Annotated in this window: 41 protein-coding genes, 1 tRNA gene, 2 rRNA genes and 1 riboswitch (1 of these 45 running past the window's edge); of the genes, 19 read left to right on the top strand and 25 right to left on the bottom strand. The window is 62.0% G+C overall.

The genetic code is table 11. The features are described from left to right. The 3 genes from dinF to AWX27_RS22845 all read right to left on the bottom strand — a co-directional run. Positions 1 to 508, bottom strand: the 5' portion of a protein-coding gene (gene dinF / locus AWX27_RS22855) for an MATE family efflux transporter DinF (RefSeq protein ID WP_060425155.1). Its footprint begins 830 nt before the window's first position; 508 of the gene's 1,338 nt are visible here — the first part of the coding sequence; its start codon is at positions 506 to 508; the stop codon falls past the left edge of the window. 101 nt (positions 509 to 609) lie between these two features. Beyond that, positions 610 to 1,218, bottom strand: coding sequence for a transcriptional repressor LexA (gene lexA, locus AWX27_RS22850; RefSeq protein WP_025160136.1), 609 nt, complete (start codon positions 1,216 to 1,218; stop codon positions 610 to 612). A gap of 102 nt (positions 1,219 to 1,320) precedes the next feature. After that, entirely contained in the window at positions 1,321 to 1,689 is a 369-nt protein-coding gene (locus AWX27_RS22845; RefSeq protein ID WP_015379225.1) for a diacylglycerol kinase, read from the bottom strand. 149 nt (positions 1,690 to 1,838) lie between these two features. Here AWX27_RS22845 and plsB point away from each other — a divergent pair, with 149 nt between their 5' ends. Beyond that, positions 1,839 to 4,304, top strand: coding sequence for a glycerol-3-phosphate 1-O-acyltransferase PlsB (gene plsB / locus AWX27_RS22840; protein ID WP_060425184.1), 2,466 nt, complete (start codon positions 1,839 to 1,841; stop codon positions 4,302 to 4,304). Between the two features lie 66 nt (positions 4,305 to 4,370). Here the strand turns inward: plsB and ubiA are convergent, their stop codons facing one another. Next, positions 4,371 to 5,243, bottom strand: coding sequence for a 4-hydroxybenzoate octaprenyltransferase (ubiA, locus tag AWX27_RS22835; protein ID WP_049201503.1), 873 nt, complete (start codon positions 5,241 to 5,243; stop codon positions 4,371 to 4,373). Between the two features lie 17 nt (positions 5,244 to 5,260). Further along, positions 5,261 to 5,776 (bottom strand): chorismate lyase, encoded by a 516-nt coding sequence (gene ubiC / locus AWX27_RS22830; protein WP_038874327.1) that lies wholly within the window; start codon positions 5,774 to 5,776, stop codon positions 5,261 to 5,263. 392 nt (positions 5,777 to 6,168) lie between these two features. Here ubiC and AWX27_RS22825 point away from each other — a divergent pair, with 392 nt between their 5' ends. The 3 genes from AWX27_RS22825 to AWX27_RS22815 are packed head-to-tail and all read left to right on the top strand — an operon-like array spanning position 6,169 to position 9,582. Beyond that, positions 6,169 to 7,551, top strand: a complete 1,383-nt coding sequence (locus tag AWX27_RS22825; RefSeq protein WP_060425154.1) for an MFS transporter — start codon at positions 6,169 to 6,171, stop codon at positions 7,549 to 7,551. A 24-nt stretch (positions 7,552 to 7,575) separates the two neighbouring features. Then, a complete protein-coding gene (locus tag AWX27_RS22820) occupies positions 7,576 to 8,577 on the top strand; it encodes a LacI family DNA-binding transcriptional regulator (RefSeq protein WP_060425151.1) in 1,002 nt (333 codons plus the stop codon). 21 nt (positions 8,578 to 8,598) lie between these two features. Further along, positions 8,599 to 9,582, top strand: coding sequence for a nucleoside hydrolase (locus AWX27_RS22815; RefSeq protein ID WP_060425149.1), 984 nt, complete (start codon positions 8,599 to 8,601; stop codon positions 9,580 to 9,582). Positions 9,583 to 9,637: 55 nt separating this feature from the next. On the opposite strand, the gene malM is transcribed toward AWX27_RS22815, so the two are convergent. The 4 genes from malM to AWX27_RS25480 form a co-directional block, all read right to left on the bottom strand. Then, a complete protein-coding gene (gene malM / locus AWX27_RS22810; protein WP_038874335.1) occupies positions 9,638 to 10,543 on the bottom strand; it encodes a maltose operon protein MalM in 906 nt (301 codons plus the stop codon). Between the two features lie 100 nt (positions 10,544 to 10,643). Beyond that, a complete protein-coding gene (locus AWX27_RS22805) occupies positions 10,644 to 11,936 on the bottom strand; it encodes a maltoporin (RefSeq protein WP_049288181.1) in 1,293 nt (430 codons plus the stop codon). A gap of 29 nt (positions 11,937 to 11,965) precedes the next feature. Further along, positions 11,966 to 13,075, bottom strand: coding sequence for a maltose/maltodextrin ABC transporter ATP-binding protein MalK (malK, locus tag AWX27_RS22800; protein WP_038874339.1), 1,110 nt, complete (start codon positions 13,073 to 13,075; stop codon positions 11,966 to 11,968). Next, positions 13,068 to 14,039, bottom strand: coding sequence for an alpha-amylase family glycosyl hydrolase (locus AWX27_RS25480; RefSeq protein ID WP_060425181.1), 972 nt, complete (start codon positions 14,037 to 14,039; stop codon positions 13,068 to 13,070). Before AWX27_RS25480 ends, malK begins: the two co-directional genes overlap by 8 nt. Before the next feature lie 358 nt (positions 14,040 to 14,397). Here AWX27_RS25480 and malE point away from each other — a divergent pair, with 358 nt between their 5' ends. The 3 genes from malE (at position 14,398) to malG (ending at position 18,253) form a co-directional block, all read left to right on the top strand. After that, on the top strand, positions 14,398 to 15,591 hold the full coding sequence (malE, locus tag AWX27_RS22790; protein ID WP_019453233.1) for a maltose/maltodextrin ABC transporter substrate-binding protein MalE: 1,194 nt from the start codon (positions 14,398 to 14,400) through the stop codon (positions 15,589 to 15,591). Positions 15,592 to 15,773: 182 nt separating this feature from the next. Then, complete coding sequence (gene malF / locus AWX27_RS22785) at positions 15,774 to 17,351, top strand: maltose ABC transporter permease MalF (RefSeq protein WP_038874341.1); 1,578 nt, start codon at positions 15,774 to 15,776, stop codon at positions 17,349 to 17,351. An 11-nt stretch (positions 17,352 to 17,362) separates the two neighbouring features. Further along, on the top strand, positions 17,363 to 18,253 hold the full coding sequence (gene malG, locus AWX27_RS22780) for a maltose ABC transporter permease MalG (protein WP_004936696.1): 891 nt from the start codon (positions 17,363 to 17,365) through the stop codon (positions 18,251 to 18,253). A gap of 155 nt (positions 18,254 to 18,408) precedes the next feature. Here the strand turns inward: malG and psiE are convergent, their stop codons facing one another. Beyond that, the gene (psiE, locus tag AWX27_RS22775; protein ID WP_004936694.1) at positions 18,409 to 18,816 is read right to left on the bottom strand and encodes a phosphate-starvation-inducible protein PsiE; all 408 of its coding nucleotides are present in this window, start codon (positions 18,814 to 18,816) and stop codon (positions 18,409 to 18,411) included. Between the two features lie 225 nt (positions 18,817 to 19,041). Here psiE and AWX27_RS22770 point away from each other — a divergent pair, with 225 nt between their 5' ends. Beyond that, positions 19,042 to 20,478, top strand: coding sequence for a capsule assembly Wzi family protein (locus AWX27_RS22770; RefSeq protein ID WP_060425147.1), 1,437 nt, complete (start codon positions 19,042 to 19,044; stop codon positions 20,476 to 20,478). A 61-nt stretch (positions 20,479 to 20,539) separates the two neighbouring features. Here the strand turns inward: AWX27_RS22770 and pgi are convergent, their stop codons facing one another. Further along, complete coding sequence (gene pgi / locus AWX27_RS22765) at positions 20,540 to 22,186, bottom strand: glucose-6-phosphate isomerase (protein WP_060425145.1); 1,647 nt, start codon at positions 22,184 to 22,186, stop codon at positions 20,540 to 20,542. A 229-nt stretch (positions 22,187 to 22,415) separates the two neighbouring features. Between pgi and AWX27_RS22760 the strand changes: the two genes are divergently transcribed. From AWX27_RS22760 to AWX27_RS22740, 5 genes are all read left to right on the top strand, one after another. Then, a complete protein-coding gene (locus tag AWX27_RS22760) occupies positions 22,416 to 24,224 on the top strand; it encodes a cation:proton antiporter (protein WP_060425143.1) in 1,809 nt (602 codons plus the stop codon). A 52-nt stretch (positions 24,225 to 24,276) separates the two neighbouring features. After that, a riboswitch (Lysine riboswitch) is annotated at positions 24,277 to 24,471 on the top strand. A 108-nt stretch (positions 24,472 to 24,579) separates the two neighbouring features. Next, positions 24,580 to 25,947, top strand: coding sequence for a lysine-sensitive aspartokinase 3 (gene lysC, locus AWX27_RS22755; RefSeq protein ID WP_060425141.1), 1,368 nt, complete (start codon positions 24,580 to 24,582; stop codon positions 25,945 to 25,947). Between the two features lie 142 nt (positions 25,948 to 26,089). After that, entirely contained in the window at positions 26,090 to 27,007 is a 918-nt protein-coding gene (panS, locus tag AWX27_RS22750) for a ketopantoate/pantoate/pantothenate transporter PanS (RefSeq protein WP_049201525.1), read from the top strand. Positions 27,008 to 27,392: 385 nt separating this feature from the next. Further along, positions 27,393 to 29,072: a ShlB/FhaC/HecB family hemolysin secretion/activation protein gene (locus AWX27_RS22745; RefSeq protein WP_060425139.1), complete on the top strand. Its 1,680-nt coding sequence runs from the start codon at positions 27,393 to 27,395 to the stop codon at positions 29,070 to 29,072. Between the two features lie 49 nt (positions 29,073 to 29,121). Continuing rightward, the gene (locus AWX27_RS22740) at positions 29,122 to 33,948 is read left to right on the top strand and encodes a hemagglutinin repeat-containing protein (protein ID WP_060425137.1); all 4,827 of its coding nucleotides are present in this window, start codon (positions 29,122 to 29,124) and stop codon (positions 33,946 to 33,948) included. Positions 33,949 to 33,995: 47 nt separating this feature from the next. Here AWX27_RS22740 and AWX27_RS22735 read toward each other — a convergent pair whose 3' ends face one another. The 6 genes from AWX27_RS22735 to AWX27_RS22710 all read right to left on the bottom strand — a co-directional run bounded on the left by AWX27_RS22735 (position 33,996) and on the right by AWX27_RS22710 (position 40,410). Continuing rightward, entirely contained in the window at positions 33,996 to 35,645 is a 1,650-nt protein-coding gene (locus tag AWX27_RS22735) for a Na/Pi cotransporter family protein (RefSeq protein ID WP_049201530.1), read from the bottom strand. Positions 35,646 to 35,885: 240 nt separating this feature from the next. Then, positions 35,886 to 36,878 (bottom strand): ABC transporter ATP-binding protein, encoded by a 993-nt coding sequence (locus AWX27_RS22730; RefSeq protein WP_038874358.1) that lies wholly within the window; start codon positions 36,876 to 36,878, stop codon positions 35,886 to 35,888. Between the two features lie 4 nt (positions 36,879 to 36,882). Then, positions 36,883 to 37,668 carry an ABC transporter permease gene (locus AWX27_RS22725; RefSeq protein ID WP_049201534.1) on the bottom strand — a complete coding sequence of 262 codons (786 nt, stop codon included), beginning with the start codon at positions 37,666 to 37,668 and terminating at the stop codon, positions 36,883 to 36,885. 17 nt (positions 37,669 to 37,685) lie between these two features. Continuing rightward, the gene (locus tag AWX27_RS22720; RefSeq protein WP_039569690.1) at positions 37,686 to 38,531 is read right to left on the bottom strand and encodes an ABC transporter permease; all 846 of its coding nucleotides are present in this window, start codon (positions 38,529 to 38,531) and stop codon (positions 37,686 to 37,688) included. Beyond that, positions 38,528 to 39,337: an alkaline phosphatase family protein gene (locus AWX27_RS22715; RefSeq protein ID WP_038874364.1), complete on the bottom strand. Its 810-nt coding sequence runs from the start codon at positions 39,335 to 39,337 to the stop codon at positions 38,528 to 38,530. Before AWX27_RS22715 ends, AWX27_RS22720 begins: the two co-directional genes overlap by 4 nt. 11 nt (positions 39,338 to 39,348) lie before the next feature. Beyond that, a complete protein-coding gene (locus AWX27_RS22710; RefSeq protein WP_060425134.1) occupies positions 39,349 to 40,410 on the bottom strand; it encodes an ABC transporter substrate-binding protein in 1,062 nt (353 codons plus the stop codon). Positions 40,411 to 40,603: 193 nt separating this feature from the next. On the opposite strand from AWX27_RS22710, the gene AWX27_RS22705 reads away from it, so the two are divergent. Continuing rightward, positions 40,604 to 41,314: a UTRA domain-containing protein gene (locus AWX27_RS22705; protein ID WP_060425131.1), complete on the top strand. Its 711-nt coding sequence runs from the start codon at positions 40,604 to 40,606 to the stop codon at positions 41,312 to 41,314. 37 nt (positions 41,315 to 41,351) lie between these two features. On the opposite strand, the gene metH is transcribed toward AWX27_RS22705, so the two are convergent. Then, on the bottom strand, positions 41,352 to 45,047 hold the full coding sequence (gene metH, locus AWX27_RS22700) for a methionine synthase (protein WP_154618206.1): 3,696 nt from the start codon (positions 45,045 to 45,047) through the stop codon (positions 41,352 to 41,354). A 196-nt stretch (positions 45,048 to 45,243) separates the two neighbouring features. On the opposite strand from metH, the gene iclR reads away from it, so the two are divergent. From iclR to AWX27_RS22675, 5 genes are all read left to right on the top strand, one after another. Continuing rightward, complete coding sequence (iclR, locus tag AWX27_RS22695; protein WP_004936648.1) at positions 45,244 to 46,074, top strand: glyoxylate bypass operon transcriptional repressor IclR; 831 nt, start codon at positions 45,244 to 45,246, stop codon at positions 46,072 to 46,074. A 252-nt stretch (positions 46,075 to 46,326) separates the two neighbouring features. Further along, a complete protein-coding gene (gntK, locus tag AWX27_RS22690; protein ID WP_038874371.1) occupies positions 46,327 to 46,866 on the top strand; it encodes a gluconokinase in 540 nt (179 codons plus the stop codon). Further along, a complete protein-coding gene (gene gntU, locus AWX27_RS22685) occupies positions 46,863 to 48,200 on the top strand; it encodes a gluconate transporter (protein WP_060425180.1) in 1,338 nt (445 codons plus the stop codon). Before gntK ends, gntU begins: the two co-directional genes overlap by 4 nt. A 99-nt stretch (positions 48,201 to 48,299) precedes the next feature. Next, positions 48,300 to 50,114, top strand: a complete 1,815-nt coding sequence (edd, locus tag AWX27_RS22680) for a phosphogluconate dehydratase (RefSeq protein WP_060425124.1) — start codon at positions 48,300 to 48,302, stop codon at positions 50,112 to 50,114. 54 nt (positions 50,115 to 50,168) lie between these two features. Then, positions 50,169 to 50,810 (top strand): bifunctional 4-hydroxy-2-oxoglutarate aldolase/2-dehydro-3-deoxy-phosphogluconate aldolase, encoded by a 642-nt coding sequence (locus AWX27_RS22675; RefSeq protein ID WP_049201544.1) that lies wholly within the window; start codon positions 50,169 to 50,171, stop codon positions 50,808 to 50,810. A gap of 1 nt (position 50,811) precedes the next feature. Here AWX27_RS22675 and aceK read toward each other — a convergent pair whose 3' ends face one another. The 7 genes from aceK to rrf (AWX27_RS22640) all read right to left on the bottom strand — a co-directional run bounded on the left by aceK (position 50,812) and on the right by rrf (AWX27_RS22640) (position 57,635). Continuing rightward, complete coding sequence (gene aceK / locus AWX27_RS22670; RefSeq protein WP_060425122.1) at positions 50,812 to 52,566, bottom strand: bifunctional isocitrate dehydrogenase kinase/phosphatase; 1,755 nt, start codon at positions 52,564 to 52,566, stop codon at positions 50,812 to 50,814. A gap of 69 nt (positions 52,567 to 52,635) precedes the next feature. Further along, positions 52,636 to 53,943 (bottom strand): isocitrate lyase, encoded by a 1,308-nt coding sequence (gene aceA, locus AWX27_RS22665; RefSeq protein ID WP_004936630.1) that lies wholly within the window; start codon positions 53,941 to 53,943, stop codon positions 52,636 to 52,638. Positions 53,944 to 53,984: 41 nt separating this feature from the next. Further along, entirely contained in the window at positions 53,985 to 55,583 is a 1,599-nt protein-coding gene (gene aceB / locus AWX27_RS22660; protein ID WP_060425119.1) for a malate synthase A, read from the bottom strand. Between the two features lie 374 nt (positions 55,584 to 55,957). Next, positions 55,958 to 56,887, bottom strand: a complete 930-nt coding sequence (metA, locus tag AWX27_RS22655; RefSeq protein ID WP_060425115.1) for a homoserine O-acetyltransferase MetA — start codon at positions 56,885 to 56,887, stop codon at positions 55,958 to 55,960. A 381-nt stretch (positions 56,888 to 57,268) separates the two neighbouring features. Next, positions 57,269 to 57,384: ribosomal RNA gene (rrf, locus tag AWX27_RS22650) — 5S ribosomal RNA — on the bottom strand. Positions 57,385 to 57,429: 45 nt separating this feature from the next. Then, a tRNA-Thr gene (locus AWX27_RS22645) sits at positions 57,430 to 57,505 on the bottom strand. Positions 57,506 to 57,519: 14 nt separating this feature from the next. Continuing rightward, positions 57,520 to 57,635: ribosomal RNA gene (gene rrf, locus AWX27_RS22640) — 5S ribosomal RNA — on the bottom strand. Between the last annotated feature and the right edge of the window lie 36 nt (positions 57,636 to 57,671).

Genomic DNA, 57,671 nt, shown 5'->3' with positions numbered 1-57,671 from the left:
TCAGCAGGATCACCGGCGCACGCACATACTGCACGCCGAGCAGCCAGCCCAGCAGCACCAGATTAGCCAGCGCCGCCGGCGCGCTCAGCCAACGGATCTCAAGAAAACGCCGCGCCTGTTCCAGCACCTCGCCATTGCCACCGACGATCCGCAGCGCCAGTTCGATCAGCGGATAGCGCAACAGGACGATCGCCACCCCGGCCAGCAGCGCCAGCAGAAGCGGCTGCATAAAGGCGCGCGCCAGCGCCTGCGGGTTCTGTGCCCCCAGCGCCTGCGCCGCCAGGCCGGTGGTGCTCATGCGCAGGAACAACAGCAGCATGAACAGGAAGCTGGTCGCCACCGCGCCGATCGCGACGCCCCCCAGGTAGATCGGGCTGTCGAGGTGGCCGATCACCGCGGTGTCCACCAGCCCGAGCAGCGGTACGGTGATATTGGAGAAAATCATCGGCAGAGCCAGGCGCCACAGGGCTTTATCGGTGTCGCTGGTGAAGGCGGAAATCAAGCGCATGATGAGATGTTCCCGTAGCAGTGGCGAAGGGCAAGGTCAGAAACAAAAACGCCCCAGAACAGGGGCGATTGATACAAGAGGCGGCACTGAGAGTGCGACGATTAAATCCAGTCACCGTTGCGGATCACGCCGACCGCCAGCCCTTCGATAGTGAAATTCTGCTGGCGCAGATCGACCACGATCGGTTGGAATTCGTTGTTCTCCGGCAGCAGCTCGACCACGTTGCCGTGTTTTTTCAGGCGCTTGACCGTCACTTCGTCTTCGATGCGCGCCACCACGACCTGGCCGTTGCGCACGTCTTGCGTTTTGTGCACCGCCAGCAGATCGCCGTCCAGAATGCCGATGTCACGCATCGACATGCCGTTCACCCGCAGCAGGAAATCGGCGCTCGGTTTAAACAGGGAAGGATCCACCTGGTAGTGCCCTTCGATGTGCTGCTGCGCCAGCAGCGGCTCGCCGGCGGCGACGCGGCCGATCAGCGGCAGCCCTTCTTCTTCTTCCATCAACAGGCGGATACCGCGCGAGGCACCGGAGACGATTTCGATCACGCCTTTGCGTGCCAGCGCCTTCAGGTGTTCTTCGGCGGCGTTAGGCGAGCGGAACCCCAGACGCATCGCGATCTCGGCACGCGTTGGCGGCATGCCCGTTTGCGAAATATGATCGCGAATCAGATCGTAGACCTCTTGCTGTCTGGTAGTTAGTGCTTTCATTCCGCCCCCTGTTTGTTTATACAGTCTTGCTGTGAGTATATACAGGTAAGCGCGGATTGGGAACCGAAGAATAAATAAAAATCAGTCAGTAGGCGCCTTTCGTCAGCCAAAATGCTGCCATAAGACCGTGCCCCAAACGAACAGCGCCAGCACGATCGCCAGCGACACCGCCGCCGATCCCATGTCCTTGGCCCGGCCGGACAGTTCGTGATGTTCGCTGCCGATGCGATCCACTACCGCCTCGATCGCGCTGTTCAGGATCTCGACGATCATCACCAGCGCTACCGATCCGATCAATAAAATGCGCGCTATCGCACCCACATCCAGCCAGACAGCCAGTATGATAGCCAGCAGGGTGACCACCAGTTCCTGGCGGAAAGCCGCTTCGTGCTGCCAGGCGGCGGAAAGCCCTTTATAGGAATAGCCGGCGGCCTTGATGATGCGGGTCAGTCCGGTTGCTTGGTTTGCCATGTTTTCGTGCCTTTCTCAGAGGTCGGTCATAATAAAAAGAGTCTAGAACAGTCCGCGCTGACGGCTCTCGGTTTTCGAACACCACAGATCTGCTACCCGGTTTCTGGTATGCTTGCGGCGCATTGCTAACAAGAGGCTTCACGTTGTTTATGTCAGGTTGGCGTAAAATTTATTATAAAATATTGAATTTACCACTTAAATTGTTGGTAAGAAGTAAGGTCATCCCTTCAGATCCGGTTACCGAGCTAGGGTTGGATCCCTCACGGCCGATTTTGTATGTTTTACCTTACAATTCCAAGGCGGATTTGCTGACGCTGCGCACCCAGTGCCTGGCGCAGGATCTGCCCGATCCGCTCAACTCGCTGGAGATCGACGGCACCGTGCTGCCGAGCTACGTGTTCATTCACGACGGCCCGCGCGTGTTCCGCTACTACACCCCGAAAGAAGAGTCGGTAAAGCTGTTCCACGACTATCTGGATCTGCACCGCAGCAATCCGGATCTCGACATTCAGATGCTGCCGGTTTCGGTGATGTTCGGCCGCTCGCCGGGCCGCGAAGGCCACGGCACGCCGCACCTGCGTCTGTTGAACGGCGTGCAGAAATTCTTCGCCGTGCTGTGGCTCGGCCGCGACAGCTTCGTGCGTTTCTCCAACACCGTTTCGCTGCGCCGCATGGCCACCGAGCACGGCACGGATAAAACCATCGCGCAGAAACTGGCGCGCGTGGCGCGCATGCACTTCTCGCGTCAGCGCCTGGCCGCGGTAGGCCCGAGCCTGCCGGCCCGCCAGGATCTGTTCAACAAGCTGTTGGCGTCCAAAGCGATCGAAAAAGCGGTCGAGGACGAAGCGCGCAGCAAGAAGATCTCGCACGAGAAAGCCCAGCAGAACGCCATCGCGCTGATGGAAGAGATCGCCGCCGATTTCTCCTACGAAACCGTGCGCCTGTCCGACCGCGTGCTGAGCTGGACCTGGAACCGGCTGTATCAGGGCATCAACGTCACCAACGCCGAGCGCGTGCGCCAGCTGGCGCAGGACGGCCACGAGATCGTCTACGTGCCCTGCCACCGCAGCCACATGGACTACCTGCTGCTGTCCTACGTGCTGTATCACCAGGGCCTGGTGCCGCCGCACATCGCCGCCGGCATCAACCTCAACTTCTGGCCGGCCGGCCCGATCTTCCGCCGCCTGGGCGCGTTCTTCATCCGCCGCACCTTCAAGGGCAACAAGCTGTACTCGACGGTGTTCCGCGAATACCTCGGCGAGCTGTTCACCCGCGGCTACTCGGTGGAATACTTCGTGGAAGGTGGCCGTTCCCGCACCGGGCGTCTGCTGGAGCCGAAGACCGGCACCCTGTCGATGACCATCCAGGCGATGCTGCGCGGCGGCACCCGTCCGATCACGCTGGTGCCGATTTACATCGGTTACGAACACGTGATGGAAGTGGGCACCTACGCCAAAGAGCTGCGCGGCGCCACCAAGGAAAAAGAGAGCCTGCCGCAGATGCTGCGCGGCCTGCGCAAGCTGCGCAATCTGGGCCAGGGTTATGTCAACTTCGGCGAGCCGCTGCCGTTGACCGCTTACCTCAACCAGCACGTGCCGCAGTGGCGCGAGTCTATCGATCCGATCGAGGCTCAGCGCCCAAGCTGGCTGACGCCGACGGTCAACGATCTGGCCGGCCAGATCATGGTGCGCATCAACAACGCCGCCGCGGCCAACGCCATGAACCTGTGTTCCACCGCGCTGCTGGCTTCGCGCCAGCGTTCGCTGACCCGCGAACAGCTGGTCGAACAGCTCGAGTGTTACCTGCAGCTGATGCGCAACGCGCCTTACGCGCATGACGTCACCGTGCCGACGCAAACGCCGGACGAGCTGCTGGATCACGCGCTGAACATGAACAAGTTCGAGGTGGAGAAGGACAACATCGGCGACATCATCATCCTGCCGCGCGAGCAGGCGGTGCTGATGACCTATTACCGCAACAACATCCACCACCTGCTGGTGCTGCCGTCGCTGATCGCCAGCATCGTGATGCATCATCGCCGGGTATCGCGCGCCGAGCTGCTGCGTCAAATCGGCATGATCTACCCGATGCTGAAAGCCGAGCTGTTCCTGCATAACGACAAGGAACAGCTGCCGGAGGTGCTGCAGCCGGTGATCGACGAGCTGATCCGCCAACAGCTGATCTGCGACAAAGGCGACGAGCTGGTGCTGAACCCGGCGCGCATTCGCCCGCTGCAGCTGCTGGCCGCCGGGGTGCGCGAAACCCTGCAACGCTACGCCATCACCATGTCGATCCTCAGCGCCAACCCGAGCATCAACCGCGGCGCGCTGGAGAAAGAGAGCCGCATCATGGCGCAGCGTCTGTCGGTGCTGCACGGCATCAACGCGCCGGAGTTCTTCGACAAGGCGGTGTTCTCCACCCTGGTGGCGACGCTGCGCGAAGAAGGCTATATCAACGATAGCGGGGATGCGATCCGCGAGCACACCCTTGAGGTGTACAACATGCTGAGCGATCTGATCACGCCGGAAATCAAGCTGACCATCGAAAGCGTCAACATGCCGGCAGAGACCAACGCCCTGCCGCAAGCCGACGCGGAAGAAGAGCAGGACGAGTGATGTCGTCCGGCACCGAAACACAAAAGGCACCCCCTGGGGTGCCTTTTTTCTTGCTTTGCGAAACCGTTACGCCGGCAGATAGCTCAGCGCGATGCCGATAAATACCACCAAGCCGACATAGTTGTTCTGCAGGAAGGCCTTGAAGCAGGCTTCGCGCTCGCGGCCGGCGATCTGTTTCTGCTGGTGAATGAACAGCGCGCCCGCCAGCAACAGCGACCAGTAAAACGCCCCGCCGAGCTGCGCCAGATAACCGACCCACACCAGCAGCAGCAGCGTCGCGAACTGCAGCAGCCCGACGATCAGCTTGTCATAACGGCCGAACAGGATAGCGGTGGATTTGATGCCGATCTTCAAGTCATCGTCGCGATCGACCATCGCATACAGCGTGTCGTAGGCCACCGTCCAGCAGATGTTGGCCAGCAGCAGCAGCCAGCAGCTGAGCGGCAGCGATTCGCTGACCGCCGCATACCCCATCGGAATGCCCCAGCCGAACGCGGCGCCCAGCACGAACTGCGGCAGGTTGGTCACCCGCTTCATGAACGGATACACCCAGGCCAGCGCCAGCGCCGCCAGCGACAGCCAGATGGTCATCGCATTGAGCGTCAACACCAGGCAGAACGAGATCAGCACCAGCACCGCAAACAGCACCTTGGCCTCTTTCGCGCTCACCCGACCGCTCGGCATCGGCCGCCCGGCGGTGCGTTTCACGTAGCCGTCCACCGCGCGATCGGCATAGTCATTCACCACGCAGCCGGCGGCGCGCATCAGGAACACGCCGAGCACGAACACCAGCAAAATCGACAGCGGCGGCACGCCTTTCCCGGCCAGCCACAGCGCCCACAGCGTCGGCCACAGCAGCAACAGCGTGCCGATCGGTTTATCAATGCGCATCAAATGGCTGTAAGCCCGCCATTTACTTTGAGTCACGCTTCCCTCCAAGGTCTTGCTCTCCTCTCTTATGCAGGAACCGCTGAATACAGCGGCGAAGCCGGTAAAAACAATTCGGTCAGCAACAGCGGTTTGCCCGCCAGCCGCAGCCGTGAACGGCGCGCCCACAGCGCATCCTGTCGGCCGATATGGATATAGTCGCGGGTCAGATCGCCGCTGCTGAACAGGTAGCGCCCCAGCGGCAGCGTGCCCAGATCCACCAGCGCCTGGTCGGGGCCGGTCAGCGTATTTTCCGGGATCACCGTGCGCCCCAGCAGCCAGGGCTGGTCGTCGCCCAGCAGCACCACTTCGCGCAGCCAGTAGCGCGGGCTGTCGGGCAGGTGATTCGCCTCGTCGCCCAGCGCCTCGCGCGTGACGAAGCATTCGCGCTGCGGTTCGACGCGCACCTGGGCGCAATGGCGTTCAAATCGGCGGGTCATGGAGCCTAACTCCATCAGCCAGTCGCTGACGGCGGCGGGCGCCGGAGGATCCTGTTCGGACAACCACTCCAGCGGCGGCAGGATGGAATCCCTGATGCCAGACATTGCTTTACTCCTCGCCTGAACCGCGGCCGGTACGGCGCGCCAGACGATACAAACTGTTAACAGGCCCCCATTGTAGCGCAGAAATACGAAAGCGGCAGGCTGATTCGTGGCGAAAACGGCGGTGGCTTCCGCCGGAAAAACCGGGTTCCTGTCATCTTTTTGCCATCCGCGTTCTCTATCTTCGTTCCCCGGCACGATGACGATTCTGTGATCGCCTGCAAAGTTTCATCTTTGTCGCGTTGTTTTATCTACGCGCGTAGATACTCTGACACCGCAGCGTTGAATCGCCATGCGTCCGACATCATTTGTCGGCACACCTTTGTTGCCGGCACCAGGGAAACCATCTTTAACCGCGCCCCTCCAGGCGCAGAACAAAAGAGGATAGCACTGCCATGAGCGAAACAACGCTTGCCACTCCACAGACCGCCGACGCCGCGCTGGCGGCCGATGAACGCCTGGCAACCAAAGAGGGGCGCAGCCAATTTTGGCGCGCCACCTTCTCCTGCTGGCTCGGCACCGCCATGGAATACGTCGATTTCGCGCTGTACGGCCTGGCGGCCGGCATGGTGTTCGGCGACGTGTTCTTCCCCGAGGCCACGCCGCTGGTCGCCCTGCTGGCCAGCTTCGCCACCTACTCCGTCGGCTTCGTCGCGCGGCCGATCGGCGCGCTGGTGTTCGGTTGGATCGGCGATCGCAAAGGCCGCCGCGTGGTGCTGATCACCACCGTGGCGCTGATGGGCCTCTCCACCACGCTGATCGGCCTGATCCCGTCCTATGCGCAAATCGGCGTCTGGGCACCCACCTGCCTGGTGATCCTGCGCTTCGCGCAGGGGTTCGGCGCCGGCGCGGAGCTGTCCGGCGGCGCGGTGATGCTGGCGGAATACGCGCCGGCCAAACGGCGCGGGCTGGTGGCGTCGATCATCGCCATCGGCTCCAACAGCGGCACCCTGCTGGCGTCGCTGGTGTGGCTGCTGGTACTGCAGCTCGACAAGGAAGACCTGATGAGCTGGGGCTGGCGCATTCCGTTCCTCGCCAGCATTCTGATCGCCGGCGTGGCGCTGTACCTGCGCCGCCACGTGCGGGAAACGCCGGTCTTCGAGCGCGAGCTGCAGCAAAACCACCAGCGCATGCTGGACGCCGCCCAGGCCGCACCGGATACGCGCAGCTACCTGCAGCGCACCAAGGCGTTCTGGGTGATGCTCGGCCTGCGCATCGGCGAAAACGGCCCTTCCTACCTGTGCCAGGGCTTTATCGTCGGCTACGTCGCCAAGGTGCTGATGGTCGATAAATCGGTGCCGGCGCTGGCGGTTCTGATCGCCTCGCTGTGCGGTTTTCTGGTGATCCCGCTGGCCGGCTGGCTGTCCGATCGCTTCGGCCGCCGCGTCACCTACCGGTGGTTCTGCCTGCTGCTGGTGCTGTACGCCTTCCCGGCGTTCTGGCTGCTCGACAGCCGTGAGCCGGCGATCGTCATCTCGGTGATCGTGGTCGGCATGTGCATCGCGTCGCTGGGGATCTTCGGCGTGCAGGCGGCCTATGGCGTCGAACTGTTCGGCGTGAAGAACCGCTACTCCAAAATGGCGTTCGCCAAGGAGCTCGGCTCGATCCTCTCCGGCGGCACCGCGCCGCTGATCGCCACCGCACTGCTGTCCGGTTTCGGTCACTGGTGGCCTGTCGCCTGCTATTTTGTTGTAATGGCGGGCATCGGCTTAATCACCACCTTCTTTGCTCCCGAAACCCGCGGCCGCGATCTCAACCTGCCGCAGGATGCCGCGTAGCGAGAAGGCGAACAGGACCTCAATGTGGATAATCACTCCGCGCGACGCGTTACCCGCGCCGACGTGGCTCGCGTAGCGGGCACCTCCGTCGCCGTAGTCAGCTATGTGATCAACAACGGCCCGCGCCCGGTGGCGGAAGCCACCCGGCTGCGCGTGCTGGCGGCGATCGAGCAGACCGGCTACCGGCCGAACGACATCGCGCGGGCGCTGGCCTCCGGCAGCACACAAACCTACGGGCTGGTGGTGCCGGATATTTCCAACCCGTTCTTCGCCACCCTGGCGCGGGCACTGCAGCAGGAAGCCTTCAGCCGCGGCCGTGTGCTGCTGCTAGGCGACGCCGGCGACGATCGTCAGCGCGAGTATGAACTTATCAACAACCTGCTGCGCCGCCAGGTCGACGGCCTGCTGTACACCAGCGTCGATCGCCATCCGTGGTTCGATCTGATCCGCGCTTCCGGCACGCCCTGCGTAATGATAGACACCATCGACAGCCAGGCCGGCGTCTGCGCCATTCGCGTCGACGAGCGCGACGCCGCCTGCCAGGCAACCCGCCATCTGCTGCAACACGGCTATCGCGACATCGGCATTTTTATCGGCCCGCTGACCATGCTCAACGCGCAGGATCGCCTGAACGGCTGGCGCGATGCGCTGCTGGAGGCGGGTATCGCGCCGCGCGACGAGTGGATTTTCGAAGTGCCCTACACCCGCCAGGGCGGTTACCAGGCCACCCAGCGCCTGGTGCAAGGCCCACGCCCGCGCGCCGTTTTCACCTCTAACGAGCAACAGGCGCTCGGCTGCCTGTCGGCGTTGGCGGAGCATGGGCTGCGCGCGCCGGACGATCTGGCGCTGATCTGTTTTAACGGCACGCAGCAATCCGAATTCAGCGTGCCGCCGCTCAGTGCGGTCGAGCAGCCGATCGACGCCATGGCCAAGCGGGCCATCGCCATGCTGGCCGCCGGTGCCGCGCCCGCCGAGCTGCATGAATTCGCTTTTCAACTGCGCATCCGCCGCTCCTGCGGCTGTTAGCGGTTTTTCAGGACACCTTATATGCGTTTAATCATTGATTGCGATCCCGGCAACGGCGTGCCCGGCGCCAACGTCGACGACGGCCTGGCGCTGGCCCTGGCGCTGGCGGCCAAACCGCAGCTGCAGCTGGAGCTGATCAGCATCGTGGCCGGCAACACCCCTCGAGAAGTGGGATTCGCCGTCGCCACCGATCTGCTGGCGCAGAGCGGCTATCAGGTGCCGGTCGCCCTCGGCGCGGCGCGCGCCCTGAGCGAGCCGCCGGAGCCGTGGCGCGCACATCTGGACCGCCCGATCGCCGATCCGAAGCTGGCGGCGCTGTGGCGTGACCTGCCCGCGCCCTCGCTGGCCAACGCGCCCGCACCGGACGCCGCCATCGCCATCGGCGAGCTGATCTGCCGGCATCCCGGCGAGATCACGCTGGCGGCGATCGGCCCGCTGACCAACGTTGCGCACGCCATGCAGCTTTACCCGCAGATGGCGCAGGCGGTGAAAGAGATTGTGATCATGGGGGGCGTATTCAACGTCGACGGGTACATCAAGGACACCAATTTCGGTTTGGATCCGGAAGCGGCGCGGCTGGTGTTGAACAGCGGCGCCACCATCACGCTGGCACCGCTGGATGTCACCACCCAGACCATGCTGACCCAGGCGGATCTGGCCGCGTTGACCCAGCCGGACACCCCGCTGTGCCGCTATTTACGCGCCACCACGCGGCCGTGGATCGACTATTCGCGCCATACGCGGCACCTGCCGGGCTGCTGGATCCATGATGCGTTGGTGATCGCCTGGCTGCTGGCGCCGCAGCTGGTCACCACCGAGATGTTCCATGTGGATGTGGCGCTGGAAGGGGCGTTGACGCGCGGCAGCTCACGCCGCTGGCGGCCGGACAGCCTGCGTCTGACGGTCGGCATGCCGGCGCCGCAGGGCAGGCCGGTACGTGTCATGCAGCAGGTAGACAACGCTCGTCTGTTGGCGTTGATCGGCGCAACGCTGGCCCGCGGATGAAAAAAGGTGCGCCAAAGCGCACCAATCATCGAGCCAGCATCGGCAGCGCCGGGTGTTACCCCTTGCCTTTAACGCTGCTGATAAACGTTTTACGCGCGGTGGTCGAGCCCAGTTTCTCGGCCTCATTCATCAGTTTCAGCGCCTTGTCGATATCGCCCGCCTTCACCGCCTGTTTGATGCCGTTATTGAAGTAGCTTTCGGTATCGTTGAGCATCGGCTCCGCCGGTTTCTCCGGCGCCGGTGCCGGTGCCGCCACGGCGGCAGGGGCGGTCGAGCCCACCACCACCGGCGCCACGGTCGGCGCAGGCTGCAGCATGCCGATCATCACGTTGCCGGTGCCCTGTTCAGCGGTGACCTTAAGCTTCAGCGTGCCGGTCGTCGCGTGGCCGGCGATCGGATCCGGGATATCCGGTACCGCGTTGCCCACGCCCTGCGCATAGGCCTTGGCCGGGTTGGTCAACTGAGTGGTTTTCGCCAAGTCCTGGCGGGTGGTGTACACCAGCAGGTAAATCTGTTTTTGGCCGAGCGCCGGCGTCAGTTTCAGCGTGCCTTCGAGGCGATCGGAGGACATAGCCCCCGGTGGCTGATACGGGAAGTAGCTGCTCGGGTAATACGCCGCCGGGCGCAGATGCTCGTCCAGCACCAGCACGCTCGGCGCATAAAGCGAATTGTTTTTGGCAAGGCTGCTCAGCGTCACTTCCAGCGAACCGCGATCGGCCGGCAGCGTATAGGCGGCGATCGCCCCCTGAATCTCGCCCTGATTGAGCTGCGGGCTGACGGCGTCCAGCTTCACCTCTTGCGACACCGGCGGCTGCAGCGGCTGCCACGGCAGGCTTTGCAGCGTGGCGGCGCTGATGGCCGGCGCGACGGAAACGTTGGCCGGCGTCTCGGCGTTGGCCGCCAAAGGCGCGCCGACGGTCAGCGCCAGCGACAGGCAGAGTGACAGCAGATTCTTTTTCATCGTTATATCCTCTTTCAGCGCTGCGGCGGATCAGGCAAGAGATCCGGCCGCGGCGAATGCGGTTGGGGGAGAGCCGCTGGCCCTCCCCGCCCTGTCGTCGTTACCACCAAATTTCCATCTGGGCGCCGAAGGTGACTTCGTCATCCTTGCCGCGGCTGAAGGTATGCATGCTGGTGTCGTTGTAAGCGGTGCCGGCGTTATACCCGGTGTCGTCACCGGTGGCGTAGCCCCACTTCTCATCCCACTTGGCGTAGGTGGCGAACAGACGGATGGCCGGGCGCGACCAGATGCTGTTGCCGGCCTGCCATTGCTGCGCCAGGGTCACTTTATACTGGCCGTTGCGATCGCCGGTGCGCTGGGATTTGACGTTGTCGTAGCCCGCTTCCAGCAGGGTGCTCATGATCGGCGTCCATTTGTACATCGGGCGCACGCCCACGGTGTACCAGGTGGTGCCGTTGTTGTTGTCGCGGTCGATGTCCTGGAACATGGCGACGTACATCAACGCCCATTGATCGTTGAAGTCGATGGCGCCGTGATCCAGCACGCGGATCATCTTGCCGTTGTTATCGATGGTGGCGCCTTCGTTGCGGCCGTTGTTCTGCGAGGTCATCGAGTCGGTGGCGTACTGCACCACAAACTTGTTGTAACCGTTCAGGATGCTTTGGGTGTGTTCCGCGGTGAACATCCAGCCGTCTTTGCTCGCGCCGTCGGCCAGGTGGTAGTGGTCCTGCGCATTGGCGCGGCCGTAGTCCACGCCCAGCTCCAGGGTGCCGCCCGGGTTCAGCTCCAGGCCGGCCAAGCGCACGTCGAAGGTGTCGTTGACGGTCGGACGCTGTTTCCATTCGTTATCCAGGTAGCCGTAAGAGCCGCCGGACTCCGAGTTGCGGGTCACGGCAGCGGAAAGCTTGCCGAAGCCCAGATCGATGTTTTCCAGACCGGCGCCCGGGCCGGAGATATCCCAGTAGTAGAAGTCGATCATGTGAACGTCATGACGCTGATAGAAGCGCTTACCGGCCCACAGCGTGGAGCCCGGCAGCCAGTCGATCAGGTTTTTACCCTGCACGTTGACTTCGCGGAAGCCCGGGGTCACGTCTTCCCAGTCGGAACGTTGCGAGACCGAATAGGCCAGGTTGGTGTCGAAGTAGAAGCTCTTGTCGCCTTCTTTCCACACTTCCTGCCCCAGTTTCAGCTCGGCGTAGGTTTCGCATTCGTTGCCGAGACGGTATTTGCTCGCGGCGCCGGTGGCCTTGAAGCACTGTTGCTCACCGCCGCTGCCGGTCCAGCCGATGCCGGAACGGGCGTAACCGTGGAAATCCACGGCCAGCGCCTGGGTAGAGAGAACACCGGCGGCGACAGCCAGTGCCAGAGGAAGTTTGCGCAGAGTAGTCATCATTATTCTCCTGTTATACCGACTTTGATGCTTTAAACGCCCGGCTCCTGGTGCAGCCGTTTACATGCCGTACCGTCTTCACGGAACAGGTGGCAGCGGTGAGGCGGCAGGCCGATGGCGAATGTGGCACCTTCTTCTACCAGCACCACGTCATTCTGGCGGTACACCAGGTTTTGACGGATAGCCGGGATTTGGATGTGGATTTGCGTCTCGTTGCCGAGTTGCTCCACCACCTGTACGTCGCCGGTAAGCCGCACTTCAGAGGCTTCGCCGGGCAGCAGATGTTCAGGGCGAATGCCCAGTGACAGGTTGGCGCCGGGCTGAACGCCCGCGCCTTCCACCGGCAGCCAGACCAGCTGGCGGTTGGGCAGCTCGACCTGCACCTGTTGCGGCTGCGCCGCGGTCACCTTGACCGGCAGGAAGTTCATCTTCGGCGAGCCGATAAACCCGGCGACGAAGCGGTTGGCCGGGTAGTGGTACAGTTCCAGCGGCTTGCCAACCTGCGCCACGCGACCGGCGTCGAGCACCACGATCTTGTCGGCCAGCGTCATCGCTTCGACCTGATCGTGGGTGACGTAAATCATGGTGCGCTGCAGGCGCTTGTGCAGACGGGAGATCTCGATGCGCATCTGCACCCGCAGCGCGGCGTCGAGGTTGGACAGCGGTTCGTCGAGCAGGAACACGTCTGGCTCAGCCACCAGCGTGCGGCCGATCGCCACGCGCTGACGCTGCCCGCCGGACAGCGCCTTCGGCCGCCGATCGAGCAGGTGCGCCAGCTGCAGCACCTCGGAGACCTGGTTCACCCGTTGATTGATTTCCGCTTTCCTGGCGCCGGCCAGCTTCAGGCCGAACGACATGTTGTCCGCCACTGACAGGTGCGGATACAGCGCATAGGATTGGAACACCATGCCGATGCCGCGCTCGGAAGGCGGCACCTCATTCATACGTTTCTCGCCGATCAGCAGCTCGCCGGAGGTGATGTCCTCCAGCCCGGCGATCATGCGCAGCAGCGTCGATTTACCGCAGCCCGACGGCCCGACAAACACCACAAACTCGCCGTCTTCGATGGTCAGATTGACGTCTTTGGAAATCACGGCCTCACCGAAGGCCTTATAAACGCTGCGCAGTGTGACGCTAGCCATGCGTTACTCCCCTGCTTTCGCAGTTAACATGTCGTGTGAAAATGGCGGAGGCAAAGCCCGCCAAAACCCATTGATGACCCTCTTGCTGCGCGCCGTGCTGCCATGCCAACGGCAAGGTCGCCTCAGACGGCGCGGCCGCCTGAGTATAAGGCTGCAGGTTTATCAGCGCTTCAAGGCATTGATCCTGATGGGTAATAAGTAAGCGCACCACGCCGTCTCGCTGGCTGACCGCGCTCAGCTCGCCGCGCTGGATGAGCGGCGAACGGCGCAGGGCCAACAGCGCCTGGCAGTAACGTAAGGTGGAGTGGCTGTCGTGCTGTTGGCGGCTGATGGCCAACGCGCGGTGTTCGATCGCCACCTGCTGATACCAGCTGATTTCGCCGGCGGTGACCTGTTCGGGGGCCTCATGCCACGGCATCGGCGTTTGCGCGCCGCGCGGATCCTGCAGGCCGGCGGCGTGCGGCAGCCCCAGCTCTTCGCCCTGATACAGGCAGATCGGCGCCGGCAACATCGCCAGCAGCGTCAGAAAGGCGGCGGCGGAGCGCAAATCGCCCTGCCCCCAGCGGCTGACCACTCGGGGCTGATCCGCGTCGCCGGTGCTCCACAGGCTGTCCGCCAACGAGGCGCGGCGGGCATGCAGCACCGCCACCAGCTTCTCCGCGCTGAACGGCATCACGTCCAGCGCCAATGCGCCGTGGGCGAACCGCTGCGGCGCGGCCGCATTGCGAACGCGGTTGGCTTCATCGGCGTACCACAGCGTCAGCCCTTCGCCCGTCACCGTCGCCTCGGTCTCCGGCGCCAGCGTCTGCGGCAGCAACAGGCCGTCGATCGACAGCGCTTTCAGGTACGGCAGCGCCGCCAGCATGCCGTGCGCGTCGCCCACGCCGTCCCCGTTTCCGTCACGGAAACTGGCCGGATGGATCCGGTACAGGGTGGGCTGGGTGGCGATAGGCATTGACGACATAAATCCGGTATCCCTGCTGCGCGTGGCGTTGAAAATCAATGGGCCGATAGTGCGGGAGTCGCCGGAAAGGGTAATCATCCGTAACAGGATTTTTCATGGGGGAGGAGACGGGAGGATGAGAGAACGACCACAGCGATGAGAAGTTCCGCGCTTAAGGCAAATCTGTGATCCGGCTGGCAAAAATCGCCCCCCTATTTTGTGCCTGACGCCACAGAATAGAGCGCAACGTTAACTGGATCACACTCCTCATCACAGGGGCGTAGAGGGGGGGAGGATGAGAATATGTCGCGTTGTGACCCACTATTACCGCGAAACGTCTCTCCTTGATTTATGTGCCCACAAAAAGAAGGACTGGATTATGACTCGCAGCATTACCCTCGCCCGCACGCTGGCGCTCTCGGCACTGGCCACCCTGGTGCTCTCTTCTTCCGCCTTCGCCAAGATCGAGGAAGGCAAACTGGTTATCTGGATCAACGGCGACAAGGGCTATAACGGCCTGGCCGAAGTCGGCAAGAAATTCGAAAAAGACACCGGCATCAAGGTCACCGTCGAGCACCCGGACAAGCTGGAAGAAAAATACCCGCAGGTGGCCGCCACCGGCGACGGCCCGGACATCATCTTCTGGGCCCACGACCGCTTCGGCGGCTATGCGCAGTCCGGCCTGCTGGCCGAAATCCACCCGTCCAAAGCCTTCCAGGACAAGCTGTTCCCGTTCACCTGGGACGCCGTGCGCTATGACGGCAAGCTAATCGGCTACCCGATCGCCGTCGAAGCGCTGTCGCTGATTTACAACAAAGACCTGGTCAAACAGCCGCCGAAGACCTGGGAAGAGATCCCGGCGCTGGACAAGCAGCTGCGCGCCAGCGGCAAAAGCGCCATCATGTGGAACCTGCAGGAACCCTACTTCACCTGGCCTATCATCGCCGCCGACGGCGGTTATGCCTTCAAGTATGAAAACGGCAAATACAACATCAAGGATGTCGGCGTCGCCAATGCCGGTTCGCAGGCCGGTCTGCAGTTCATCGTCGATCTGGTGAAAAACAAGCACATCAACGCCGATACCGACTACTCGATCGCCGAAGCCGCGTTCAACAAAGGCCAGACCGCGATGACCATCAACGGGCCGTGGGCCTGGAACAACATCGAGCAGAGCAAAATCAACTACGGCGTGACGCTGCTGCCAACCTTCAAAGGCAAACCGTCCAAGCCGTTCGTCGGCGTGCTAACCGCCGGCATCAACGCCGCCAGCCCGAATAAAGAGCTGGCGACCGAGTTCCTCGAGAACTACCTGCTGACCAACGAAGGGCTGGCGGACGTCAACAAAGACAAGCCGCTGGGCGCGGTGGCGCTGAAGTCCTATCAGGAAGCGCTGGCCAAAGATCCGAAGATAGCGGCCACCATGCAGAACTCGCAAAACGGGGAAATCATGCCGAACATCCCGCAGATGAGCGCCTTCTGGTACGCCGAACGCAGCGCGGTGATCAACGCCGTCAGCGGCCGTCAGACGGTGAAAGCCGCGCTGGACGACGTGCAGACCCGTATCACCAAGTAAAGACGTCGTGCGGGATTAACATCCCCGAAATAATTGGAGTTACACCGCGACGGCAAGTACGCACATCCCCGGGAGCATAGATAACTATGTGACCGGGGTGAGCGGACGCAGCCAACAAAGGTGTAGCTTCAAGTATGAAGGGGACAAGTGCCCCGCCGTTGCTTCACAGAAAGGAACGCCCTATGCAATTCGCTCACGCCGGGACGCCTGCGCGTAAAAAATCGAAGTGGTGGCAAAGCGACGCGCTGAAATGGCTGGTGGTCGGTCTGTTCAGCCTGGTGACCTGCTACCTGATTGTGTTGATGTATGCACAGGGTGAATACCTGTTCGCCATCCTGACGCTGATCCTGGTCAGCGCCGGGCTTTACGTCTTCGCCAACCGCCGCGCCTATGCCTGGCGCTATGTGTATCCCGGCGTCGCCGGCATGGGGCTGTTCGTCCTGTTCCCGCTGATCTGCACCATCGCCATCGCCTTTACCAACTACAGCAGCACCAACCAGCTGACTTTTGAACGCGCGCAATCGGTGCTGATGCAGCGCCAATTCCAGAGCGGCAAAACCTTTACCTTCGGCCTCTACCCGGCGGAAAACCAACAGTGGCGCCTGCAGCTGACGCCACCGGACAGCGAACAGCCGCTGATCTCCGAACCTTTCCGCCTCGACGCCGCCGCGCCGCAAACCCTGAAGCTGACGGCGCAGAGCGCCGCGCCGCAGGGCGAACGCGCCACGCTGCGGGCGATCACCCAGAACCGGCAGGCGCTGAGCCAGCTGGTGGCGCAACTGCCCGACGGCGGGGAATTGCGCATGAGCTCCCTGCGCCAGTTCTCCGGCACCCGCCCGCTGTATGCGCTGGACAAAGACGGCAGCACGCTGACCAATAACCAGACTCAGGTGCGCTACCGGCCGAACGGCGACACCGGCTTCTATCAGGCGATCAACGCCGACGGCGGCTGGGCGCAGGAAACACTGAGCCCAGGCTATACCGTCACCACCGGCTGGAAAAACTTCCTGCGGGTGCTGCAGGACGAGGGCATCAAGAAACCGTTCGTGTCGATCTTCATCTGGACCATCGTGTTCTCGGTGATGACGGTGATCCTCACCGTGGCGGTCGGCATGGTGTTGGCCTGCGTGGTGCAGTGGGAGGCGCTGAAAGGCAAGGCGATCTACCGCGTGCTGCTGATCCTGCCCTATGCGGTGCCGTCATTCATCTCGATCCTGATCTTCAAAGGTTTGTTCAACCAGAGCTTCGGCGAGATCAACATGATGCTCAGCCATCTGTTCGGCATCAAACCGGCCTGGTTCAGCGATCCGCTCACCGCCAAGAGCATGATCCTGATCGTCAACACCTGGCTCGGCTACCCGTACATGATGATCCTGTGCATGGGGCTGCTGAAGGCCATCCCGGACGATCTGTACGAGGCCTCGGCGATGGACGGCGCCAACCCGTGGCAAAACTTCTTCCGCATCACCTTACCGCTGCTGATCAAGCCGCTGACGCCGCTGATGATCGCCAGCTTCGCCTTCAACTTTAACAACTTCGTGCTGATCCAGCTGCTGACCAACGGCGGCCCGGACATGATCGGCACCACTACGCCGGCCGGCTATACCGATCTGCTGGTCAGCTACACCTACCGCATCGCCTTCGAAGGCGGCGGCGGGCAAGACTTCGGGCTGGCGGCCGCCATCGCCACGCTGATCTTCCTGTTGGTGGGCGCGCTGGCGATCCTGAATTTGAAAGCCAGCAAGATGAACTTCGATTAGGGAGAATAACGATGGCCATGGTTCAACCCAAGTCCCAGCGCCTGCGCCTGTGGATCACCCATATTTTGATGCTGTGCTTTATCGCCCTGATCATGTTCCCGCTGCTGATGGTAGTGGCCATCTCGCTGCGCTCCGGCAACTTCGCCACCGGTAGCCTGATACCGGAAACCCTCTCCTGGGATCACTGGCGGCTGGCGCTCGGCTTCAGCGTCACCCACGCCGACGGCAGCGTGACGCCGCCGCCGTTCCCGGTGCTGCTGTGGCTGTGGAACTCCATCAAGATCGCGGCGATCACCGCCATCGGCATCGTGACGCTATCCACCACCTGCGCCTACGCCTTCGCCCGCATGCGTTTTCGCGGCAAGAGCACGCTGCTGAAGAGCATGCTGATATTCCAGATGTTCCCGGCGGTGCTGTCGCTGGTGGCGCTGTATGCGCTGTTCGATCGCCTGGGCCAGTACATTCCGTTTATCGGCCTGAACACCCACGGCGGCGTGATCTTCGCCTACATGGGCGGCATCGCGCTGCACGTCTGGACCATCAAGGGCTATTTCGAAACCATCGACAACTCGCTGGAAGAGGCGGCGGCGCTGGACGGCGCCACGCCGTGGCAGGCATTCCGTCTGGTGCTGCTGCCGCTGTCGGTGCCGATTCTGGCGGTGGTGTTCATTCTGTCGTTTATCGCCGCCATCACCGAAGTGCCAGTAGCGTCGCTGCTGCTGCGCGATGTGAACAGCTACACGCTGGCGGTGGGGATGCAGCAATATCTCAACCCGCAGAACTACCTGTGGGGCGACTTCGCCGCCGCCGCGGTGCTGTCGGCGATACCGATTACCGCCGTGTTCCTGCTGGCGCAGCGCTGGCTGGTGGGCGGCCTGACGGCCGGCGGCGTGAAGGGGTAATTTGTGCCACTGCAGTGCGTTTGATGTCTTTCCTTATCTTTTACCCTATGGATTTCAAGTTACAGCGAGTGCAGTCAACAACGCTGTAGCTTGAAAGACGACAGGTAATGATATCCTGTGTCTTTGGCGGCCATTGGCCGCCATTTTTATCTCCGCTATTCCCGTTTCAGCCGATCGGTGTTGGCCAGATAGAGCGTCACCACCAGCACCAATATCGCCGCGGCGTAGATCAGGGTATCGATGGGATTCTTGTGGTCCACGATAATCAAACGAATAATCGCGGTAATGCCAATATAAATAAAATAGCGCAGCGGGAAATGATAACCCGACTCAAAATACTTGACGATCAAGGCGATAAATTCAAAGTACAAGAAATAAATCACGATGCCTTCAATCAACAGGTATGAAGAAGACTCTTCGTTGTTGATAAATAACACCTTCGCCAGGTGGAGGGTCTCCTTGACCAGAAACACCACCAGAATTGCCGCCAGCAGCAGCAAACCTACGTTCAGTACCCGCTGCAGCCCTTTCGCTATCATGATCGAACGCGACGTTTTTGCCATAAAACCTCTCTCTGAATACCGCTAATATGATTCAACCGTGCCAATATAGGCATTGTCTTAAAAATTATGCCCCGCGCGAAAGCACTTTAAACCCCATTTAATTCATAAAGTTATAATAAGATGTTTCTGGCTTATAGATTTGTAGCAAATCGAAATGTCAACTATCATGGGTCACAGAGATCTTTACATAAAACTAATAACCTCGAATTAACAAGGGAATTCTTTATGCGCGCTAAACTTAACGGACTGGTCGCTGCGGGCCTGTTTACCTGTGCATTGTCCGGCCACGCCGCCGGCCTGGTAACCCCTGACAACGATCTGCGTAACGATCTCGCCTGGTTGTCTGACCGCGGCGTCATCAACGTCAGCCTGTCCACCTGGCCGCTGAGCCAGGAAGAGATCAGTTCCGTTATCGCGCAGGCCAAACCGGTGACCAATACCGAGAAAAACGTCATCGACCGCGTGCAGCGCCGTGTCGATGCCTTGAAAGCCAACATCCGCGTCAGCGGTTACGCGTCGACGGATAAACCCGGTACCCCGCAGGGCTTCGGCCAAAATGAGTACGCCGACGATCGCCTGACCATCGGCGCCGGCGCCAACGGCGAGTTCTGGGACGTACGTCTGCAGGGCTCGGTGGAAGGCGATCAGCGTGTCAGCGACGGCTCCAAATTCAATATGAACGGCTCCTACGGCGCGGTGAAAATCTGGAACCAGTGGCTCTCCTTCGGCGAAGTTTCCCAATGGTGGGGCCCTGGCTACGACGGCAGCCTGATCCGCTCCGATGCCGCACGCCCGGTGGCGGGCTTCATGCTGCAGCGAGCCGACCAATCGCCGTTTGAAACCCCGTGGCTGTCGTGGATCGGCCGCTGGCAATACCAGCTGACCGCCGGCCAGCTATCGCAGTACAGTTCAGTACCGCACACCAAACTGATCGGCGGTCGTTTCACCATGATGCCGACCGATTTCCTGGAATTAGGCGCCTCACGCATCATGCAGTGGGGTGGTGAGGGCCGTCCGCAATCCTGGAGTTCGTTCTGGAAAGGCGTTAGCGGCCGTGATAATGATGATTCCGGCAAGGGCAACGATCCGGGCAACCAGCTCGCCGGCTTCGACTTCAAACTGAAGATGCAGCCGCTGATCGGCCTGCCGGTCAGCCTGTACGGTCAGCTGGTGGGGGAAGATGAAGCGGGCTATCTGCCTTCGCAAAATACCTATCTGCTCGGCCTGGAAGGCCACCCGGAATGGGGCCCGACGACCATCAACTGGTATATCGAAGGGGCGGATACCCGTTCCGATATGAGTCGGGAACGTTATGTCTACACCCACTATATCTATAAGGGTGGGTATTATCAGCAAGGTTACCCGCTGGGCCACGCCATGGGCGGCGACGGCCAGATGCTGTCCGGTCGCGTAGAGCTGGTGCTGGACGACAGCCAGCGCTGGAGTACCCGCCTGGTATACGCCAAAGTGAACCCGAACAATCAGGCGATCAACCAGGCGTTCCCGAAATCCGATACGCTGAAGGGCATTCAGGTCGGTTGGGGTTACACCTTCCCGTCTCAGGTTAAGTTCGATACCAGCCTGTGGTACACCGATAACGATCACAGCACCGCCGATGACGTGGGCGCGGGCGTCAGCTTCGAAGTACCGATCAATCTGTAATTTGTTGCAGACGTAAAAAAACCCGCCGCGGCGGGTTTTTTATTGGCTTCAGCTCAGGCGATTAGCGCCATTCCTTGAAGCGGTTGATCAGCGCATTGGTCGAGCTGTCGTGGCTGCTGATTTTCTCGCTGCCCGCCAGCTCAGGCAGGATGCGGTTAGCCAGCTGTTTGCCCAGCTCCACGCCCCACTGATCGAAGGTGAAGATGTTCAGGATCGCGCCCTGAGTGAAGATTTTGTGCTCGTACAGCGCGATCAGGCTGCCCAGGCTGAACGGGGTGATTTCGCGCAGCAGGATCGAGTTGGTCGGACGGTTGCCTTCAAACACTTTGAACGGCGCCACGTGCTTGACCTGCTCAGGAGTTTTACCCTGCGCCGCGAACTCGGCCTCCACCACTTCCAGCGACTTGCCGAACGCCAGCGCTTCGGTCTGGGCGAAGAAGTTGGACAGCAGTTTGGCGTGGTGATCGCCCAGCGGGTTATGGCTGATGGCCGGCGCGATGAAGTCGCACGGCACCAGCTTGGTGCCCTGGTGGATCAGCTGGTAGAACGCGTGCTGGCCGTTGGTGCCCGGCTCACCCCAGATGATCGGCCCGGTCTGGTAATCCACCGGATTGCCGTTGCGATCGACGTACTTGCCGTTGGACTCCATGTTGCCCTGCTGGAAGTAAGCGGCAAAACGGTGCATGTACTGATCGTACGGCAGAATGGCTTCGGTTTCGGCGCCGAAGAAGTTGTTGTACCAGATACCGATCAGCGCCAGCAGCACCGGCAGGTTTTTCTCCGCCGGCGTTTCGGCGAAGTGCTTATCCATGGCGTGCGCGCCGCTCAGCAGCTGCTCGAAGTTGTCATAACCGATGGACAGCGCGATCGACAGACCAATCGCCGACCACAGGGAGTAACGGCCCCCTACCCAGTCCCAGAACTCGAACATGTTGTCGGTATCGATGCCGAATTCGGCCACCGCTTTGCCGTTGGTAGACAGCGCGGCGAAGTGCTTGGCTACGTGCTGTTGATCGGCGGCGCTGCTCAGGAACCAGTCGCGCGCGCTGTGGGCGTTGGTCATGGTTTCCTGCGTGGTGAAGGTTTTGGAGGCCACCAGGAACAGCGTGGTTTCCGGGTTCAGCGGCTGCAGCGTTTCGGCGATATGGGTGCCGTCGACGTTGGAGACGAAGTGCATGTTCAAGTGATTTTTATATGGGCGCAGCGCTTCGGTCACCATGTAAGGGCCGAGATCCGAACCGCCGATGCCGATGTTCACCACGTCGGTGATCGGCTTGCCGGTGTAGCCTTTCCACTCGCCGCCGATGACGCGCGCGCAGAACTGTTTGATCTTGGCCAATACCGCGTTCACTTCCGGCATCACGTCTTTGCCGTCGACCACGATCGGGCTGTTGCTGCGGTTGCGCAGGGCAATGTGCAGCACCGCGCGATCTTCGGTGCGGTTGATTTTCTCACCGGCGAACATCGATTTGATGGCGCCTTGCAGATCGGTTTCTTTCGCCAGCGCCTGCAGCTTCTCCAGGGTTTCCTGCGTGATACGGTTCTTGGAATAGTCCACCAACATTTGGTCGTTGAAGGTCGCGGAGAACCGGGAGAAACGATCGCTGTCCTGGGAGAACAGGTCGGCGATCCGTACGTCTTTCATCTGTGCATAATGTTGCTGCAGGGCTTGCCAAGCAGCGGTTTGACTAGGATTGATATTTTTCATAGCAACACTCTTAGGCTTGAGAATAAAAATGACGCGTTTGTCCGATTGTAGCCTGTTCGACTGTGATTATGATCTCTTTTCTTGCGATAGGCGCTAACTGTCAACGCATTGCCGCCTCGTTTCAGCTTTCACTCTATACTTTGGGCTAACGGCCTGTTATCGGGGTTGCCGAATTGTCATCAGGCTGTGTCATCGTTGCTTATTTCGTCATTTGAAAGGGATCTCGCTTATGGAATTATCCGCCCCGCTCATGTTGGTGCTTATCGGCCTGGCGTCGCTGCTGGCGCAGTGGCTGGCCTGGCTGCTGCGCCTGCCGGCCATTTTGCCGCTGTTGCTGTTCGGCATCGTGCTCGGCCCGACGGTGCATCTGGTGCAGCCGGATCTGCTGTTCGGCGATCTGCTGTTTCCGCTGGTGTCGCTGTCGGTGGCGATCATCCTGTTCGAGGGGGCGTTGACGCTGCGTTTCGAGGAGATACGCGGCCTCGGCGGCGTGGTACGCAATCTGGTCACCGTCGGCATGCTGGTTACCTTTCTGGTCATCAGCCTCGCCAGCTGGTGGCTGCTGGATTTCCCGCCGGAGCTGGCGGCGCTGATCGGCGCGGTGACGGTGGTGACCGGGCCGACGGTGATCGCCCCGCTGATGCGCGTGGTGCGGCCGAACGCCAACATTAACCAGGTGCTGCGCTGGGAAGGGATCGTCATCGATCCGGTCGGCGCCATCTTCACCCTGCTGGTGTTCGAATTCATCGTGCTGAAACAGAATGCGGAGTCCTATACCCACCTGTTTTGGACGCTGGGCGTGACCGCCGCCGTCGGCCTGATCGCCGGCGCGCTGTTCGGCTACCTGCTCGGCCTGGCGCTGCGCCGCGTCTGGCTACCGCGCTACCTGCAGAACCTGGCGGTGCTGGCGATCATGCTGGCCGCCTTCGGCGTTTCCAACGCCATCGCCGACGAATCCGGCCTGCTGACCGTCACGGTGATGGGCATCTGGCTGGCCAACATGCGCGACGTCGATACCAGCGATATTCTGGCGTTCAAGGAGGAGCTGTCGGCGATCCTGATCTCGGCGCTGTTCATCATTCTGGCGGCGCGGCTCGACATCCAGGCGCTGTGGAACATGGGCTGGCCGCTGCTCCTGCTGCTGCTGGCGGTGCAGTTCATCGCCCGGCCGCTGTGCATCGCGGTGTCGACCTGGCGCTCTTCCCTGCACTGGCGCGATCGGCTGCTGCTGTGCTGGATCGCCCCGCGCGGCATCGTCGCCGCGGCGGTCAGCTCGCTGTTCGCGCTGACGCTGCAGCGCAGCGGCTATCAGGGCGCGGACCGGCTGGTCACCGTGGTGTTCGCCATCATCATCGGCACCGTGGTGCTACAAAGCCTGACCAGCGGCATGATGGCGCGCTGGCTGCGGGTACAGCAGCAAAAGCCGCGCGGCGTGCTGATCGTCGGCGCCAACAGCGTGGCGCGCATGCTGGCGCAGGCGCTGATCAAGCTGAACGTGCCGGTGATCGTCACCGACAGCAGTTGGGAATACTACCGCCAGGCGCGCATGGACGGCATTCCGGCCTACTATGGCCACGCCTACTCCGAACACGCCGAGAACTATCTCGACCTGAGCAATATCGCCCAGGTGTTGGCGCTGTCGCCCAATCGCCACCAGAACGCGCTGGCGGTCTACCACTTCGGCCATCTCTTCGGTGAGGATCACGTGTTTGCCATCCGTTCGGGGGCGCCGCTGAAAGGGCGCGGCGCCAGCGCGGAAAGTTCGCGTTTCCGCCGGCATGAAATTTTATTTAATCAGGAAGCCACCTACGGCCGCCTGAGCAGCCTGCTCGCCAGGGGGGCCACCATCAAGGCGACCAAATTGAACGAAAATTTCGGTTGGCTGGAGTATTTGGAGAAACATCAGGGCGTTATCCCGTTATTCAGCCAAAAGGAAGACGGTTCTCTGCAACCGATTGGCGCCGGTTCCACGCCCGCGATGCCCTGTACGCTTATCGCGCTGGTACAAGATGAAAATCCCTCACCGTCTGTACGTTGACAGAATGGCGATAACCGGCTATTCCTAACAGCCTACTTGCGCACCCGGTGCGCAAGCCAGAAGAGGCGCGTCGCCCAGGTAGAGTGTCAGAGGAGCCGTTTCTCCGTTGACGGCACCCGAGGGGGAGCGACGCCGAGGTACGATAATGGCCGGCCATTATCGTATCGACTACAGGGGCTGAATCCCCTGGGTTGTCACCAGGGGATCGCCCACAGGGCGATCGACAAGGTGGGGCGCTTCTGGGTGTATCGTAGCCTGACCTCTACGCCTGCCCCCTGTTTACCGCTCTCCCCTTGTGCCAAGGCTATGGAATTACAGTGCCCCCAAACGGGCATCCCTGACACGAGGTTTCTAGATGAACCAAGCAGCACCCCAGAATTCCACCGTGGTAGCCAAGTTCGGCGGCACCAGCGTCGCCGACTTTGAAGCCATGAACCGCAGCGCCGACGTCGTGCTGGCCAACCCGCAGGTCCGCCTGGTGGTGTTGTCCGCTTCGGCGGGCGTCACCAACCTGTTGGTCGCCCTGGCCGAGGGTTGCGAGGCCGACAAGCGCAATTACCAGCTTGATGAAATTCGCCGCATCCAGTACGCCATCCTCGATCGCCTCACGGCGCCGGCGGTGATCCGTGAAGAGATCGACCGGCTGCTGGAAAACATCGCCATGCTGTCGGAGGCCGCGTCGCTGGCCACTTCGACGGCGTTGACCGACGAGCTGGTCAGCCATGGGGAGCTGATGTCCACCCTGCTGTTCGTTGAAATCCTGCGCGCCCGCAACGTGCAGGCCGAATGGTTCGACGTGCGCAAAGTGATGCGCACCGACGATCACTTCGGCCGCGCCGTGCCGGACAGCGCCGCGCTCAGCGAACTGGCCCGAGCGCAGTTGCAGCCGCGCCTGCAGGAAGCGCTGGTGGTCACCCAAGGCTTTATCGGCAGCGAGCCGAAGGGCCGTACCACCACGCTCGGCCGCGGCGGCAGCGACTATACCGCCGCGCTGCTCGGCGAGGCGCTCGGCGTTGGCCGGGTGGATATCTGGACCGACGTGCCGGGCATCTACACCACCGATCCGCGCGTGGTGCCGGCGGCCAAGCGCATCGACAAAATCGGTTTCGAAGAGGCGGCGGAAATGGCCACCTTCGGCGCTAAAGTCCTGCACCCCGCCACCCTGTTGCCGGCGGTGCGCAGCGATATTCCGGTATTCGTCGGCTCCAGCAAGGATCCGGCGGCCGGCGGCACGCTGGTGTGCAACACCACCGAAAACCCGCCGCTGTTCCGTGCGCTGGCGCTGCGCCGCAAGCAAACGCTGCTGACGCTGCACAGCCTGAACATGCTGCACGCGCGCGGTTTCCTGGCCGAGGTGTTCAATATTCTGGCGCGCCACAACATCTCCGTCGATCTGATCACCACCTCGGAGGTCAGCATTGCGTTGACCATGGACACTACCGGTGCCACCTCCGTCGGCGGCAGCCTGCTGACCACCTCGCTGCTGACCGAGCTGTCGTCGCTGTGCCGGGTGGAAGTGGAAGAAAACCTGGCGCTGGTGGCGATCATCGGCAACCAGCTGTCGCGGGCCTGCGGCGTAGGCAAAGAGGTGTTCGGCGTGCTCGATCCGTTCAATATCCGCCTGATCTGCTACGGCGCCAGCAGCTATAACCTGTGCTTCCTGGTCCCGGGCGAAGAAGCCGAGCAGGTGGTGCGCGCCCTGCACCACAACCTGTTCGAATAAGTCATTATCCCTGATTGCGGGCGCAGCACGCTGCGCCCCTGCGTCTAAAAAATTCGTTCAAAACCTGCAGGGGTTCAGCATGTTGAACCCGCAAAAAACACAACCACACCCACCGTTCTCAATCTGGCTAAGGAAAACCTGCATGTTGGCACTCTTCACGCGCTTATTCCCCCTGTGGGCGATACTGCTGTCCGTCACCGCCTATTACACGCCGACCTCCTTTACCGGCATCGGCCCCTACGTCAGCCCGCTGCTGATGCTAATCATGTTCGCCATGGGCGTCACGCTGCGGCTGGACGACTTCAAACGCGTGCTGGCGCGCCCCGGCCCGGTGGCGGCCGGCATCTTCCTGCACTATCTGATCATGCCGCTGGCAGCCTGGATCCTGGCGATGCTGTTCCGCATGCCACCGGATCTGTCCGCCGGCATGGTGCTGGTGGGCAGCGTGGCCAGCGGTACCGCGTCCAACGTAATGATCTACCTGGCCAAGGGTGACGTGGCGCTGTCGGTGACCATCTCAGCGGTCTCGACGCTGGTGGGGGTGTTCGCCACGCCGCTGCTGACCCGCCTGTATGTCGACGCCAAGATCAGCGTCGATATCATGGGCATGCTGCTGAGCATTCTGCAGATCGTGGTGATCCCGATCGGCCTTGGGCTGATCGTCCACCACACCCTGACCAAGGCGGTGAAACGCATTGAGCCGCTGCTGCCGGCGCTGTCGATGGTGTGTATCCTCGCGATCATCAGCGCGGTGGTGGCGGGCAGCCAAAGCCACATCGCCTCGGTCGGTTTGGTGGTGATCGTCGCGGTGATCCTGCACAACGGCATCGGTTTGCTCAGCGGCTACTGGGGCGGCAAGCTGTTCGGCTTCGACGAATCCACCTGCCGCACGCTGGCGATCGAAGTCGGCATGCAGAACTCCGGGCTGGCAGCCACGCTGGGTAAAATCTACTTCTCACCGCTGGCCGCTCTGCCGGGCGCACTGTTCTCGGTCTGGCACAACCTCTCCGGTTCGCTGCTGGCGGGGTATTGGTCCGGCCGCCCTATCAAGAAAAAATAAACCGCCTGTAGGGACGCAAACAATTGCGTCCCCGTTCTTCTCTGCGAAATTTCGTATTTCCCACTGGTCGGATTGTCATAATTCCTCTCATCCCCTATCATCCGTGAAAAATAAAAATTCAGATTCTTCCTAACCATGCCGATAATGTTGGCAAGAGGAAGAGACGTTCTACTTTTTTTAATTAATTAAGTCACCAGGGTTGCCCACCATAAAAGAAGCAGCCTAATTATTATTTAGATCTATACCCACCGTCTTATTTGCCGCGGCAAATCAAGATACCTCGCAATGTGCATGTCGCTCATTATTTCGGGCCGGCCGTCGGCCGCCCGTGGTTAACCTCATGGATTGGGCGGGCTGCCCCGGCGGCCTCTCATAATGGATTACAATGATAAAAAAAATAACCGCCTTGACGCTGTTGGTCAGCACGGCCCTTTCCGCCGAAACCCTGCCGGACGCCCACATGATGCGGGATATGTCGATGGGGGAGTCGCGCCGTGCGTTGCAAGACAGCACGCGTGAAGTCAACCAGTTGATTGAGCAACGCCGCTACCAGCAGCTGAAGCAGCAACGCTTGCTGGCGGAGCCGGAACCGCCCGCGCCCGCCCTGCCGCAGTCCGCGCAGTGCCTGCCGATCGCCGGCGTTTATCTGCAGGGCGTCACCCTGCTCTCGCCGACCGATTTATCCGCCCTGAGCGCGCTGCCGGAAAACTGCATCAGCAGCAATGATATCAATCGCCTGACCCGCGAATTAACGCGCCTTTATGTGCAAAAAGGCTATATCACCGCGCGCGTGCAAATTGTTCGCCCTAATTCACAGGGAGAATTGGGGTTAAGCGTCACCGAAGGATTTATCGAGAAAATAGAAGGCGGCGATCGCTGGGTCAACAGCCGTTTATTATTTCCGGGGCTGGAAGGCAAGCCGTTGAAATTAACCGAGCTCGACCAGGGATTGGATCAGGCCAACCGTTTGCAATCGAATACCACCAAGCTGGATATATTGCCCGGCCACCAGGTTGGCGGTTCGGTCATTCGTTTGCGCAATCAACATGCCAAGCCCTGGCTGATTACCGCCGGCACGGATAATTACGGCCAAAAAAGCACCGGCCAGTGGCTGGCGCGCGCCACCGCCACGCTGGACAGCCCGTTCGGCCTGTCGGACTTCGTCAGCCTGAACGCCAGCAGCACGCTGGAAAACCCGGCTCATCGCTATAACCGCGCCTATACCCTGCTCTATTCGCTGCCGTACGGCGCGTTCACCTTCAGCGGGTTCGCCAGCTTCTCGTCCTATGAGAACCACCAGCAGCTGCCGCACAACGTGGTCAAACTGCACGGCCAGACCCAACAGTACGGGCTGCGCAGCGACTATGTGTTTTACCGCGATCGCGATCAGATAGACAGCCTGAGCGGCCAGTTGACCTACAAGCGCATCGACAACTACTTCGAAAGCGTGCGCCTCGAAGTCAGCAGCCCCACGCTGACCCTGGCCGAGCTGAGCGCCAGCCACCTGCAGATTCTGCCCAACGGGGTGTTCAGCGCCAATCTCAGCGTCGAACAGGGTCTGCCGTGGTTGGGGGCCGATCGCCACCCGAGCTCGGTGCACCTCGACAGCCAGTTCACCAAGGGCAAGCTGTTCGCCAACCTCAGCCAGCGCCTTCACCTGGGCGAGGCGACCTATCAGCTCAACAACCTGTTCTATGGCCAGTACAGCCGCGACCCGCTGCCCGGCGTGGAATGGCTGAGCCTTACCGATCGCAGCGCCGTGCGCGGCTTTAGCCGCAGCACCCAGTCCGGCGACAACGGCTGGTATCTGCAGAACACGCTGTCGCGCAGCTTCAATCTGGGCGCCACCACGCTGACGCCGCGCCTCGGCGCCGACGTCGGCCGCATTTTGCCGCGCCAGGACAACTCGGGGTGGCGCAGCAGCGCCGGCCTGAGCAGCGGCGCCACGTTGCGCTATCGGCAGGCGCTGGTCGATCTCGAGGTCAGCCGCGGCTGGATCTTGTCAAATCACGCCACGCCGGAAGATCCCGTTCAGGTACTGGCGCGCTTTTCTTACACCTTTTAATTAATCAGCAGTTTTGCAGGACCCCACGGCAATATACGGAGAGACATGGATGAAAAATAATAACTTCAGGCTTTCAGCAGCGGGCAAACTGGCCGCCGCGCTGGCGATTATTCTCGCCGCTTCCGCCGGCGCCTATGCCGCGGAGATCGTGGCGGCCAACGGCGCCAACGGCCCCGGCGTTTCCACCACCGCGACCGGCGCGCAGGTGGTCGACATCGTCGCGCCGAACGGTAACGGGCTGTCGCACAACCAGTATCAGGACTTCAACGTCAACCAGCCCGGCGCGGTGCTGAACAACTCCCGCGAGGCAGGGCTGTCGCAGCTGGCCGGCCAACTGGGCGCCAACCCCAATCTGGGCGGGCGCGAAGCCAGCGTCATCCTCAACGAAGTGATCGGCCGTAACCCTTCTCTGCTGCACGGCCAGCAAGAGATCTTCGGCATGGCGGCCGACTACGTGCTGGCCAACCCGAACGGCATCAGCTGCCAGGGCTGCGGGTTCATCAATACCAGCCGCTCCTCGCTGGTGGTCGGCAACCCGCTGGTGGAGAACGGCCTGCTGCAGGGCTACAGCACCCTGGACAACCGCAATACCCTGAGCCTCAACGGTACCCTGAACGCCGGCGGCGTGCTGGATCTGATCGCACCGAAGATAGACAGCCGCGGTGACGTGATCGTACAAGACTTCACCCACCGCAACGGCAGCGTAACGCCGGCGGCGATCAACGCCATCAGCGGCCATAACCGCGTGGCGCGCGACGGCAAGGTGCTGGCCAGCGTGCAGCCGACCACCGCGCTGGACAGCTACTACCTCGGCAGCATGCAGGCCGGGCGCATCAACATCATCAACACCGCGCAAGGCAGCGGCGTGAAGCTGGCGGGCACGCTGGCCGCCCGCGACGATCTCAAGGTGAAGGCCTACGATATTCGCAGCGAAAGCCGCGTTGACGACGCCAGCAGCAACCGCAACGGCGGCGACAACTACCAGAACTACCGCGGCGGCATTTACGTCAACGACCGCAGCAGCAGCCAGAAGCTGACCCGCACCGAGCTGAAAGGCAAGAACATCAGCCTGGTGGCGGATAACCACGCGCACCTCACCGCTACCGATATTCGCGGCGAAGACATCACGCTGCAGGGCGGCAAGCTGACGCTCGACGGCCAGCAGCTGAAACAGACCCAGGGCCACACCGACGACCGCTGGTTCTACTCCTGGCAATACGACGTCACCCGTGAGCGCGAGCAGCAGCAGCAGGCAGGCAGCACCGTCGCCGCCAGCGGCAGCGCCAAACTCGTCAGTACCCGGGAAGACGTGAACCTGTTGGGCGCCAACGTCAGCGCCGATCGGGCGCTGAGCGTCAAGGCGGCGCGCGACGTGCACCTCGCCGGGCTGGTGGAGAAGGATAAGTCCACCGAACGCGGCTACCAGCGCAACCACACTTCCAGCCTGCGCACCGGCAGCTGGAGCAGCAGCGACGAAAGCGAAAGCCTGAAGGCCAGCGAACTGCGCAGCCAGGGGGCGCTGACGCTGGAGGCCGGCAACAACGTCGCGACCCAGGGCGCCAAGCTGCACGCCGGCCGCGATTTGACGGTCAATGCCGGCAACCAAATCCAGATCGGGGTGCAGAAAACCGCCAACGCCAAAGCGGTGCGCGATGACAAAACCTCCTGGGGCGGCATCGGCGGCGGCGACAACAAGAACAACAGCAATCGCCGCGAGGTCAGCCACGCCTCCGAACTGACCAGCGACGGCACCCTGCGCCTGAACGGCCAGCAGGGCGTCACCATCACCGGCAGCAAGGCGCGCGGCAAGGAAGGCGGCCTGGTCAACGCCACGCAAGGTGGCCTGCGCATCGACAACGCGCTGAGCACCACCGTGGACAAAATCGATGCGCGCACCGGCACCGCCTTCAACATCACCAGCAGTTCACACAAGGCCGACAACAGCTACCAGAGCAGCACCGCCAGCGAGCTGAAGTCTGATACCAACCTGAAGCTGGTCAGCCGTAAGGATACCGACGTCATCGGCAGTCAGGTCACCAGCGGCGGCGAGCTGAGCGTGACGTCGCAGACCGGCAACATCAACGTCAAGGCCGCCGAACAGCAGCAAAAAATCGATGAGCAGAAGACCGCGCTGACCGTCAACGGCTACGCCAAAGAAGCCGGCGACAAGCAATACCGTGCCGGTTTGCGCATCGAACACACCCGCGACAGCGAAAAAACCACCCGCACCGAAAACCGCGCCTCGACCCTCAGCGGCGGTAGCGTGAAGCTCGAGGCGGAGAAGGACGTGACCTTCAGCGGCTCCAAACTGGTCGCCGACAAAGGCGACGCCAGCGTCAGCGGCAACAAGGTCTCGTTCCTGGCGGCCGACGATAAAACCACCTCGAACACCGAGCAGACCAAGATCGGCGGCGGTTTCTACTACACCGGCGGCATCGACAAGCTCGGCAGCGGCGTGGAAGCCGGCTACGAGAACAGCAAAACGCAGGCGCAGAGCAGCAAGGCGGTCACCTCCGGCAGCGACGTCAAAGGCAACCTGACTGTCAACGCCCGCGACAAGCTGACCCAGCAAGGCGCGCAGCACAGCGTCGGCGGCACCTACCAAGAGAACGCCGCCGGCGTCGATCATTTGGCCGCCGCCGACACCGCCAGCAGCAGCACCACCAAAACCGACGTCGGCGTGAACATCGGTGCCAACGTCGATTACAGCGCCGTGACCCGCCCGGTCGAGCGCGCGGTCGGCAAGGCGGCCAAGCTGGACGCCACCGGCGTCATCAACGACATCGGCGGCATCGGCGCGCCTAACGTCGGCCTGGATATCGGCGCACAGGGCGGCAGCAGCGAAAAACGCAGCAGCAGCTCGCAGGCGGTGGTCAGCTCGGTGAAAGCCGGCAGCATCGACATCAACGCCAAAGGCGAAGTGCGCGATCAGGGCACGCAATATCAGGCAAGCAAAGGCGCGGTCACGCTGACGGCGGACAGCCACCGCAGCGAAGCTGCAACGAACCGCCAGGAAGAGCAGAACCGCGATACCCGCGGCAGCGCCGGCGTGCGCGTCTACACCTCCACCGGCAGCGATCTGACCGTGGACGCCAAGGGCGAAGGCGGCACCCAGCGCAGCAACAGCAGCGCCAGCCAGGCGGTGACCGGCTCGATCGACGCGGCCAACGGCATCAACGTCAACGTGAAAAAAGACGCGGTCTATCAGGGTACCGCGCTGAACGGCGGCAGCGGTAAAACCACCGTCGACGCCGACGGCGATATCCGCTTTGATCAGGCCAGCGACAAACAGAGTGAGAACCACAGCGGCTTTAACGTCAAGGCCTCGGCGAAGGGCGGCTTCACCGCCGACAGTAAAAACTTCGGCGCCGGCTTCGGCGGCGGTACCAACAAAGGCGAAAGCAGCGGCAGTACCGCACAGGTCGGCAACGTCAGCGGCCAACAGGGCGTTGAACTGAAGGCGGGCCGCGATCTGACGCTTAAAGGCACCGACGTTAAAAGCCAGGGCGACATCACCCTGAGCGCGGGCAACAAGGTCGCGCTGCAGGCGGCGGAATCGACCCAAACGCGCAAGGAAAGCCAGCTGTCCGGCAATCTCGATCTGGGCGCCGGCAGCAGCGACAGCAAGGAAAAAACCGGTGGCAGTCTCTCCGCCGGCGGCGCGTTCGACATCGCCAAGGTGAATGAGTCCGCGACCGAACGCCAGGGCGCTACGCTCGCCTCAGACGGCAAGGTCACCCTGTCCGCCGGCGGCAAAGGCGATGACGCGCTGCATCTGCAGGGCGCCAAGGTCAGCGGCGGCAGCGCCGTGCTCGAGGCGAAAAACGGCGGTATCCTGCTGGAGTCCGCCAAGAACGAGCAGCATAAGGACAACTGGAGCCTGGGCATTAAAGCCAACGCCAAAGGCGGCCAAACGTTCAACAAGGACGCCGCCGGCAAGGTCGATCCGAACACCGGCAAAGACACCCATACGCTGGGCGCCGGTCTGAAGGTCGGCGTGGAACAGCAGGATAAAACCACCCACGCCAACACCGGCATCACCGCGGGCAATGTGGCGCTCAACAGCGGCAAGGACACCCGCCTCGCCGGGGCGCGCATCGATGCCGACAGCGTACAGGGCAAGGTGGGCGGCGATCTGCACGTTGAAAGCCGCAAAGACGTCGAGAAAGGCGTGAAGGTGGATGTGGATGCCGGTCTGAGCCACAGCAACGATCCGGGCAGCAGCATCACCTCCAAGCTGTCGAAGGTGGGCACGCCGCGCTACGCCGGGAAAGTGAAAGAGAAACTGGACGCCGGGGTGAACAAAGTGGCCGACGCCACCACCGACAAGTACAACAGCGTGGCGCGTCGCCTCGATCCGCAGCAGGACACCACCGGCGCGGTCAGCTTCAGCAAAGCCGACGGTAAAGTGACGCTGCCGGAAACGCCGGCCGGCGAGAAACCGCAGGGCCCGCTGTGGGATCGCGGTGCACGCACCGTCGGCGGCGCAGTGAAAGACAGCGTCACCGGGCCGGCGGGCCGCCAGGGGCAGCTCAAGGTCAATGCCGAGGTGGTGAACAACAACGCGGTCGGCGAGCAATCGGCGATTACCGGTAAGCACGGCGTGGCGCTGCAGGTCGGCGGCCAAACCCAACTCACCGGCGGCGAGATCCGCAGCCAGCAGGGCAAGGTGGAACTGGGCGGCAGCCAGGTCAGCCAGCAGGACGTCAGCGGCCAACGTTATCAGGGCGGCGGCCGCGTCGATGTGGCGGCCACGGTAGGCGGCCTGGCCGCCGGTGCGGCGAAACAGGGCGTTGACGGCAACGTGCCGTTCGCCAGCGGCCATGCCTCAACGAAACAGGCGGACGCCAAAGCCGGCGTGTTCAGCGGCAAATAACGCACCTCTCCTAGGCAATGCCCCCGGTGAAAACCGGGGGCATTTTTTTACAGCGTGCTTGGGGTGTCTTCCCAGTCGCGATCGTCGTCCTTCGCATCCTGATCCAACACGTTGTAAGCCACGGCGCAAAACAGCGAGTTCAGGCGCTTCATGTCCCCCAACAACCCCAAATGCAGCGAACTGGTCTCGATGCTCTGCACGTTTTGCTGGTGCAGGCGATCGACGTGCGCGTGCGCGTAGCGGCGATCCAGAATGCGGAAGCGGTGCTTGGAACGGCGCAGGCGCTTGGCGCTGGTAACGTCGCCGGACAGGAACACCGACAGCCCCAGACGCAGGTTGCCGATCAGCCGCTCGTGCAGCCCATCCAGCTCCGCCAGCCCTTCCGTCGAGAAGGCCCGGCGCGCGGCGTGCGACTTGGCGCCCACGTCGCCGGCCATGCGTTCGATGATGTCGCCCGCCTGTTCCAGGTTGAGCGCCATTTCGATGATCTCCGCCCAGCGGCGCGAATCTTCCTCGCCCAGATCCTCCTTCTGGATCTGCGCCAGATACAGCTTGATGGCGGTGTACAGCACGTCGACGTCGTCATCCAGACGCCGCACCTCTTTATCCACCCCTTGCTTGCCGTGCAGCACTTCGCGCTGCAGGATCATCATGTGTTCCACCACGTCGCCCATCCGCAGCGTTTCGCGCGCCGCGTTGGCCAGCGCCAGCGTCGGCGTGTCCAGCGCGCTGGCGTCCAGATGGCGCGGCCGCATGCGCGGATCGTCGGCCGCCACGTCGACGATCAGTCGCTCGCACAGCGTCGCCATCGGCCCGGCCAGCGGGATCATCACCAGACAGCGGATCAGGTTGTAGAACACGTGGAAATAGATCACCAGTTCTTCGCTGCCGCCAGGCAACTGAGCCATCACATCCGCCAGATAGGCGACGAACGGCAGCACCAGCACGCACCCCACCAGCTTGAACAGCAGGCTGCCGAGCGCTACGCGCCGTCCGGCGGCGTTCTGGCCGCTGGCGTTGATCATCGCCAGCAGGCCGCTGCCGAGGTTGGCGCCGATCACCAGGCAGAGCGCCACCTTCAGCGAAATCACGCCGGACGCGGTCAGGGTAGCGGTCAGCAGCACCGCCGCCAGGCTGGAATAACTAACGATGGCAAATAACGCGCCGGTCAGGGCGTCCAGCATCACGTCGCCGGTCAGCGACGAGAACAGCACTTTGACCCCGGCCGCCTGGGTGATCGGCGTGGCGGCGGCCACGATCAGCTCCAGCGCCAGCACGATCAGCCCAAGGCCGATCAGGACGCGCCCGATCTGGCCGATCCGCATCTGTTTGCGGCTGAGGAACAGGAAGACGCCGACCAGGATCAGCAGCGGCGACAGCCAGGAAAGATCGAAGGTCAACACGCGCGCCATCAGCGCGGTGCCGACGTCGGCGCCGAGCATGATCACCAGCGCAGGCGCCAGCCCCACCAGCCCCTGAGCGACGAAAGAGGTCACCAGCAGCGCCGTGGCGTTGCTGCTTTGCACCAGCGCGGTCACGCCAATGCCGGAAACGAACGCCAGCGGCTTTTTCTCAACGCTGTCGCTCAACACGCGCCGCAGATTGGCGCCGTAAACCCGCATGATCCCGGTGCGCACGATGTGGGTACCCCACACCAACAGCGCCACGGAGGAAAGCAGGTGAAGAAGGGTCAGCACGGAAGATACGCTCCATTAACGCCCGGCCAAAGGAGGCTGATACCCGATGCCAGTCAGGCGGTGCGGACGGACGGAACGGTTCTGTTCGCCTTAGCCGCAGCCGGTAGGCCAAAAGATGACGGGTACAGCGCGCGGTCCCGCCTGCCGGGCGTAGGTCTGGCAGGACAGCGAGCGGGCGGCAGACCGCAGAAGAGAAGGGTTAATGCGGCGGCGGAAAGGCCCCGGCGCCGCGCTGCGAAGTCATGCAACTTCCCGCAATACAACAGGTTCCAAGTGTAGCCCAATTTCCGCGCCGTCGGGCCGCAGGTCGGCCACCGACCGGTTGAGCACGTCAACCAGCAATTCTACACCGCGAACCTGAATCCGATAGCGTACCACATTCCCGAGCAAACTGTGGCCCAGGATCACCCCGCCGATCCCCTGCCCGGCCGGCAACAGGCCGATAGACTCGGGCCGGATCGCCACCTTGCCGGCATAGCTGCGCCCGGTCAGCTGGGCGGCCTGTTCGGCGGTCAGCAGGTTATAGTTGCCGATAAACCCGGCGGCGAAGGCGTCCGCCGGCTGGGTATACAGGGTTTCCGCATCGCCGCTCTGCACGATCTGCCCCTTGTTCATCAGCACGATGCGATCCGACAGGGTCAACGCCTCTTCCTGATCGTGGGTAACGAAGATCGCCGTCAGGTTCAGCTCGCGTTGAATGCGCCGAATCTGCTCGCGCAGGTGTTTGCGGATACGCGCGTCCAGCGCCGACAGCGGTTCGTCGAGCAGCAGCAGCCGCGGGCGGGTGACCAGCGATCGCGCCAGCGCCACGCGCTGACACTGGCCGCCCGACAGCTGATGCGGATAGCGCTTCGCCAGATCGCTCAGCTCCACCAGCGCCAGCACCTCCTGCACCCGCTGGCCGATCTGCCCGGCCGCCAGCTTCTGCATTTTCAGTCCGAAGGCCACGTTGCCTTCCACCGTCATATTGGGAAACAGCGCATAGCTTTGGAACACCATGCCGATGCCGCGCTTTTGCGGCGCCAGCGGCACCAGATCCTGGCCCTGCAGCAAAATGTGCCCGCTGTCGACCGGGGTCAGGCCGGCCAGGCAGCGCAGCAGCGTCGATTTGCCGCAGCCGCTCGGCCCCAGCAGGGTGACGAACTCCCCCTCTTCGGCGGTGAAATCGATATCCTGAAACACCTGGGTCTGGCCATAGTGTTTGTTCAGGCGGGTGACGTTGAGATAAGCCATCGGGTTAACCCTTGTTTTTATTCAGCAGGTTCGCCAGCCAGGTGACGAGCAACACCACGGCGAAATAGGAGATGACCAGCGCGCTGGTGAAATGCCCGCTGCCGTTGCGCATGTTGAACAGGTAGACCTGCAGCGTTTCATACTGGCTGCCCACCAGCAGGTTGGCGAACACGAACTCGCCGATCAGAAACGAGAACGACAGCAGCACGGCGATCGTTCCGCCCTTGCGCAGGTTCGGCAGCACCACCAGCAGCGCCGCCTGCCAGGTGCTGGCGCCGAGCAGGTGCGCGGCGTCCATCAGATCGCGCAGATTGATCGCCTGCATGTTATTGCTGATGGCGCGGTAGATAAACGGCAGCGCGATGGTGAAATAGCAGCCCACCAAAATCCACGGAGTGCCGAGCAGCGGCAGCGGATCGGCGGCGAACAGCTGCATCAGCCCCACCGCCGACACCACCGGCGGCACGGCGAACGGCAGCAGAATCAGCACGTTCATCACCGCGTCCAGCTTGGGAAAGTAGTAAGCGATCACAAACATCGCCGGCAGGATCACCACCACCGACAGCAGCAGCGTGCCGAAGCAGATCAACAGCGAGTGCCACAGCGCCTGCAAAAAGCGCGGGTCGCTCCACAGCGCCGTCAGCCACTTCAGGGTAAAACCGTCCGGCAAAATGGTGGCGCCCCACTGGGTGGCCAGCGCATAAATCAGCGTCGCCGCCAGCGGCAACAGCAGGATCAGCAGCAGCAGGCCGGTCACCGTGCGATGGTACAAGCGTTCAGCACGCGACATGAGCATTCTCCATCCGATTATGAGCGCGCATTGAGGTAGCTCCTGCGCAGCATCCATTGGTGGATCACCGTGATAAACGCCATCATCACCACCAGTAGCATCGCCAGCGCGCTGGCCAGGTTCGGATCGAGGGAGATGTCCCCCGCCACCAGCGCCGAGATACGGATCGGGATCACGTTGAAGTTGCCGGTGGTCAGCGCGTAGACCGTAGCGTAGGCGCCCAGCGCGTTAGCCAGCAGAATGACGAAGGTGCCCATCAGCGCCGGCGCCAGCACCGGCAGGCCGATATGCCGCCAGTAGCGCCAGGGGCCGGCGCCGAGCAGCGCCGCCGACTCGCGCCAATCGGCGCGCAGCGCGTCGAACGCCGGATACAGCAACAGCACCCCCAGTGGGATCTGGAAGTAGGTATACAGCACGATCAGGCCGCTCTTCGAATAGAGGTTGAAACTCTCCATCAGACCGTATTTGCGCAGCAGCAGCGTCAGGCAACCGTTCAGCCCCAGCAGGATGACGAAGGCAAACGCCAGCGGCACCCCGGCGAAGTTGCTGGTCATGTTGGTGAACGACATCACGAAGTCATGAAATCGGGTCTGGCCGAGCTGGCGCAGCGAGTAACTGCCCACTAACGCAATCAGCAAGCCGTAGACGCTCGACCACAGCGAGATCTCCAGCGAGAACTGAAAGGCCTGCAGGTAGAACGGCGAGGTGAGGATATCGACATAGTTGCCCCATCCCCAGCCGCTGCTCTCACTGAAAAAGCTGTGAACGGCGATCCACACCAGCGGGGCGATCTGAAACGCGCCGAACAGCACGATAAACGGCAGCAGGCACAACGCGGCGATCCATTTGGTTTTGCCGTTCATCGCGCATCCTGCGCCAGCAGCGCCCGGCAGCGCGGCTTGTCGTGCGGTGCCTGCAGCAGATCGCAAATCGTGCCGCACAGCTCGGTTTGCTGCGGATCGGCGTCGTCCAGGCTGAAGCCCGTGCCGAACACGAACAGCGGCACCTGGCGCTCTTCCGGCAACACACCGCCGTGGCTGCGATCGTCGTTCATGCCATGGTCGGCAGTGACCAGCACCTGATAACCGGCGGCCAGCCACTCGGGCAGATAGCGCGACAGCGAACCGTCGGCGCGGCGTGCCGCATTGCGGTACTGCGGCGAAGAGAGGCCGAAGCGGTGCCCGGCGTCGTCGATGTTCATCGGATGGACCAGCAGAAAGTCCGGCTGATGACGCAGGCGCAAGCTTTCGGCGTCGTCGAACAGATGGCTGTCGGGATAGCCGTCGTCGTAATAGAAATGCCCGTGCTGGATCGGCAGCTCAGGCGCGTCGGTATGGCGGTCGCGCGCGGCGTCGAACGGCGTGCGGTTATACAATTCGCTGAACCAATGATACGCGGCGGCGGCGGTGGTCAGCCCGGCGGCGCGCGCGTAATGAAACACGCTTTGTTGATGAGAAAGGCGCGAGACGTGGTTGTGCACCACGCCGCTCTCCACCGGCGTGACGCCGGTGAGGATGCATTCATACAGCGGCCGGGAGAGCGAGGGCAGCTCGCTCTCCAGCAGGTACAACCGTCCGCGTCCCGCCGCGCATTCGGCCTGCAGATAGCCCATGGCGTCGTGCGCCACCCGGTAGTTGAGGCCGTCCAGCAGCACGAGGATCGTTTTCATGGTGCGTTAACTCACTGCTGCATAAACATAATGACGTTTTCCTGCCACAGACGCGGCAGCGCTTTGGCGCTCTGTTCCCAGGCCGCCGGATCGGCGATCGGGTGCGCGTTCTTGTACTGCTCGGCCGGCAGCAGCTTGGCTTTGACGTCGTCCGGCAGCGTCAGATGTTCGGCGCGGATCGGGCGGGCATAGCCGCGCGCCAGGTTGATCTGGCCGGCGTCGGAGAAGATGTATTCGCGCGCCAGCTTGGCGGCGTTCGGGTGCTTGGCGTATTTGTTGATGATGGTGGTGTAGCCGGAGGTGATCGAGCCGTCCGACGGGATCAGCACTTCAAAGCGGGTTTTGTCGATCTGGTCGCGGTAGTTCAGGCCGTTGAAGTCCCACACCACGCCGACCTGCACTTCCCCTTTCTCCAGCGATGCGATCACCGGGTTACTCAGGCTCAGGCGGCCGGCCTTGGCCAGCTTGCCGAAGAATTCCAGGCCCGGCTTGAGGTTTTTCTCGTTGCCGCCCATGGCGTAGGTGGCCGCCAGCACGCCGCTGGCCGCCTGCGACGCAGTGCCGACGTCGCCGATGGTGACCTGATAGCCGCCCTTCAGCAGATCGGCCCAGCTGTGCGGGATATCTTTCACCTGCTGTTTATTGATGATGAAGGCGATGGTGCCGGTGTAAGCCAGCGCCCAGTGGCCGTCTTTGTCTTTCGCCCAGTCCGGCACCTGATCCCAGGTGGAGGGTTTGTACGGCTGCGTTACGCCCTTCTGCACCGCCACCGGGCCGAAGGCCGCGCCGACGTCACCGATGTCCGCCGTGGCGTTGTTCTTTTCCGCATCGAATTTGGCGATCTCCTGTGCGGAGCTCATGTCGGTATCGACATGCTTCAGGCCATATTTGCTCAACAGATCTTGCCAGGTGCCTTTCCAGTTGGCCCAGCTGTCCGGCATGCCGACGCTGTTGACTTCGCCTTCTTTTTTAGCGGCCTGCTCCAGCGCCGCCAGATCGGTATCCGCGGCCCAGCTCATCTGGCTGGATAACACGATGGCACTGGTTAACACAGAAGCGCACAAACGTTTCATAACTGATGCTCCAGGTGGTAGTGTGGGGATGGCTGGACTAGTCCAGCAAGGACCAAACCAATCTAACGGACGAATGTGATAATTATATGTCAGCTTAAAAAAGCGACAGTTTTATCACCCATTGCAACGGCGAAAACGCGACGCTGGTCTACCTTAAGGGAGGCCAAACGCACTGAAACGGGACACCCGCTGTATGAGTGAAGCACCGACGACCGTAGCGACCATCTGCCAAACGCTGAACGCCCGCATCACCGCAGGCGAGTTTGCCGTGGGCGGCAAGCTGCCCTCCGAACGCGCCCTGAGCGAACAGTTCGCCACGACCCGCATTACCTTGCAGGAGGCGCTCGGTCAACTGGAGGCGCAGGGCGTCATCTACCGCCAGGTGCGGCGCGGCTGGTTCATCTCGCCCCCGCGTCTTATCTACAACCCGCTGCAGCGCAGCCATTTTCACGCCATGGCGCAGCAGCAGGGGCGCGCCGCCCATACCGAGGCGATCGACAGCGCGCTAGTCACGCTCGACGCGCCGCTGGCCGGCCGCCTGGCGCTACCCCCCGGCGCCGAGGCCTATCGCATTCGCCGGCTGCGCTATATCGACGGGCGCGCGGTGCTGTACTGCGAGCACTACCTCAACCCGGCCTATTTCCCCGGCATTCTGGAGGAAGACCTGACCCAGTCGCTGACCGCGCTGTACGCCGCGCGCTACGGCATCCACTACGGGCGGGTGCGTTTCGACATGCTGCCCACCCTGCTGCCGCAGCAGGCCGCCGCCATGCTGAAGGTGACCTACGGCAGCCCGGCGCTGTTCATTACGCGGGTGAACCGCGATCAGCACGACCGGGTGATCGATTGCGACCTGGAGTATTGGCGTTACGATGCGCTGCACATCGACGTGGAAGCGCAGTAAATGACAAGGGCGCATCGCTGCGCCCTTAAAGAGGAAATCAGTCGCCGTCGTAGCCGAGGTTAGGTGCCAGCCAGCGCTCGACCTCGCTCACGCTCATCCCTTTACGCACCGCGTAGTCTTCCACCTGATCGCGCTGGATCTGCGCCACCGCGAAGTACTTGCTTTCAGGATGGCTGAAGTACCACCCGGACACCGCCGCCCCCGGCCACATGGCGAAGGACTCCGTCAGCTCCATGCCGGTGTGGCGGTTGACGTCCAGCAGCTGCCAGATGGTCGCTTTTTCGGTGTGCTCCGGGCAGGCCGGGTAACCCGGTGCCGGCCGGATGCCCTGATAGTTTTCGCGGATCAGCTCTTCGTTGCTCAGGCTCTCGTCGGCGGCATAGCCCCAGTGCAGCTTGCGCACCTGCTCATGCAGGTATTCGGCGAAGGCCTCCGCCAAGCGATCCGCCAGCGCTTTGACCATGATTTTGTTGTAATCGTCGTGCTGCGCGTCGTAGGCCGCCGCCAACGCGTCCTCCTCCAGCCCGCCGGTCACCGCGAAGGCGCCGAAGTAGTCGGCCTTGCCGCTGCTTTTCGGCGCCACGAAGTCCGCCAGGCAGTAGTTCGGGAAGTCGGTTTTTTCCGTCTGCTGACGCAGATGGCGGCTCACCGCCAGCACCTCGTCACGCCGTTCGTCGCGGTATACTTCCACGTCGTCGCCGACGCGGTTGGCCGGGAACAGGCCGTAAACGCCGCGCGGGTTGAGGCTGCGCTCGGCGGCCAGCCGATCCAGCATCTGATTGGCGTCGTGGAACAGGCGCTTGGCCTCTTCCCCCACCACCTCGTCTTCCAGGATGCGCGGGTATTTGCCCGCCAGCGACCAGGTCATGAAGAACGGCGTCCAGTCGATGTAGTGGCGCAGCGTCTCGATGCCGGCCGCCACCGGGAACACGCCGAGCTGCCGCGGCGCCGGCGGCTGATAATCGGCCCAGTCCAGCGCCATGGCGTTGGCACGCGCCTTCTGCAAATCGACCGGCGGCGTGCGCGGCTTTTTACGCGCATGCTGAATGCGCACCGTTTCATACTCTTTGCGGGTGCGCGCCACAAACTCGTCGCGCTGGGTGGCGGACAGCAGCGCCGACACCACGCCCACGGTGCGCGAGGCGTTTTGCACGTAGGTGGTCGGGCCGCTGTAGTTCTGCTCGATTTTCACCGCGGTGTGCGCCTTGGAGGTGGTGGCGCCGCCGATCAGCAGCGGCAACGTAAAGCCCTGGCGCTCCATCTCTTTCGCCACGTTGACCATCTCGTCGAGCGACGGCGTGATCAGCCCAGACAGGCCGATGATGTCCACGTTCTCCTCGCGCGCGGTGCGCAGGATTTTCTCCGTCGGCACCATCACGCCGAGATCGACGATTTCATAGTTGTTGCACTGCAGCACCACGCCGACGATGTTCTTGCCGATGTCATGCACGTCGCCCTTCACCGTCGCCAACAGGATTTTCCCCGCAGAGGTGCCCTGTTGCTTGCTGGCCTCGATGTACGGTTCCAGATAGGCCACCGCCTGCTTCATCACGCGGGCGGATTTCACCACCTGCGGCAGGAACATCTTGCCCTCGCCGAACAGATCGCCGACCACGTTCATCCCCGCCATCAGCGGCCCTTCGATCACTTCGATCGGGCGTTCGGCCTGCTGCCGCGCTTCTTCGGTGTCCAGCTCGATAAACTCGGTGATACCCTTCACCAGCGAATATTCCAGCCGTTTCTCCACCGGCCAGCCGCGCCATTCGGCCTGCTGCACCGCCACGTCATTATCTTTGCTGCCGCGGTACTTTTCCGCCAGCTCCAGCAGGCGTTCGGTGCCGTCTTCGCGACGGTTGAGGATCACGTCCTCTACCGCCTCGCGCAGCTCGGTAGGCAGATCGTCATAAATCGCCAGCTGCCCGGCGTTGACGATGCCCATGTCCATGCCGTTGCGAATGGCGTGATACAGGAACACCGCGTGGATCGCTTCACGCACCGGATCGTTGCCGCGGAACGAGAACGACACGTTAGACACGCCACCGGAGATCATCGCGTGCGGCAGGTGGGTTTTGATATCGGCGCAGGCTTCGATAAAGTCGACGGCGTAGTTGTTGTGCTCTTCAATGCCCGTAGCGACAGCGAAAATGTTCGGGTCGAAAATGATGTCTTCCGGCGGGAAGCCGACGCGCTCGGTCAGAATGTTATAGGCGCGGCGGCAGATCTCGAACTTGCGCTCGCGGGTGTCCGCCTGCCCCACTTCGTCGAACGCCATCACCACCACCGCGGCACCGTAGCGGCGCACCAGTTTGGCGTGGTGGATAAAGGCCTCTTCGCCCTCCTTCATCGAGATCGAGTTGACGATGCCCTTGCCCTGAATGCACTTCAGGCCTTTCTCGATAACGGACCACTTGGAGGAGTCGATCATGATCGGCACCCGGGCGATGTCCGGCTCGCCGGCGATCAGGTTAAGGAAGCGCACCATCGCCGCTTCGGCGTCGAGCATCCCCTCGTCCATGTTGATGTCGATGATCTGCGCGCCGCTCTCGACCTGCTGGCGCGCCACGTCGAGCGCCTCGTTGTATTTCTCTTCTTTGATCAGGCGCTTGAATCGCGCCGAACCGGTGACGTTGGTGCGCTCGCCGACGTTGACGAACAGGGTGTTGGCGTCGATGGTCAGCGGCTCCAGGCCCGCCAGGCGGCAGGCGACCGGGATCTCCGGCAACCGGCGCGGCGGCACGCCCTCCACCGCGTTGGCCATCGCGGCGATATGTTCCGGTGTGGTGCCGCAGCAGCCGCCGATGATATTGAGGAAGCCGGCCTGCGCCCACTCCCCGACCTGGCGCGCCATCTCGGCCGCATCCAGATCGTACTCGCCGAAGGCGTTCGGCAAGCCGGCGTTCGGGTGCGCGGTGACGTAGGTCTCCGAGATGCGCGCCAGCTCGGCGACGTACTGACGCAGTTCGTCCGGGCCCAGGGCGCAGTTCAGGCCGAATGTCAGCGGCTTAACGTGGCGCAGCGAATTGTAAAACGCTTCGGTGGTCTGGCCGGACAAGGTGCGGCCGGAGGCGTCGGTGATGGTGCCGGAAATCATGATCGGCAGTTCCACCCCCAGCGCTTCGAATTCGGTTTCCACCGCAAAAGCGGCGGCCTTGGCATTCAGGGTGTCGAAGATGGTTTCGATCATGATCAGATCGACGCCGCCCTCCACCAGCGCACGCGTCGATTCGCGGTAAGCCGCCGCCAGCTCATCGAACGAAATGTTGCGGAACGCCGGATCGTTGACGTTCGGCGAGATGGAGGCGGTGCGGTTGGTCGGCCCCAGCACCCCGGCGACGTAGCGCGGTTTTTCCGGCGTGCGCGCCGTCCACTCATCGGCGCAGGCGCGCGCCAGACAGGCGGCCTGATAGTTAATCTCGGCGGACAGCGACTCCATGTGGTAGTCGGCCATGGCGATGGAGGTGGAGTTGAAAGTATTGGTCTCAAGGATATCGGCGCCCGCCTCGAGATAGGCGTAATGAATGGCGGTGATCACTTCCGGCTTGGTCAGCACCAGCAGATCGTTATTGCCTTTCAGATCGCTGCGCCAGTCGGCGAAACGCTCACCGCGGAAATCGCGCTCGTCCAGACGGTAGCTCTGGATCATGGTACCCATGCCGCCGTCCAACACCAAAATGCGCTGCGCTAACTGGCGGCGCAGTTGTTCTACTCGATTCGTCACTGTAACCCCTTCCATTGCCATCCAGCCCATCGCTCAACTGCCGCAAAAACCAACGAGTCATCCTAGCACAGCTTGTAGGGACAAAGGGCCAGGCGACAATTGAGAGTTTTTCAGGTTGTGCGCCAACACCTCCGATGAGCTGGCGGCGACTTGCAATTCATCGACAAAAAACGAAAATGAATTCCATCATACGGAAAAAGGAATCTCACCCATGGCCACCCCTGCTCCCGCCAAACGCGGCAAGAAGCCCCGCGCAGCAGCCCCGGCCGCCAGTGCGGCGACCGGCCAGGTACAATCGTTGACCCGTGGCCTGAAGCTGTTGGAATACATTTCGGAAGCCCAGGGCAACGTGGCGCTGACCGATCTGGCGCAGCAGGCCGGCCTGCCGAATTCCACCACCCACCGCCTGCTCACCACCATGCAGCAGCAGGGATTCGTGCGTCAGGTCGGCGATCTCGGCCTGTGGACCATCGGCTCGCACGCCTTTGTGGTCGGCAGCAGCTTCCTGCAAAGCCGCAACCTGCTGGCGATGGTGCATCCGACGCTGCGGCGCCTGATGGAAGAGTCCGGCGAAACCGTCAACCTGGCGGTGCTGGATACCAGCGAGTACCAGGCAATCATCATCGATCAGGTGCAGTGTACGGCGCTGATGCGCATGTCGGCGCCGATCGGCGGTAAACTGCCGATGCACGCCTCCGGCGCCGGCAAGGCGTTCCTCGCCACCCTGCCGGACGATCAGGTGACCAAACTGCTGCACAAGAAAGGCATGCATACCTACACGCCGCACACCCTGACGCCGCACAACCTGAAAGAGGGGCTGGCGCAGATCCGCAAACAGGGCTTCTCCTTTGACGACGAAGAGCACGCGCTCGGCCTGCGCTGCGTGGCGGCCTGTATCTTCGACGAGCACCGTGAAGCCTTCGCCGCCATCTCCATCTCCGGCCCGGTGTCGCGCATCACCGACGATCGCGTGATCGAACTGGGGGCGCTGGTGATCCACGCGGCGAAAGAGATCAGCCTGGCCTACGGCGGCGTGCGCTGATCCTACCCCTCCGAGGGCGCCCCTGCGCGCCCTCTCTCCCGATTCCTTGCTCTGTTGTCAGCATGTAACAGGCTATCGGCATCCTGTTTAGCACACGGGAAAAAAGCTTGAAGCCGATCACAGTTAACGATCCTCACGGCGAAAGCCCATTGCAACCGCTCACACTTCCTTCGACAATGTTACCGATAACATGTTACCGGTAACAATCAAGCTGAACGAAGGTAACGTCACCCGGTGTTTTGGAGCCAAGCCATGACCAACAATCAAAATCGCATTTACGTCGTTATGGGCGTTTCCGGCAGCGGCAAGTCCGCCGTCGCCGCCGCCGCGGCCCGCCAACTCTCCGCCGGTTTCCTCGACGGCGACTTCCTGCATCCGCGCAGCAACATCCTGAAGATGGCCGCCGGCGACGCGTTGAACGACGACGACCGCGCGCCGTGGCTGGCCGCGCTCAACGACGCCGCCTTCGCCATGCAGCGCACCAACAACGTGTCGATCATCGTCTGCTCGGCGCTGAAAAAGCAGTATCGCGACCGCCTGCGCGCCGGCAACGGCAACCTGTCGTTTATCTACCTGCACGGCGAGTTCCCAGTGATCGAATCCCGCCTGGCGGCGCGTAACGGCCACTTCTTCAAACCGCAGATGCTGGTCACCCAGTTCGCCGCGCTGGAGCAACCGGGCGCCGACGAAAGCGACGTGATGGCGATCGACATCAACCAACCGCTGGACGCGGTGATCGCCGATACCGTGCGCCATATCCAGAGCTTCCTGCCGCAGGACGTGTGCGCGTGAGTACCGTTACGCTGGTCGGTACCGCAGTCGGCTCGGTTTTACTGCTGTTATTCCTGGTGATGAAGGCGCGCATGCACGCCTTCGTCGCGTTGATGCTGGTGTCCATCGCCGCCGGCATTTTCTCCGGCATGCCGCTGGACCATATCGCAGACACCATGCAAAAAGGCATGGGCGACACGCTGGGCTTTCTGGCGATCGTGGTGGCGCTGGGGGCGATGTTCGGCAAGATCCTGCATGAGGTCGGCGCGCTCGATCAAATTGCGGCGCAATTGCTGAAACGATTCGGACAAAGCAAGGCGCACTATGCGCTCGGCATCGCCGGCCTGATCTGCGCGCTGCCGCTGTTCTTCGACGTGGCGGTGGTGCTGCTGATCGGCATCGTGTTCGCCGTGGCGCGCCGCACCGACGGCAATATCGTCAAGCTGGCGATCCCGCTGTTCGCCGGCGTGGCCGCCGCCGCCTCCTTCCTGCTGCCGGGGCCGGTGCCGATGCTGCTGGCTTCGCAGATGAAGGCCGACTTCGGCTGGATGATCGCCATCGGCCTGGTGGCGGCGGTGATCGGCATGCTGATCGCCGGCCCGCTGTACGGCAGCTTTATCAGCCGCTTCGTCAACTGGCCAATGCCACCGGAAGAGAACGAGCCGACGCTGACCAAGGGCAATCTGCCGTCATTCGGCTTCAGCCTGGCGCTGGTGCTGTGCCCGCTGGTGCTGGTCGGCATGAAAACCATCGGCGCGCGGCTGGTCACTCCGGGTTCACAGCTGCAGCAGTGGCTGGAGTTTATCGGCCACCCGTTTACCGCCATTCTGCTGGCCTGCCTGATCGTGATTTACGGCCTGGCGAAACCGCGCGGCATGAGCAACGAACAGACGCTGGCCATCTGCTCCGCCGCGGTGCAACCGGCCGGGATCATCCTACTGATGACCGGCGCCGGCGGGGTGTTCAAACAGATCCTGGTGGATTCCGGCGTAGGGCCGGCGCTGGGTGACGCCATGATCGGCGCCGGCCTGCCGATCGCCGTGGCCGCCTTTGCGCTCTCCGCCATGGTGCGGGTGATTCAGGGCTCGGCCACCGTCGCCTGCCTGACCACCGTCGGCCTGGTGCTGCCGGTCACCAGCCAGCTCGGATTGAACGGCGGGCAGCTGGCCGCGCTGGCTATCTGCATCGCCGGCGGCTCCATCGTGCTGAGCCACGTCAACGACGCCGGTTTCTGGCTGTTCGGCAAATTCACCGGCGCCAACGAACTGCAAACGCTGAAAACCTGGACGGTGATGGAAACGATTCTGGGCAGCGTCGGCGGCGCTATCGGCATGATGGCATTCACGATGTTTTAAAATCCCAAATCGCCCCCGGCCTTGCACACCAGGGCTGCAAATCACCACCGGGGGCACCGCCACAGGCGGCGACTATAACAACAGCAATGTGAGGAAGGCATGATTAACCCAACCTTGTCCCGTGTCACACAGCGCATCACCCACCGTTCCCAGGCCAGCCGTGCCGCCTATCTGGCGCGTATCGAAGCGGCCCGTTCCCAAACCGTCCACCGCGCGCAGCTGGCCTGCGGCAACCTGGCCCACGGCTTCGCCGCCTGTCAGCCCGATGACAAGACGGCGCTGAAAAACATGGTGCGCAGCGATATCGCCATCATCACCGCCTATAACGACATGCTGTCGGCCCACCAGCCGTACGAACACTACCCGCAGCGGCTGAAACAGGCGCTGCAGGCGGTGGGCGCCGTGGGCCAGGTAGCCGGCGGCGTGCCGGCGATGTGCGACGGCGTGACGCAGGGGCAGGACGGCATGGAGCTGTCGCTGATGAGCCGTGACGTGATCGCCATGTCGGCCGCCGTCGGCCTGTCGCACAACATGTTCGACGGCGCGCTGTTCCTCGGCATCTGCGACAAGATCGTGCCCGGGCTGGTGATGGCCGCCCTCTCCTTCGGCCACCTGCCCGCGCTGTTCGTGCCGGCCGGCCCGATGAGCAGCGGTTTACCCAACAAGGAAAAGGTACGCGTGCGCCAGCTGTACGCCGAGGGCAAAGCCGACCGCCTGGCTCTGCTGGAAGCCGAGGCCGCGTCCTATCACGGCATCGGCACCTGCACCTTCTACGGCACCGCCAACACCAACCAGATGGTGATGGAAGTGATGGGCCTGCACCTGCCGGGCTCCTCTTTCGTACATCCGGACACGCCGCTGCGCGATGCGTTGAACGACGCCGCCGCGCGCCAGGTGACGCGACTGACCGACACCGCCGGCAACTACCTGCCGATCGGCCGCCTGGTGGACGAGAAAGTGGTGGTAAACGGCATCGTCTCGCTGCTGGCCACCGGCGGCTCCACCAACCTGACCATGCATCTGGTGGCGATGGCGCGCGCAGCAGGCATCATCATTACCTGGGACGATTTCTCGGAACTGTCGGAGGCGGTGCCGCTGCTGTGCCGCATCTATCCGAACGGCCCGGCCGACATCAACCAGTTCCAGGCCGCCGGCGGCGTGCCGCTGGTGGTGCGCGAGCTGCTGCAACATGGGCTGCTGCACGAAGACGTGCACACCGTGGCCGGTTTCGGCCTGCACCGCTACACCCAGGAACCCTGGCTGGATAATGGCCAGCTGGTGTGGCGTGAAGGCGTGGCCGGTTCGCTCGACACCAGCGTGATCGCCAGCGTCGCTCAGCCGTTTGAGCATCACGGCGGCACCAAAGTGATGGCCGGCAATCTGGGCCGTGCGGTGATGAAAACCTCGGCGGTGCCCGCCGACAACCAGATTATCGAAGCGCCGGCGGTGGTGTTCGACAGCCAGCACGACATCGTGCCGGCGTTCGAAGCCGGCAAGCTGGATCGCGATTGCGTGGTGGTGGTGCGCTTCCAGGGGCCACAAGCCAACGGCATGCCGGAGCTGCACAAGCTGATGCCGCCGCTGGGCGTGCTGATGGATCGCGGCTTCAAAGTGGCGCTGGTGACCGACGGCCGCCTGTCAGGCGCCTCCGGCAAGGTGCCTTCCGCCATCCACGTCACCCCGGAAGCCTATACCGGCGGCCTGCTGGCGAAAGTGCGCGACGGCGATCCGATCCGCGTCAACGGCCGCAGCGGCGAGCTGCAGGTGCTGGTCGACGCCGACGAACTGGCCCAGCGCGCGCCATGCCAACCCGATCTGAGCGCAGAACACATCGGCTGCGGCCGCGAGCTGTTCGGCGCGCTGCGCAGCCAGCTGTCCGGCGCCGAGCAGGGCGCCTGCTGCATCAAATTTTAATCGATAGCCTGGCCGCATCGCCGCCTGGCGGCGGCCACAGAGGAGAACGTCATCATGAACCAATGGAAAACAAGCGCCGAGCAGATCCTGACGGCGGGGCCGGTGGTGCCGGTCATCGTGATCAACAAGCTGGAACATGCGGTACCGCTGGCGAAAGCGCTGGTCGCCGGCGGCGTGCGGGTGCTGGAAGTGACGCTGCGCACCGCCTGCGCCATGGACGCCATTCGCGCCATCGCCCAAGAAGTGCCGGAAGCGATCATCGGCGCCGGTACCGTGATCAATCCCCAGCAGCTGCGTGAAGTGACCGAGGCCGGTGCGCAGTTCGCCATCAGCCCGGGGCTGACCGACGAGCTGCTCAAGGCGGCCACCGCCGGGTCCATTCCGCTTATTCCGGGCATCAGCACCGTTTCCGAGCTGATGCTGGGCATGGATTACGGCCTGCGCGAGTTTAAATTCTTCCCGGCGGAAGCCAACGGCGGCGTAAAAGCACTGCAGGCGATCGGCGGCCCGTTCCCGCAGGTGCGCTTCTGCCCGACCGGCGGCATCTCACCGGACAATTACCGCAGCTATCTGGCGCTGAAAAGCGTGCTGTGCATCGGCGGCTCCTGGCTGGTGCCGGCGGACGCGCTGGAAAGCGGCGACTACGCCCGCATCACCGAACTGGCGCGCGCCGCCGTCGCGGGCGCCCAGGCCTGATTTACATCGCAGCGGTGGCGGCCGGCAGCGCCGCCCCGCTGCGCTGGCTGAACCGCTGCTTCTTGCGGTAAGCGAACACGTCTTCCACGTGCCCCTCGCGGATGCGCTGCTGCAACCCGCGCCAATACTCAGCGGTAAACAGATCGCTGTGCAACTCCTCAAACACCTGCCGAATGCGCCGATCGCCGCACAGGAAGTGGCGGAACTCCTCCGGGAACACGTCGTTGGGCGCGATGCTGTACCACGGCTCACTGGCCAGCTCGTCCTCCGGATAACGCGGCGGCGGAATGTCGCGGAAGTTAACCTCGGTCATGTAGCAAATTTCGTCGTAGTCGTAGAACACCACCCGCCCGTGGCGCGTCACACCAAAGTTCTTGAACAGCATGTCGCCGGGGAAGATATTGGCGGCGGCCAGCTGCTTGATGGCATTGCCGTACTCTTCGATCGCATCGCGCATCTGCTGATCGTTGGCCTGCTCCAGATACAGGTTCAGCGGCGTCATGCGCCGTTCCATATACAGGTGCTTGATCACGATGCGATCGCCGAGATCTTCCAGTTTGCCCGGCACTTCGCGCTGCAGTTCCGCCAACAGCGCCGGGCTGAGGCGCGCCTTGTCGACGACGAAATTCTCGTACTCTTGGGTATCCGCCATGCGCCCGACGCGATCGTGCTCTTTCACCAGCTGATAGCAGGCCATCACCTGCGCCTGCGTCACCTCTTTTTGCGGGGCGAACTCGTCCTTGATCACTTTGAATACCCGGTCGAAAGACGGCAAGGTGAACACCAGCATCACCATGCCCTTCACCCCCGGCGCGATGATAAATTGCTCCTGCGACTGCGCCATAAAGGTCAGGTATTCGCGATAGCATTCGGTTTTGCCATGCTTCTGGCAGCCGATCGCCATGTACAGCTCGGCGGTGGTTTTGCCCGGCAGGATCTCACGCAGCCACTCCACCATCGCCGCCGGCAGCGGCGCGTAGACCATGAAATAAGAACGGGCGAAGCCGAAGACGATGCTGGCCTCGGCCTTACCGGTCAGGCAGGCGTCGATAAACAGCGCGCCCGATTCGCTGTGGTGGATAGGCAGCAAGAACGGATAAACGCCGTCGGCCAGGCGCAGCTTGCCGACCAGCCAGGCGGCCTTGTTGCGGTAGAACAGTTCGTTGGCGATCTGGAAGGTTGCCCCCGCCAGCTGCTGTGCGCTGAAGGCGCGTTGCAGCGCCTGAGTGATGTAGCGAATATCGCGCGTCAAATCCTCCCACGGCAGACGCAGCGGCAGATCGCTCAGTACGCTGCGCAGCATCGCCGGCAGATCGCCATTGGGCGTGAAATCGCGCGCCAGCGGACGCGGAATATCGCGAAAGCGCCGCTCCGGCTGCGAACTGAAGACGAACAGCTTGTCCGGCGTCAGATCGCGGTGCTTGAACAGCCGGCAGTAGACCGAGTTAAAAAAGCTTTCGGCGATCTCGAAACGCGGATAGTCCGGCAGCAGGTCGATATAGACCGCTTTGACCCGGCTGGGGAAGTCGGCGTCGAAGTATTTCTGCCCGGTGATGCATTTGAGCTGCTCCACCACCAGGCCGACGTGATGGTCGTACAGATGGATGCGCTTTTTCATCGCCTGCTGCACCGCCGGCCAGTCCGCCTGCTCGAAGCGCTGCTGCGCGCCGGCGGTCACTTCCAGAAAGCGGCCGTACTGCGCATCGAAGCCCTGCAGGATCGTCTGTGCGATCAACAACTCCAGTTTTGCCGCCATCCTTACCCCCGCCAGAAAAAGAAGCCTGCGCATGCAGGCTCCGGGTGAAACGTCTTCAAGCTTGCCGCATCAGAACTGCTGTTCTTCCGTCGAACCGGTCAGCGCGGTGACCGAAGAGGCGCCGCCCTGAATGATGGTGGTGACCTTGTCGAAGTAGCCGGTACCCACCTCTTGCTGGTGCGACGCGAAGGTGTAGCCGCGATCCACCGCGGCGAACTCCGCCTGCTGCACCTTCTCGACGTAGTGTTTCATGCCCTCGCCCTGCGCATAGGCGTGCGCCAGGTCGAACATGTTGAACCACATGCTGTGGATGCCCGCCAGCGTAATGAACTGATACTTGTAGCCCATGTCCGACAGCGCCTGCTGGAAGCGGGCGATGGTCTGGTCGTCGAGGTTCTTCTTCCAGTTGAACGACGGCGAGCAGTTGTAGGCCAGCAGCTTGCCCGGGTATTTGGCGTGGATGGCGTCGGCGAAGCGCTGAGCGGCATCCAGATCCGGCGTTGAGGTTTCGCACCACACCATATCCGCGTAAGGGGCGTAAGCCAGGCCGCGGCTGATCGCCTGCTCGACGCCGGCATGGGTACGGAAGAAGCCTTCCGCCGTGCGCTCGCCGGTGACGAAGGCGCTGTCATACGGATCGCAATCGGAAGTCAGCAGATCGGCCGCATCGGCGTCGGTGCGGGCGATCACCAGCGTCGGCACGCCGAGCACGTCGGCCGCCAGGCGCGCGGCGACCAGTTTCTGGATCGCTTCTTGCGTCGGCACCAGCACTTTGCCGCCCATATGGCCGCATTTCTTCACCGCCGCCAGCTGGTCTTCAAAGTGCACCCCGGCGGCGCCAGCGGTGATCATCGCTTTCATCAGCTCGAAGGCGTTCAGCACGCCGCCGAAGCCGGCTTCCGCATCGGCGACGATCGGCAGGAAATAATCGGTGTAGCCTTTGCTGCCCGGCTCAATCTGGTTAGCCCATTGGATCTGATCGGCGCGGCGGAAGGTATTGTTGATGCGCTCGACGACCTTCGGCACCGAGTCCACCGGATACAGCGACTGGTCAGGGTACATGGCCGCCGCGCTGTTGGCGTCCGCCGCCACCTGCCAACCGGACAGGTAGATAGCCTCGACGCCGGCTTTGGCCTGCTGCAGCGCCTGGCCGCCGGTCAGCGCGCCCAGGCAGTTCACGTAGCCTTTGCGCGCCTTGCCGTTCAACAATGCCCACAGTTTGGCGGCGCCGTTTTGCGCCAGGGTGCATTCCGGGTTGACCGAACCGCGCAGGTTGATCACGTCTTCGGCGCTGTAAGGGCGAGTGATGCCTTCCCAACGGGCCGATTTCCATTCCTGTTCCAGCTGCTGGATCTGTTGAGAGCGAGAGGTAGACATAATTTTTATCCTTTCAGTCGTGTAGGGTTGATTGGGAAAACTCAGGCCAGCAGCTCATAGCCGGGCAGCGTCAGGAAATCGATTAATTCATCTTGCGTGGTGATGCGCTCCATCAGGCGCGCCGCCTCTTCGAACCGGCCGGCGTTAAAGCGCGCTTCCCCCACTTCTTCACGCACCACCAACATCTCTTCTTGCAGCATCTGGCGGAACAGCGCCTTGGTGACCGGACGCCCGTCGCTCAGGCTCTTCTCGTGGTGGATCCACTGCCAGATTGACGTACGGGAGATTTCCGCCGTCGCCGCATCTTCCATCAAACCGTAAATCGGTACGCAACCGTTGCCGGAGATCCAGGCTTCGATGTACTGCACCGCCACGCGGATATTGGCGCGCATCCCCGCCTCGGTGCGTTCGCCGTCGCACGGTGCCAGCAGCTGTGCGGCGCTGATCGGCGCGTCTTGCTCACGCAGCACCTCCAGCTGGTTTTGGCGATCGCCCAATGCTTTGCCAAATACCTCCATCACCGTATCCGCCAGCCCCGGGTGCGCCACCCAGGTGCCGTCGTGGCCGTTGCTGGCCTCCAGCTCTTTGTCCGCCCGTACCTTATTCAACACCCAGTCATTTTTCTCGGCGTCTTTGCTCGGGATAAACGCCGCCATACCGCCCATGGCGAACGCGCCGCGCTTGTGACAGGTTTTGATCAACAGACGCGAATAGGCGCTGAGGAAAGGTTTCTCCATGGTCACCGACTGACGATCCGGCAGCACGCGATCGCCATGATTCTTCAGCGTTTTGATGTAGCTGAAGATGTAATCCCAGCGGCCGCAGTTCAGGCCGACGATGTGGTCGCGCAGGTGGTAGAGAATTTCGTCCATCTGGAACACCGCCGGCAGGGTTTCGATCAGCACGGTCGCTTTGATGGTGCCGCGCGGCAGATCGAAACGATCCTCGGTAAAGCTGAAGACATCACTCCACCAGGCCGCCTCTTCCCAGGACTGGGTTTTCGGCAGATAGAAATACGGCCCGCTGCCCTTGGCCAGCAGCTGGCGATAGTTGTGGTAGAAGTACAGCGCGAAATCGAACAGGCCGCCGGGAATGGCTTCATCACGCCACAGCACGTGTTTTTCCGGCAAATGCAGGCCGCGCACGCGAGCGATCAATACCGCCGGGTTCGGTTTCAGCTGGTAGATTTTGCCTGCTTCATTGGTGTAGGAAATGGTGCCGTTAACCGCATCGTGCAGGTTAATTTGGCCGTCGATGACTTTGTCCCAGCTTGGCGCCAGCGAGTCTTCGAAGTCCGCCATGAATACTTTTACGTTGGCATTAAGCGCATTGATCACCATCTTGCGCTCAACCGGCCCGGTGATCTCGACCCGGCGGTCACGCAAATCTTGTGGAATGCCGCGGATCTGCCAGTCACCTTCACGAATGGAAGTGGTTTCCGAAATAAATCCCGGCAGTTCGCCGCGATCGATATTTTGCTGCCAGCGGACACGCGCCGCCAGCAGCTCGTTGCGCCGCAGCGTGAATTTCCCCACCAGTTCCGCCAGGAATTCAACCGCCTCATCGGTCAACACCTGGCGCTCCGCTGCGGCGAAACCCTGCGTAAACCTTAACTCCGTGCCTGCTATCTGTTGTGTCATGACCTTGCTCCTTCCCATCGTTGCGCTCGCGCGACCGGCGCATTTTCATCAGAAATCACTGTGGATCAGGGCGGATGAAACGATCCTCAACTGGTCAGATCTCATCCCGATAGCTCTAAGAATACTCAACAAAAAATAAAAATCAAAAACCATTTCCATTTTATTATTAAATATTTTATTAACACTTTATTATCAATTGGTTAGATAAAATAACAATAATGACAGGTAAGGAAATCGCTTCCATCAGAGTGATAAAGATGCGCTAACGCCTTGTTTAACAATGGACTTTAAGGAGGTGTGACGGAGAAAAAGAGGATCGTTCAGAGGATCAACGGCGCGGCGGCCTCGATTCAGCCGCCGGCGAGCAGAAAAAATCAGTCGAGCGTCGGATTCATATGGCGCAGATCATACGGCGTGATCTGGTAGACGTAATAGTTGAGCCAGTTGGAGAACAGCAGATGGCCATGGCTGCGCCAGGTGGCTTTCGGTGTCAGTGCGGGGTTGTCATCGGGGAAGTAGTTGAGTGGAACGGCGGGATCGAGGCCGGCTTCGTTATCGCGACAATACTCTCCTGCCAGGGTCAGCGTATCGTATTCCGGATGGCCGGTGACAAACGCCAGGCGCTTGTCCCTGCTGGCAAACAGGTAGGCGCCGGCCTGCTCGGATTCGGCCAGAACATCCAGGTCGGTATATTGACGGATCACCTCGGTCGGGAAATCGGCATAGCGTGAATGCGGCGCCAGGAAGCTTTCGTCGAAGCCGCGTGTCAGCAACGCATGCTGCTGCAGCGTTTGGTGCGGATAAACGCCGGAGAGCTTCACCTCGCGCGTCATCTTGGGAATGCCATACAGAATATTCAACGCCGCCTGTACCGCCCAGCACACGAACAGCGTGGAGGTAACGTGGTGCTTGGCCCAGTCGATCACGCGCTCGATCTGCGGCCAGTAGGCAACATCGCAGAAATCGACCAGCCCCAGCGGCGCGCCGGTAACGATCAAACCATCGAAGTTCTCGTTCTGGATATCCTCGAAGTCGCAGTAGAAGTTATTCAGATGCTCGGCCGGCGTGTTCTTCGATTCGCGGCTATCGATACGCAGCAGCTGGATATCAATCTGCAGCGGCGAGTTGGACAGCAGGCGCAAAAACTGGTTTTCCGTTTCGATCTTCTTTGGCATCAGGTTGAGGATCAGCACTTTCAGTGGCCTGATTTCCTGTGTTTTTGCCCGCGAGGATGTCATCACGAAGACATTCTCACCGCGCAAGAAATTGACCGCAGGTAACTCATCAGGAACACGAATCGGCATTGCTTAACCCTCACACATCCATTTATACGTTTAGACTTCTAGATGCCCGAAGATAGCGTTTTTTTCCGTCGATGTCGAGCATTCGGCGGAAAGGTGAAAATGTTTCATTGCGCGCTCTGCGCCAAGATATGAGGAGGGGGAGTAAAGGGACTGAAAAGCAAAAAGGCCATCCTTTCGGATGGCCTCTTGGCTTATTTGATGCTTGGCAGTGTCCTACAGTATTCGTCTCATCCTGAGACTCTCCCCTGCGGGGCCGCCGCAAGCGGCGTTAAGGCCCGTTCCCGACGGGCCTTTCGCATGCCCATGCTCGAGCAGAACACCAAATAACAGACAAAACAAAAAGCCCCATGCTTTCGCATGAGGCTTGTTGTTTTATTTGATGCTTGGCAGTGTCCTACTCTCGCATGGGGAGACCCCACACTACCATCGGCGCTACGGCGTTTCACTTCTGAGTTCGGCATGGGGTCAGGTGGGACCACCGCGCTATTGCCGCCAAGCAAATTCTTTTTTCTGCCGAACTTCTAAACCCACTTTAAATAAAGTGGTGCTGATACCCAGAGTCGAACTGGGGACCTCACCCTTACCAAGGGTGCGCTCTACCAACTGAGCCATATCAGCACGCTTAATTTGATGCCTGGCAGTGTCCTACTCTCGCATGGGGAGACCCCACACTACCATCGGCGCTACGGCGTTTCACTTCTGAGTTCGGCATGGGGTCAGGTGGGACCACCGCGCTATTGCCGCCAGGCAAATTCTGTTTCATTCCAACCGCGCCACTCTCGTG

The sequence above is a fragment of the Serratia sp. 2880STDY5682894 genome, assembly GCF_001537385.1.
GTDB classification, from domain to species: Bacteria; Pseudomonadota; Gammaproteobacteria; order Enterobacterales; family Enterobacteriaceae; genus Serratia; species Serratia nevei.
The sequence above is the reverse complement of the archived record's forward strand: the minus strand, read 5'-3'. Positions and strand labels throughout refer to the sequence as shown.

What these genes read in the sequence shown, in the direction of transcription:
- lexA (WP_025160136.1), bottom strand. Translation starts at nt 1,218, where the DNA reads ATGAAAGCACTAACTACCAGACAGCAAGAGGTCTACGATCTGATTCGC.
- AWX27_RS22845 (WP_015379225.1), bottom strand. Translation starts at nt 1,689, where the DNA reads ATGGCAAACCAAGCAACCGGACTGACCCGCATCATCAAGGCCGCCGGC.
- plsB (WP_060425184.1), top strand. Translation starts at nt 1,839, where the DNA reads ATGTCAGGTTGGCGTAAAATTTATTATAAAATATTGAATTTACCACTT.
- ubiC (WP_038874327.1), bottom strand. Translation starts at nt 5,776, where the DNA reads ATGTCTGGCATCAGGGATTCCATCCTGCCGCCGCTGGAGTGGTTGTCC.
- AWX27_RS22825 (WP_060425154.1), top strand. Translation starts at nt 6,169, where the DNA reads ATGAGCGAAACAACGCTTGCCACTCCACAGACCGCCGACGCCGCGCTG.
- AWX27_RS22815 (WP_060425149.1), top strand. Translation starts at nt 8,599, where the DNA reads ATGCGTTTAATCATTGATTGCGATCCCGGCAACGGCGTGCCCGGCGCC.
- malM (WP_038874335.1), bottom strand. Translation starts at nt 10,543, where the DNA reads ATGAAAAAGAATCTGCTGTCACTCTGCCTGTCGCTGGCGCTGACCGTC.
- AWX27_RS22805 (WP_049288181.1), bottom strand. Translation starts at nt 11,936, where the DNA reads ATGATGACTACTCTGCGCAAACTTCCTCTGGCACTGGCTGTCGCCGCC.
- malK (WP_038874339.1), bottom strand. Translation starts at nt 13,075, where the DNA reads ATGGCTAGCGTCACACTGCGCAGCGTTTATAAGGCCTTCGGTGAGGCC.
- AWX27_RS25480 (WP_060425181.1), bottom strand. Translation starts at nt 14,039, where the DNA reads ATGTCGTCAATGCCTATCGCCACCCAGCCCACCCTGTACCGGATCCAT.
- malE (WP_019453233.1), top strand. Translation starts at nt 14,398, where the DNA reads ATGACTCGCAGCATTACCCTCGCCCGCACGCTGGCGCTCTCGGCACTG.
- malF (WP_038874341.1), top strand. Translation starts at nt 15,774, where the DNA reads ATGCAATTCGCTCACGCCGGGACGCCTGCGCGTAAAAAATCGAAGTGG.
- malG (WP_004936696.1), top strand. Translation starts at nt 17,363, where the DNA reads ATGGCCATGGTTCAACCCAAGTCCCAGCGCCTGCGCCTGTGGATCACC.
- psiE (WP_004936694.1), bottom strand. Translation starts at nt 18,816, where the DNA reads ATGGCAAAAACGTCGCGTTCGATCATGATAGCGAAAGGGCTGCAGCGG.
- AWX27_RS22770 (WP_060425147.1), top strand. Translation starts at nt 19,042, where the DNA reads ATGCGCGCTAAACTTAACGGACTGGTCGCTGCGGGCCTGTTTACCTGT.
- pgi (WP_060425145.1), bottom strand. Translation starts at nt 22,186, where the DNA reads ATGAAAAATATCAATCCTAGTCAAACCGCTGCTTGGCAAGCCCTGCAG.
- AWX27_RS22760 (WP_060425143.1), top strand. Translation starts at nt 22,416, where the DNA reads ATGGAATTATCCGCCCCGCTCATGTTGGTGCTTATCGGCCTGGCGTCG.
- lysC (WP_060425141.1), top strand. Translation starts at nt 24,580, where the DNA reads ATGAACCAAGCAGCACCCCAGAATTCCACCGTGGTAGCCAAGTTCGGC.
- panS (WP_049201525.1), top strand. Translation starts at nt 26,090, where the DNA reads ATGTTGGCACTCTTCACGCGCTTATTCCCCCTGTGGGCGATACTGCTG.
- AWX27_RS22745 (WP_060425139.1), top strand. Translation starts at nt 27,393, where the DNA reads ATGATAAAAAAAATAACCGCCTTGACGCTGTTGGTCAGCACGGCCCTT.
- AWX27_RS22740 (WP_060425137.1), top strand. Translation starts at nt 29,122, where the DNA reads ATGAAAAATAATAACTTCAGGCTTTCAGCAGCGGGCAAACTGGCCGCC.
- AWX27_RS22730 (WP_038874358.1), bottom strand. Translation starts at nt 36,878, where the DNA reads ATGGCTTATCTCAACGTCACCCGCCTGAACAAACACTATGGCCAGACC.
- AWX27_RS22725 (WP_049201534.1), bottom strand. Translation starts at nt 37,668, where the DNA reads ATGTCGCGTGCTGAACGCTTGTACCATCGCACGGTGACCGGCCTGCTG.
- AWX27_RS22720 (WP_039569690.1), bottom strand. Translation starts at nt 38,531, where the DNA reads ATGAACGGCAAAACCAAATGGATCGCCGCGTTGTGCCTGCTGCCGTTT.
- AWX27_RS22715 (WP_038874364.1), bottom strand. Translation starts at nt 39,337, where the DNA reads ATGAAAACGATCCTCGTGCTGCTGGACGGCCTCAACTACCGGGTGGCG.
- AWX27_RS22710 (WP_060425134.1), bottom strand. Translation starts at nt 40,410, where the DNA reads ATGAAACGTTTGTGCGCTTCTGTGTTAACCAGTGCCATCGTGTTATCC.
- AWX27_RS22705 (WP_060425131.1), top strand. Translation starts at nt 40,604, where the DNA reads ATGAGTGAAGCACCGACGACCGTAGCGACCATCTGCCAAACGCTGAAC.
- metH (WP_154618206.1), bottom strand. Translation starts at nt 45,047, where the DNA reads ATGGAAGGGGTTACAGTGACGAATCGAGTAGAACAACTGCGCCGCCAG.
- iclR (WP_004936648.1), top strand. Translation starts at nt 45,244, where the DNA reads ATGGCCACCCCTGCTCCCGCCAAACGCGGCAAGAAGCCCCGCGCAGCA.
- gntK (WP_038874371.1), top strand. Translation starts at nt 46,327, where the DNA reads ATGACCAACAATCAAAATCGCATTTACGTCGTTATGGGCGTTTCCGGC.
- edd (WP_060425124.1), top strand. Translation starts at nt 48,300, where the DNA reads ATGATTAACCCAACCTTGTCCCGTGTCACACAGCGCATCACCCACCGT.
- AWX27_RS22675 (WP_049201544.1), top strand. Translation starts at nt 50,169, where the DNA reads ATGAACCAATGGAAAACAAGCGCCGAGCAGATCCTGACGGCGGGGCCG.
- aceK (WP_060425122.1), bottom strand. Translation starts at nt 52,566, where the DNA reads ATGGCGGCAAAACTGGAGTTGTTGATCGCACAGACGATCCTGCAGGGC.
- aceA (WP_004936630.1), bottom strand. Translation starts at nt 53,943, where the DNA reads ATGTCTACCTCTCGCTCTCAACAGATCCAGCAGCTGGAACAGGAATGG.
- aceB (WP_060425119.1), bottom strand. Translation starts at nt 55,583, where the DNA reads ATGACACAACAGATAGCAGGCACGGAGTTAAGGTTTACGCAGGGTTTC.
- metA (WP_060425115.1), bottom strand. Translation starts at nt 56,887, where the DNA reads ATGCCGATTCGTGTTCCTGATGAGTTACCTGCGGTCAATTTCTTGCGC.